Source organism: Borrelia puertoricensis, from assembly GCF_023035875.1.
In the GTDB taxonomy this organism is placed as follows: domain Bacteria; phylum Spirochaetota; class Spirochaetia; order Borreliales; family Borreliaceae; genus Borrelia; species Borrelia puertoricensis.
Genome location: NZ_CP075379.1, coordinates 576,714 through 634,384, shown reverse-complemented (window position 1 = coordinate 634,384; position 57,671 = coordinate 576,714). Strand labels below are relative to the sequence as shown.

44 protein-coding genes, 1 tRNA gene and 2 pseudogenes (2 of these 47 cut by a window edge) are annotated in these 57,671 nt (G+C 28.6%); 15 read left to right on the top strand and 32 right to left on the bottom strand.

The genetic code is table 11. The features are described from left to right. The 4 genes in view from bpuSUM_RS03020 to bpuSUM_RS03005 are tightly spaced (at most 26 nt apart) and all read right to left on the bottom strand, a layout consistent with a single transcriptional unit that may run on beyond the window. A protein-coding gene (locus bpuSUM_RS03020) for a J domain-containing protein (protein ID WP_347343291.1) crosses the window boundary here: on the bottom strand, nt 1–583 show its 5' portion. 167 nt of this gene lie to the left of the window's left edge; 583 of the gene's 750 nt are visible here — the first part of the coding sequence; its start codon is at nt 581–583; its stop codon lies beyond the left edge, outside the window. 26 nt (nt 584–609) lie between these two features. After that, nucleotides 610–1,863 (bottom strand): serine hydroxymethyltransferase, encoded by a 1,254-nt coding sequence (gene glyA / locus bpuSUM_RS03015; protein WP_247065736.1) that lies wholly within the window; start codon nt 1,861–1,863, stop codon nt 610–612. Then, nucleotides 1,853–3,403: a DNA-binding protein gene (locus bpuSUM_RS03010; protein ID WP_247065735.1), complete on the bottom strand. Its 1,551-nt coding sequence runs from the start codon at nt 3,401–3,403 to the stop codon at nt 1,853–1,855. The genes glyA and bpuSUM_RS03010 overlap by 11 nt, the downstream gene beginning before the upstream one ends. Before the next feature lie 3 nt (nt 3,404–3,406). Next, the gene (locus tag bpuSUM_RS03005; protein WP_247065734.1) at nt 3,407–4,852 is read right to left on the bottom strand and encodes a cysteine--tRNA ligase; all 1,446 of its coding nucleotides are present in this window, start codon (nt 4,850–4,852) and stop codon (nt 3,407–3,409) included. A 199-nt stretch (nt 4,853–5,051) separates the two neighbouring features. On the opposite strand from bpuSUM_RS03005, the gene murB reads away from it, so the two are divergent. Continuing rightward, nucleotides 5,052–5,969 (top strand): UDP-N-acetylmuramate dehydrogenase, encoded by a 918-nt coding sequence (gene murB / locus bpuSUM_RS03000; RefSeq protein ID WP_247065733.1) that lies wholly within the window; start codon nt 5,052–5,054, stop codon nt 5,967–5,969. Between the two features lies 1 nt (nt 5,970). On the opposite strand, the gene bpuSUM_RS02995 is transcribed toward murB, so the two are convergent. Next, nucleotides 5,971–8,169, bottom strand: a complete 2,199-nt coding sequence (locus bpuSUM_RS02995) for a methyl-accepting chemotaxis protein (protein ID WP_247065732.1) — start codon at nt 8,167–8,169, stop codon at nt 5,971–5,973. Nucleotides 8,170–8,378: 209 nt separating this feature from the next. Between bpuSUM_RS02995 and bpuSUM_RS02990 the strand changes: the two genes are divergently transcribed. From bpuSUM_RS02990 to argS, 3 genes are read left to right on the top strand one after another with little or no spacing between them, the layout of a single operon-like run. Beyond that, nucleotides 8,379–10,595, top strand: a complete 2,217-nt coding sequence (locus bpuSUM_RS02990; protein ID WP_247065731.1) for a methyl-accepting chemotaxis protein — start codon at nt 8,379–8,381, stop codon at nt 10,593–10,595. A 15-nt stretch (nt 10,596–10,610) separates the two neighbouring features. Continuing rightward, the gene (locus tag bpuSUM_RS02985) at nt 10,611–11,204 is read left to right on the top strand and encodes a hypothetical protein (protein ID WP_247065730.1); all 594 of its coding nucleotides are present in this window, start codon (nt 10,611–10,613) and stop codon (nt 11,202–11,204) included. After that, entirely contained in the window at nt 11,194–12,948 is a 1,755-nt protein-coding gene (argS, locus tag bpuSUM_RS02980) for an arginine--tRNA ligase (RefSeq protein WP_247065729.1), read from the top strand. Before bpuSUM_RS02985 ends, argS begins: the two co-directional genes overlap by 11 nt. A 30-nt stretch (nt 12,949–12,978) precedes the next feature. Here the strand turns inward: argS and bpuSUM_RS02975 are convergent, their stop codons facing one another. Together bpuSUM_RS02975 and bpuSUM_RS02970 are read right to left on the bottom strand one after the other, a co-directional pair. Then, nucleotides 12,979–14,910 (bottom strand): AMP-dependent synthetase/ligase, encoded by a 1,932-nt coding sequence (locus bpuSUM_RS02975; RefSeq protein ID WP_247065728.1) that lies wholly within the window; start codon nt 14,908–14,910, stop codon nt 12,979–12,981. 13 nt (nt 14,911–14,923) lie between these two features. Next, nucleotides 14,924–15,628: a CPBP family intramembrane glutamic endopeptidase gene (locus bpuSUM_RS02970; RefSeq protein WP_247065727.1), complete on the bottom strand. Its 705-nt coding sequence runs from the start codon at nt 15,626–15,628 to the stop codon at nt 14,924–14,926. A 113-nt stretch (nt 15,629–15,741) separates the two neighbouring features. Between bpuSUM_RS02970 and bpuSUM_RS02965 the strand changes: the two genes are divergently transcribed. Further along, a complete protein-coding gene (locus bpuSUM_RS02965) occupies nt 15,742–17,019 on the top strand; it encodes a ComEC/Rec2 family competence protein (RefSeq protein WP_247065726.1) in 1,278 nt (425 codons plus the stop codon). A gap of 27 nt (nt 17,020–17,046) precedes the next feature. Continuing rightward, a complete protein-coding gene (gene rsmA / locus bpuSUM_RS02960) occupies nt 17,047–17,898 on the top strand; it encodes a 16S rRNA (adenine(1518)-N(6)/adenine(1519)-N(6))-dimethyltransferase RsmA (RefSeq protein WP_247065725.1) in 852 nt (283 codons plus the stop codon). Here the strand turns inward: rsmA and pta are convergent. Beyond that, nucleotides 17,854–18,900, bottom strand: coding sequence for a phosphate acetyltransferase (gene pta / locus bpuSUM_RS02955; RefSeq protein WP_247065724.1), 1,047 nt, complete (start codon nt 18,898–18,900; stop codon nt 17,854–17,856). The two genes, rsmA and pta, sit on opposite strands and share 45 nt — an antisense overlap. Before the next feature lie 125 nt (nt 18,901–19,025). Here pta and metG point away from each other — a divergent pair, with 125 nt between their 5' ends. Continuing rightward, a complete protein-coding gene (gene metG / locus bpuSUM_RS02950) occupies nt 19,026–21,206 on the top strand; it encodes a methionine--tRNA ligase (protein WP_247065723.1) in 2,181 nt (726 codons plus the stop codon). Between the two features lie 21 nt (nt 21,207–21,227). Further along, nucleotides 21,228–22,277 (top strand): lipid II:glycine glycyltransferase FemX, encoded by a 1,050-nt coding sequence (locus bpuSUM_RS02945; protein WP_247065722.1) that lies wholly within the window; start codon nt 21,228–21,230, stop codon nt 22,275–22,277. Here bpuSUM_RS02945 and murD read toward each other — a convergent pair. The 3 genes from murD to bpuSUM_RS10060 form a co-directional block, all read right to left on the bottom strand. Beyond that, on the bottom strand, nt 22,274–23,629 hold the full coding sequence (murD, locus tag bpuSUM_RS02940; protein ID WP_247065721.1) for a UDP-N-acetylmuramoyl-L-alanine--D-glutamate ligase: 1,356 nt from the start codon (nt 23,627–23,629) through the stop codon (nt 22,274–22,276). The genes bpuSUM_RS02945 and murD overlap by 4 nt on opposite strands. Nucleotides 23,630–23,653: 24 nt before the next feature. Continuing rightward, nucleotides 23,654–24,997 (bottom strand): MATE family efflux transporter, encoded by a 1,344-nt coding sequence (locus tag bpuSUM_RS02935; protein WP_247065720.1) that lies wholly within the window; start codon nt 24,995–24,997, stop codon nt 23,654–23,656. Between the two features lie 1,217 nt (nt 24,998–26,214). Further along, a complete protein-coding gene (locus bpuSUM_RS10060) occupies nt 26,215–26,406 on the bottom strand; it encodes an MATE family efflux transporter (RefSeq protein WP_247065719.1) in 192 nt (63 codons plus the stop codon). 199 nt (nt 26,407–26,605) lie between these two features. Between bpuSUM_RS10060 and bpuSUM_RS02925 the strand changes: the two genes are divergently transcribed. Continuing rightward, the gene (locus tag bpuSUM_RS02925; RefSeq protein ID WP_247065718.1) at nt 26,606–27,400 is read left to right on the top strand and encodes a M15 family metallopeptidase; all 795 of its coding nucleotides are present in this window, start codon (nt 26,606–26,608) and stop codon (nt 27,398–27,400) included. Nucleotides 27,401–27,402: 2 nt separating this feature from the next. On the opposite strand, the gene recG is transcribed toward bpuSUM_RS02925, so the two are convergent. The 9 genes from recG to bpuSUM_RS02880 all read right to left on the bottom strand — a co-directional run bounded on the left by recG (nt 27,403) and on the right by bpuSUM_RS02880 (nt 40,407). Then, nucleotides 27,403–29,466, bottom strand: coding sequence for an ATP-dependent DNA helicase RecG (gene recG, locus bpuSUM_RS02920; protein ID WP_247065717.1), 2,064 nt, complete (start codon nt 29,464–29,466; stop codon nt 27,403–27,405). A gap of 9 nt (nt 29,467–29,475) precedes the next feature. Then, nucleotides 29,476–30,048: a YggT family protein gene (locus bpuSUM_RS02915; RefSeq protein ID WP_247065716.1), complete on the bottom strand. Its 573-nt coding sequence runs from the start codon at nt 30,046–30,048 to the stop codon at nt 29,476–29,478. An 11-nt stretch (nt 30,049–30,059) separates the two neighbouring features. Then, the gene (dnaE, locus tag bpuSUM_RS02910) at nt 30,060–33,503 is read right to left on the bottom strand and encodes a DNA polymerase III subunit alpha (RefSeq protein ID WP_247065715.1); all 3,444 of its coding nucleotides are present in this window, start codon (nt 33,501–33,503) and stop codon (nt 30,060–30,062) included. A gap of 144 nt (nt 33,504–33,647) precedes the next feature. Continuing rightward, nucleotides 33,648–34,829: a methyl-accepting chemotaxis protein gene (locus tag bpuSUM_RS02905; protein WP_247065714.1), complete on the bottom strand. Its 1,182-nt coding sequence runs from the start codon at nt 34,827–34,829 to the stop codon at nt 33,648–33,650. Between the two features lie 200 nt (nt 34,830–35,029). Beyond that, nucleotides 35,030–35,617, bottom strand: a complete 588-nt coding sequence (locus tag bpuSUM_RS02900) for a hypothetical protein (protein WP_247065713.1) — start codon at nt 35,615–35,617, stop codon at nt 35,030–35,032. A gap of 100 nt (nt 35,618–35,717) precedes the next feature. Beyond that, entirely contained in the window at nt 35,718–37,328 is a 1,611-nt protein-coding gene (gene pyrG, locus bpuSUM_RS02895; RefSeq protein ID WP_247065712.1) for a glutamine hydrolyzing CTP synthase, read from the bottom strand. Between the two features lie 285 nt (nt 37,329–37,613). Continuing rightward, a complete protein-coding gene (locus tag bpuSUM_RS02890; protein WP_247065711.1) occupies nt 37,614–38,471 on the bottom strand; it encodes an ABC transporter permease in 858 nt (285 codons plus the stop codon). Then, nucleotides 38,464–39,321, bottom strand: coding sequence for an ATP-binding cassette domain-containing protein (locus bpuSUM_RS02885; protein ID WP_430644649.1), 858 nt, complete (start codon nt 39,319–39,321; stop codon nt 38,464–38,466). Before bpuSUM_RS02885 ends, bpuSUM_RS02890 begins: the two co-directional genes overlap by 8 nt. 21 nt (nt 39,322–39,342) lie before the next feature. After that, nucleotides 39,343–40,407 carry a glycosyltransferase family 2 protein gene (locus bpuSUM_RS02880; RefSeq protein WP_247065709.1) on the bottom strand — a complete coding sequence of 355 codons (1,065 nt, stop codon included), beginning with the start codon at nt 40,405–40,407 and terminating at the stop codon, nt 39,343–39,345. A gap of 213 nt (nt 40,408–40,620) precedes the next feature. Between bpuSUM_RS02880 and pyrH the strand changes: the two genes are divergently transcribed. Both pyrH and bpuSUM_RS02870 read left to right on the top strand, forming a co-directional pair. Beyond that, the gene (gene pyrH, locus bpuSUM_RS02875) at nt 40,621–41,310 is read left to right on the top strand and encodes a UMP kinase (RefSeq protein WP_247065708.1); all 690 of its coding nucleotides are present in this window, start codon (nt 40,621–40,623) and stop codon (nt 41,308–41,310) included. Between the two features lie 8 nt (nt 41,311–41,318). Continuing rightward, nucleotides 41,319–41,402, top strand: a tRNA-Leu gene (locus bpuSUM_RS02870). A gap of 133 nt (nt 41,403–41,535) precedes the next feature. Here the strand turns inward: bpuSUM_RS02870 and bpuSUM_RS02865 are convergent. The 8 genes and pseudogenes from bpuSUM_RS02865 to bpuSUM_RS02835 form a co-directional block, all read right to left on the bottom strand. Continuing rightward, nucleotides 41,536–42,879: a Sapep family Mn(2+)-dependent dipeptidase gene (locus tag bpuSUM_RS02865; RefSeq protein WP_247065707.1), complete on the bottom strand. Its 1,344-nt coding sequence runs from the start codon at nt 42,877–42,879 to the stop codon at nt 41,536–41,538. Nucleotides 42,880–42,925: 46 nt separating this feature from the next. Continuing rightward, the gene (locus tag bpuSUM_RS02860) at nt 42,926–43,300 is read right to left on the bottom strand and encodes a response regulator (RefSeq protein WP_025375568.1); all 375 of its coding nucleotides are present in this window, start codon (nt 43,298–43,300) and stop codon (nt 42,926–42,928) included. Nucleotides 43,301–43,337: 37 nt separating this feature from the next. After that, nucleotides 43,338–45,110 carry a BB0569 family chemotaxis protein gene (locus bpuSUM_RS02855; protein ID WP_247065706.1) on the bottom strand — a complete coding sequence of 591 codons (1,773 nt, stop codon included), beginning with the start codon at nt 45,108–45,110 and terminating at the stop codon, nt 43,338–43,340. Beyond that, a complete protein-coding gene (locus bpuSUM_RS02850; RefSeq protein WP_247065705.1) occupies nt 45,110–46,261 on the bottom strand; it encodes a CheB methylesterase domain-containing protein in 1,152 nt (383 codons plus the stop codon). Before bpuSUM_RS02850 ends, bpuSUM_RS02855 begins: the two co-directional genes overlap by 1 nt. Before the next feature lie 33 nt (nt 46,262–46,294). Then, nucleotides 46,295–47,935, bottom strand: a pseudogene (locus bpuSUM_RS02845) (chemotaxis protein CheA); the annotation flags it as partial. A 179-nt stretch (nt 47,936–48,114) separates the two neighbouring features. Further along, nucleotides 48,115–48,448, bottom strand: a pseudogene (locus bpuSUM_RS10055) (Hpt domain-containing protein); the annotation flags it as partial. Between the two features lie 23 nt (nt 48,449–48,471). Continuing rightward, nucleotides 48,472–48,783, bottom strand: coding sequence for an STAS domain-containing protein (locus bpuSUM_RS02840; RefSeq protein ID WP_247065703.1), 312 nt, complete (start codon nt 48,781–48,783; stop codon nt 48,472–48,474). Between the two features lie 13 nt (nt 48,784–48,796). Then, entirely contained in the window at nt 48,797–49,333 is a 537-nt protein-coding gene (locus bpuSUM_RS02835) for a chemotaxis protein CheW (RefSeq protein ID WP_247065702.1), read from the bottom strand. A 492-nt stretch (nt 49,334–49,825) separates the two neighbouring features. Here bpuSUM_RS02835 and bpuSUM_RS02830 point away from each other — a divergent pair, with 492 nt between their 5' ends. The 3 genes from bpuSUM_RS02830 (at nt 49,826) to bpuSUM_RS02820 (ending at nt 51,901) form a co-directional block, all read left to right on the top strand. Continuing rightward, on the top strand, nt 49,826–50,341 hold the full coding sequence (locus bpuSUM_RS02830; protein ID WP_247065701.1) for a DUF3996 domain-containing protein: 516 nt from the start codon (nt 49,826–49,828) through the stop codon (nt 50,339–50,341). Nucleotides 50,342–50,716: 375 nt separating this feature from the next. Further along, on the top strand, nt 50,717–51,232 hold the full coding sequence (locus bpuSUM_RS02825; RefSeq protein ID WP_247065700.1) for a BAPKO_0422 family outer member beta-barrel protein: 516 nt from the start codon (nt 50,717–50,719) through the stop codon (nt 51,230–51,232). A 129-nt stretch (nt 51,233–51,361) separates the two neighbouring features. Next, on the top strand, nt 51,362–51,901 hold the full coding sequence (locus bpuSUM_RS02820) for a BAPKO_0422 family outer member beta-barrel protein (RefSeq protein WP_247065699.1): 540 nt from the start codon (nt 51,362–51,364) through the stop codon (nt 51,899–51,901). 14 nt (nt 51,902–51,915) lie between these two features. On the opposite strand, the gene gnd is transcribed toward bpuSUM_RS02820, so the two are convergent. Continuing rightward, the gene (gnd, locus tag bpuSUM_RS02815; protein ID WP_247065698.1) at nt 51,916–53,310 is read right to left on the bottom strand and encodes a decarboxylating NADP(+)-dependent phosphogluconate dehydrogenase; all 1,395 of its coding nucleotides are present in this window, start codon (nt 53,308–53,310) and stop codon (nt 51,916–51,918) included. A 119-nt stretch (nt 53,311–53,429) separates the two neighbouring features. On the opposite strand from gnd, the gene htpG reads away from it, so the two are divergent. Further along, entirely contained in the window at nt 53,430–55,277 is a 1,848-nt protein-coding gene (htpG, locus tag bpuSUM_RS02810; RefSeq protein WP_247065697.1) for a molecular chaperone HtpG, read from the top strand. 33 nt (nt 55,278–55,310) lie between these two features. On the opposite strand, the gene crr is transcribed toward htpG, so the two are convergent. The 3 genes in view from crr to bpuSUM_RS02795 are tightly spaced (at most 15 nt apart) and all read right to left on the bottom strand, a layout consistent with a single transcriptional unit that may run on beyond the window. Then, complete coding sequence (gene crr / locus bpuSUM_RS02805) at nt 55,311–55,880, bottom strand: PTS glucose transporter subunit IIA (protein ID WP_247065696.1); 570 nt, start codon at nt 55,878–55,880, stop codon at nt 55,311–55,313. 3 nt (nt 55,881–55,883) lie between these two features. Next, nucleotides 55,884–57,605, bottom strand: coding sequence for a phosphoenolpyruvate--protein phosphotransferase (gene ptsP / locus bpuSUM_RS02800; RefSeq protein WP_247065695.1), 1,722 nt, complete (start codon nt 57,603–57,605; stop codon nt 55,884–55,886). Between the two features lie 15 nt (nt 57,606–57,620). Beyond that, on the bottom strand, nt 57,621–57,671 hold the 3' end of the coding sequence (locus bpuSUM_RS02795) for an HPr family phosphocarrier protein (protein ID WP_011772499.1). The gene runs 210 nt beyond the window's last position; only the last 51 of its 261 coding nucleotides appear in the window; its start codon lies off the right edge, out of view; its stop codon occupies nt 57,621–57,623.

The window sequence follows — 57,671 nt, the reverse complement described above, 5'->3', positions numbered from 1 at the left end:
ATCTTAAACCCAATACTTCATAAGGATTAATAATCTCTATATTAATATTTTTGTAAGCATCATGACTTTCAAAATCAAGCTCAAGAAACGCACTAACATAACGAATAAATTTATCCCCTTCCAAGTTTCCATATCTAGCTAAACTATTAATCTCTTTCAGAACTGAGACAAGCCACACAAAAAGATCTCTATGCTGAAAGTACCCAAGCTTCAGCGTATATAATATTTTATCTGCATTTCTATTTTGAGTAACAGAAAAATGAAATACATTATAAAGTTCCGTCTTATGTTTTTCGGATAAATTTAAAGAATTTATTATAAAATTAATATAATTTAATTGCTCGCCAGTCATTGATCCCAAAATAGAAATCAATTTGGCTATCAATAAAAAAGATAACTTATAAAACTCAAGTTCCCTTGACTTAGAATAAAAGTAATCTCTTGTTGTGTACGTCCTAAATCCACCTAAAATACTGGTGATTATAAAAAAAACAAAAAATATGAAAAACACACTTAAAATAAAGGGACTAAAAATCAAAATCAATGACAATAACAAAAAGAAAATTTGAAACAAATTTGACACCTAAATAAATAAACTGCAAATCAAAATTAGGGCATATTAAAACTACTAATAAATTCTACGACTTCGCATTTTATTTTTTTATGCTCATCATCAGACTTAGTCTTCAAAGCCCTAATAATAAAACGAGCAACCTCAATAGAATCATCTCTATTTAAACCTCTTGAAGTAATAGCAGCACCACCAATTCGAATACCCGAAGCTACAGAAGGATTTTTTGAATCAAAAGGAATTGTGTTTTTATTAAGAATAATGTTTACGCTCTCAAGCACTTCCTCAGCATCAGCCCCTGTAATACCCAAAATACCAAGGTCAACTAAAAATAAATGATTATCCGTTCCACCACTAACTATTCTAAAACCTTCTGAAACAAAATACTCAGCCATAGCTTTGGTATTCTCTATTACCCTAGAAATATAATCCTTAAACTCACCCATCAAAGCTTCTCCAAAAGCCACTGCTTTACCTGCAATAACATGCATTAAAGGCCCACCTTGGGTTCCTGGAAAAACACAAGAATTAACAGAATTCTCTAGTGTTCTCTCTTTATTATTAAAATTCACTATCATATCAGATTCCTTACCTGCAAGAATTAATCCTCCTCTAGGGCCCCTTAAAGTCTTATGAGTAGTACTTGTAGTTAAATGTGCAACATCAATAGGGGAGTTATGAAAACCTGTAGCAACAAGGCCTGCTGTATGAGCAATATCACACAAAAGATAAGCTGAAACCTCATCCGCTATTTCACGAAATTTTTTAAAATCAATTTCCCTTGAATAAGAAGAAGCACCAGCAATTATTAAATTAGGTCTACATTCTTTAGCTATTCTCCTAACATCATCATAATCAATTATCTCAGAATCCCTTGATACACCATAAGAATATGCATTAAAGAGAATTCCAGAAAAACTGACCTTACTACCATGAGTTAAATGACCCCCATGAGACAACTCCATTCCAAGAATTTTATCCCCAGGCTTAATAAGTGCCATTATAGCAGCCATATTAGCTTGGGAACCACTATGAGGTTGAACATTTGCATAACTTGCACCAAAAAGCTCTTTTGCGCGCGATATAGCTAAATTTTCAATATCATCAACAACACAACATCCACCATAATATCTCTTTGAAGGGTAACCTTCAGCATATTTATTAGTCAAAATACTTCCAACAGCCTGTCTTACCCCTAATGATACAAAATTTTCTGAAGCAATTAATTCAATATTTTCTCTCTCCCTCTTAGATTCCCTTTCAATTAAATCAAATAAAACACTATCTATCATTAATATTTTCCTCCAAAGTAATCTTATAATTCAGAGAATAATTACTATTTGTCAAGCTTTTATATTTCAACAATACTAAACCAAAATAATCATCAAACAACAAATCATCATAATCTTCCTTATATCCATATTGGATATAATTCTCTGACATATTCAAAAAATAATTAGAGATATCTCTAAATAATACCGCATTTACTATATCAAAATAAATAAATCCAATATGCTCTAAAAAAAATTCGCACCAAGTATGTTCTTTAAGACTAGACGACCTAGTATCAAAATATAGTCCAACAGCATTTCTTAAAGGTATATTGTTTCGTAAAAACAACAAATTCGTAAGTAAAATTAAATTACCAGCTGAAATCTCTCTCATTTTAATAGACTCATCCAAAGTTAAATCATTATCTATAATCGTAAAATGCAAAACTAAAGCATCAATAATAGATTTTGCCAATTCATAAGCCGAATCTTTGTTGTTTACATTCAAATTAATTGAACTTAAATCAAGTGAATCATAAGATAAATAACGATCTCTCTTATTTAAAACATATGTTTTAAATTCATATATATTACTATCTGTATTTACCTTAATACTTTTCAAAGCTTTGCTATCAAAAATATCTAAATCCAATTTACAAGTCTCAACTTCAAATTCTAAATGATATGTATTTGATTTTAAGCTTTTAAAAAACAAATTATCTAAATCAAATATAGCCCCATTATTATCTGCAAACTTAATTTTTTGTCTCTCATTTTCAATTGGGCTTAAATAAAAAACATTAAAATTAATGTCATCTGATATTAAACTAAGCTCCTTACCATAATCCTGAACGAAATAAATTTCATGAGATATTTTAAAACCTCTAGTTCTCTTTAAATTCCACCTAAAAAAATTGGTATTAAAATTAAAAGGAATTTTATTGCTTTCAACTCCGTCAACCAGCAAAAAAATCTCACCATCAATATGCAAAGTCTTTGGCGGAATAAATTTTATTTCTTCTTCACTCAATTTCAATATATCTCTAGGAAGGACTTTATAAAGTTCATGTTTTGTTTGAATAAATATTTCAACATCAGCAAAATTTGACACTAAATTTTTACCTCTTAATATAACAGGAACATTTGTCATTAAAACCAAATCATCAGTAACAAAAAGAAAAGGTTTATTTTTTTTCTCAAGTTTAATTGGAACTTGTCTACTAATTACAAGAAAAAGTTCATTACTAATTCCTTTCTCGCTTTTTATAAAAACAAGACCTGAATTGATCTCATCTGTAATTCTAAAAACTACCTTCTCATTGCTCCAACTAACAATACTACTCTTCATCAAATAATGATCATTAATATTAATCTCTCCAATCTTATCACCTAAATTACGTCCTTTAATCACAATTACATTTTCATGAGAAGCAGGCATTGGTGATATTTCATAAATCACAGGCTTTAAATAAAACAAAAATCCAGAAAAAATAAATAAACTTAAAAAGATTAAAAACACTAAGCTTAAAACAAAATATTGACTCTTAAAAAATACTGCCAAAAATTACCCTCTTTTAACCTTAGTCCCCTCTTCAGTATCAATTAATACAAAACCTTTAGAATAAAAATATTCTCTAATCTCATCAGCACGTTTAAAATCTTTTCTTATCTTGGCTAACCGTCTCTCTTCCAGCAAAGAATTCATAGCATCATCAATATCTATCCTATCCTTCTCAATCTCTCTAAACACTCCTTCTTTTAAACCAAGAGATAAAACTTCATCAAATTTGAATGTAAGTCTAAGTTTTGAGAAAGCACTTAAATTATCATCTTTAACAATATCCCATAACAAGGCTAATACCTGAGGAATGCTTAAATCAAAAGCTATTTTTTCCAAAAAATTATCATAATATCTTTTCTCTAAAACAGATTCAATATTCTCATAATTCTTACTAAGTAATACCAGATCAAATTGATTTAATGAAGAACAGACAGCTGTCAATTTATTAAGCATATTTTTCCTAGCTATCTTGCAAGCTCTCAAATTACTAAACGTAAATTTAAGTTGAGTTCTATAATGTGCAGTTAAACAAAAATATCTAAAATCTAAAGGCGAAAATCCATCAGTCTCTAAGTCTTTAATAGTTATAAAATTATTATTTGATTTTGACATCTTTTCATCTTCCATAATCAAAAATTCACCATGAACAAAAATGTCACACCACATTCTATTTAAATAACATTCTGCTATCGCTATTTCATTTATGTGATGAACCCCAATATGATCAACTCCTCCCAAATGGATATCAAGAGTACTCCTAAAACAATCTAAATTCATTGCCGCACATTCTAAATGCCAACTTGGATAACCAAAACCCCAAGGTGAATCCCATTTCATCTCCTGATCTTTAAATTTTGAATTAGTAAACCACAAAACAAAATCTGACTTATTCTTTTTTGACGGATCTATCTCAACTCTGGAAACAGAAGAAAACCCAGAACCATTTAGATTAATACCAGCCATCTGGCCATAACTCTTAAAAAGAGAAGTATCAAAATAAACATTACCATTAACAAAATAAGTAAACCCATTTTGCTCAAGAACTTTAATCACCTCTATCATGCTTGCAATATATTCACTTGCAATAAGCACTTTATCAGGACGCACTATATTCAATTTCTCACAATCACAAAAAAAAGCTTCTGTAAAAAACCTACTAATTTCATAAACCGTAAGACCTCTCTCTCTTGCAGCCTTAGCAACCTTATCTTCTCCCTCATCAAATTCACCTGTTAAATGACCAATATCAGTAATATTCATTGCATAATTAACATTATATTTTAATAACCTTAAGGACTTAATAAGCAGATCTTCAAAAATATATGTTCTAAGATTACCTATATGGGCATAATTATAAACAGTAGGTCCACAAGCATAGACCTTTGTATCATTAAAATTTTTTACTTCAGATAAACTCTTTGTTTTTGTATTATATAATCTAAGAAGCATACACCCCGTGAAAAAATTAACTCCAGAGATTAAAAATGTCAAAATAAATTACAATTAACATAATCTCTACATAACTTATCATACAATTTTATTATATTTAAAATAATTTGACAAATCTAATAATAATTAAAATTACATCTCATTTAAAAAGTTTACTTCAATTTGAAAAAAATAATAATCCAATATAAAATTAGAAAACATGTTAAAAAACATAAATAATTTTCTTGAAAAGATTAATATTAAACCTAAAACAGAAAATCTTGCAAAACATACAACCTATAAAATAGGGGGTATTTCCAAACTATTTTTAACACCTAAAACAATAAAAGATGCAGAACATATATTTAAAGTAGCAATCAAAGAAAAAGTTAAAATATTTATTTTAGGAGGAGGCTCCAATCTGCTAATAAACGACGAATTAGAAATTGATTTTCCTATAATATATACTGGATACCTAAATAAAATTGAACTTCAAAACAATCAAATTACTGCTGAATGCGGAACCAATTTTGACGACCTATGTCATTTTGCAATGCAAAATGAATTAAGCGGATTAGAATTCATATATGGACTTCCTGGAACTCTTGGAGGTGCAATTTGGATGAATGCCAGGTGTTTTGGAAGCGAAATCTCCGAAATATTAGATCGGGTCATTTTTGTAGATGAAAATGGACAAACTATCTGCAAAAAACTTGAAAAAAGTGAATTCTCATATAAAACTTCTCCTTTTCAAAACAAAAATATTGTAATACTAAAAGCAACCCTAAACCTAACAAAAGGCAATAAAAAACACATTGAAGAGACTATGAAACAAAACAAGCAAAAAAGAATAGATAAAGGACATTATCTCTCTCCAAGCAGCGGGAGTACATTTAAAAATAATAAACAATTTTTAAAACCTACTGGGCAAATCATTGAAGAATGCAACTTAAAAGGACTAAACATTGGAGGGGCGGCAGTATCACACTACCACGGTAACTTTATTATCAATAAGAACAATGCCAGCTCTAAAGAGATTAAAACACTAATTGAGAAAGTAAAAATTGAAGTTCAAATAAAAACAGGATTTTTACTTGAAGAAGAAGTGATTTATATTGGATTTAATGACAAAAATTAAATTATATATCCCAAAATTCATTATTAATATTTTCAACGACATCTTTCATTTCAGCAACTTTTTCTCTACATTCATTAACCAATGATACATGTTCACGTAAAGGTTCTAATGCATCTAAACTCATCTTAGAAACCTCAAATTCACTTAAATCATTATTTAAATTATTAAACTTTCCACTAATAACAAAATAACTATTAAATATCTCCTTACACATGTTCTTAGTATCTCTAATCTTAATATCATAAGATAAATATTTATCTTTAAATTCTTCAATTTCTTTTACATGTTTAGCAAGGGTAATATTAATTCTCTCATGCTGTACAGCATTATTATGAATATTTTCCTGGATATCAATAAAATCCTTATAAATAGCATCAATCTCTGAACTTACAACTGAAATGATATTATTAACCATTTTAAGTTCATCTTTAATAGTTGTCGAATACTTTCCAGAATTAATAGCAAGTTTTCTAATCTCCTCTGCAACAACAGCAAAACTCTTACCAGCATCTCCTGCCTTGGCCGCCTCAATGGCTGCATTCATTGCAAGCATATTAGTCTGAGCTGATATCAACACTAAAAGCTTATTTGCACTCTGAAGACTATTAGTCTGAGATAAGAGCTCCGAAAAATTTTTATTAACATTCTCAAAAATAGAATTCAATTCAAAAACCTTATTTTTTACATCATCAATACTTGTAGAATTTGATGCAACAACTTTACTAAAAATCTCTAAATTTTTATCTATTCCATAAAAAGCGTTGGCATTCTCTTCAAATTGAGTAGCAATATCCAATATGTTCTTATTGTGATCACTAATTGGATTAGATATTGATTCAAAATCCTTTAAAATATTCACAACTGACTTCTCAAATTTAGAAAAAGCATCCCCTATTTTATCATAAGTAGCAAGACTATTATGCACTTTATCTATATTTTCTTCAGGAATATTTATCTCAGCTAAACACTTCCTTAAGTTTTGTACATAAACCTTAATGCTATCAACAATATTAGTAGTTTTTGAAAAAAAATTATCAAATTCAGCACTAATATAAGAAAAAATAAAAGATTTATATTGAACCTCTAAAATAGGGTCAAAACTTAAAATATCCTCTCTTTCCTTTTTATACTTAAGAAGCATTCTAAAATCTCCAATACAAGGCAAAATTAATCTATTGTAAAGATAAAATATAATGAGATAAGCAAAAAATATAAACCCTAAGAAAAATATTGAATTTGATTGAAATTTAAGAGGAAGATAATCCATATTAAAAATAATACCTTGGACCACATTTCCATCAATCTGAGCAGTACTTACAACATAAGAAGAAGTCTTATGTTGTAAAATATCCCTAGAAATATTAGGATTGTCCTTAACATGAGATATCACCCTGCTTAACGCACTACTTGCATAATTTTCCGCAAAATTCTCAGTACTTAAATCATTAAGACTCAAAAATAAAGGATTAAACTCTCTATCAACCACAAAAAACTCATAATTTTTATTACTAAACTTAAGATAAGAACCAAATTGATTTGCAATATCAATAAATAAATTATCAAAACAGACTAAAAAACAGATTACACCCAAAATTGTAAAACTATCATTCATAACCGGAATACTTACAACAGAATAGAGTTTATTTTTTACTCTCTTATAACTTGAATAATACGCAACATGCTTCTTTGCAGGAACAAAATAAATCGGATCTTCAATAATGTTATTTATACCTAAAAACGAAAAGTTTTTATTTGAAATCAAAACATTTTGCCCAACAGGAATATAGAAAATTCCTTCTAAAGAATTCTCTTCAAGGGGTATATGCTGAAAAATTTTACTTACCTCATTAAATCCCTTGGAACTTAAAAACAGAGCAATACTTGTATCTAAATCTATGAACCGTAAATCAATACTCTCAATAAAACTATTTGAAACATTATGTAAGACACTTAAAACCCTATCATTCTCAATGAGATTTTTTAAAACACCAACAGCACCATCATATTTATTTTTTATCTGAAAAGCTACATTATTTGAAAAGAGTTTAAAATCAGACTCAACACGCTCTAAATACCCATTTTTATAGTTTAAATAAGCCTGACCTAAAAACAATAAACCAAAGCAAATAAAAACAAAAAGTATGAGATAAAGCAAAAAACTCATATTTTTTAATTTAACATTTACCAAATCCTCATTCATAAAAAAATTTCTCCAAAATTAAACCCATAAAAACAAATTTTCAAGCTGTGTTAAAATATTACAATATTAATAGTATTATATAAATAACCAACAAATATTCAATAAAATATGAATTTTTATTATTCCAATATATGTATATAATTATATAATAAAACATATATAATGCTAGTTAGTTATAATGTTTTGTAAAAAGTTTTGTGAGGATTCAAGTGAAAAGAAATCATTCTAGTTCCACTCTTTTTTATAGGTTTAATATTGTTATTGTAATTTATACAATGATTATTGCTACAACCATTTTCTTATTATTAGATCACGGATACAGGAAAATAATAACAAAAGAACTTCAAAGTTTTACAAAATTCGTCAATAATATCATGATAAAAAGCTTCTCTAGGGATACAAGAAACATGTTAATCGCTATTGATGACTTTGTTAAAAATTATAACCAGAATTTGAACACACAAAAAAGTGATCATTTAAATAATGTAATATCTACCGATCAGTTAAGCTTATTCCCACCCTATATAAAAATCATAGAATACACAAACAAAAACGGCAAAATATTGTATTCAAGCGATGAGAGAAGACTAAATACCTACGTAAATTTACAAGAAATGAAAACGGATAATAATACAGATAACTACCACACACTTACACTAAACCAAGATTTAACAATAATAAATAACAAATCCTATATACCAATGCTTTACAAGATCCCCCAACAAGATCAAAACGATTTGTATAATACAAGTAATGCAAACATAAAGTCAGAAAAAAATATGAGTATAAATCATGATGGATATGTTGTTTTATATGCAGACATACTAGAACAGATAAAACAACTAAGAAAAAACATATTTATGCTTTTAGAAAGATCTTTATTAGAAAAAGGAAATCAACACAAAAGCTCCCATTACTTCAAAATATATGCTATTAACAGTCAAGGAGATATTTTTGGTGAACAAGACGAAGAAACACTTAAACCCATAAAATTATCCTTAAACAGCCTATTTGAAAACAATCCAAAAATAACAACTCCATTACTCAATGCAATAGCTCAAAGAAAAAGTAATTATAATACTAGCTACAACAACAACATAATCTCCATAACAAGACTCACATCTTCACCTTGGTATTTAGCAATACAAATGAATTATAACAATATATTCTCAAATGAACTTAACAATATCAAATTGATGTCAATATCAATAATAATATTACTCGTAATAATATTTATATTAATAATGATAATTACAATTAAACAACTGATTATATCAAAAATAGAAAAACTCAATAAGATCATTCCAAAAGTCAAAGAAGGAGATCTCACAATCAAGATTGAATCAAAAGGAAAAGATTCAATAAGTGCCACAATAAATTATTTCGGGTATTTCATTGAAAATCTAAAGAACGTAATAAACTCATTACAAGGCAGAGTAAAACTATTAAAAGAAAACGGTGACCTACTCTTTAATGAAATAAATAAAGCTTATGATACAATAACAAACTCAAATAAGTACATAGAAAAAACACAAGGCGAAATAGAAAAACAAGTTGAGTTTATTTCAAATACAACAAATACAATTGAGAATTTATCTAAAAACATCGCATCACTTGACAATTCAATTGAAACTCAAGCTGCAAGCGTTGAAGAATCATCCTCAGCTATTGAAGAGATGATAGGAAGCATACAATCAGTCACAGAAATAACACAAAAAGCTGCAAAAAGCACAGAAGAACTTAAAATATTTTCCGATGATGGTAGGAAAAAACAAGAAGAGATTATCATGCAAATTAAAGATATTTACAAAAATTCAACAAGACTACAAGAAGCTAATGCACTAATATCATCCATTGCTAGCCAAACCAATCTACTATCAATGAATGCTGCTATAGAGGCATCTCATGCGGGAGAAGCTGGAAAAGGTTTTGCAATCGTTGCAGAAGAGATTAAAGATCTTGCAGAACAAGTTACTTCACAATCAGAATCAGTTGCAGCATCAATAAATGAAATAATGGATTCAATCAATCAAACAGTAAAAACATCAGAATTAACAAATAAAGCTTTCAATCAAATATTTAACTCAATCAACCTCGTAGTTCAAGTCATAGAAGAAATCAATCATACTATGCAAGAACAATCAATTGGTAGCCAAGAAATTTTAAAAGCTTTAAACACAATGAGAGAAATAACATATGAAGTAAAAATAGGTTCAAATGAAATGTTTAGAGGAAATAAAGAAATAATTAATACAGTTTCTGTTTTAGAAGAAATTAATGTCACAGTTTCAAATTCAATGAAAGGACTAAAAGAAGAAATCAAAAAACTAATAGAAGCTGTTGAGAGCATCAAAACTTTTGGAACAACAAATTCAAATCACATTACAGAAATTAATACAGATACAAATCAATTTAAAACAAAATAGCTAAAGGTAAATCTTATGAATAATAAAACATTTTATATCACAGATAGATATCTAAAAACATCCTTAATGTTATTTCCAATTTTTGCCTATACAAAAAATTTTTTAGAAGGAACCATAATATCAATTTGGATTTCATTGTGTATTTTACTCCCAGCAATAATTATTAAACAAATAGTATTAAGAAATCAAATATTAGGAATTTACCTATCAATAATAGGAATTGTTGTCAGTTTAACTTACCTATTCATGTACTACATAACTCCTATTCTTTATGAAAATTTAAGATTTTCAATCCCTATTTTAACAGTGATAATAATCTCATTTCACAAAAATGAACCTTTTAAAAGTGTAAAAGACTCATCAAGCATATTGCAATACTCCAAATTACCGATAATAACATTCATATCACTAAGCGCAATAGTTTCATTATTTAGAGAAATACTAAATACTGGAAGCTTACAACTTTTCAATATTAAATTATCGATAATTAAAGATAGTAATATAATAAAAACACCTGTTTATAGCTCAAATATTTTTCTAGCAGCATCCTTAATCTTTCTCTTGATTAACATACTAATAAATATTAAAGGGAAACAGAATGATCAGTAAAATAAAAAAAGATTTAGAAGATAAAATTAGCAAAACAATAAAAGAGCTTGCATTAAAACAAAACATTATATTAGACAAAATAAATATAATCATGCAAAAACCTCCAAAAAGTGAAATGGGAGATTTATCAATACTAATATTCGAATTTAGTAAAATCTTAAAACTCAGTACATCTGTGATTATTGAAGAGATAATTAAACATATTGGAAAGAAATACACAACCAAATCAATGGGAGCTTATTTAAACATAAAATTCAACAGAAAAGAATATATTAAAGATACAATCAAAAAAGTCATTAAAGAGAAAGAAAAATATGGAATAAATAATGTACTTAAAAACAAAAGAATAATAATAGAATTCTCATCACCAAATACAAACAAACCATTGCATGTAGGACATCTTAGAAATGACATTATTGGGGAAAGCTTATCAAGAATACTAAAAGCTTCTGGTGGCCAGGTAACAAAAATAAATTTGATAAATGACAGGGGAACACATATCTGCAAATCCATGCTTGCTTATAAAAAATTTGGAAATAATACAACCCCTGAACTTTCCCTAAAAAAGGGAGATCACTTAATCGGTGATTTTTATGTAAAATACAACGAATATGCTAAAAATAATAAAATGGCAGAAGACGAAATCCAACAGTTACTATGTAAATGGGAAGAAGGGGATGCAGAGGCTATTCAACTTTGGAAAAAATTAAATAAATGGGCAATTGAAGGAATTAAAGAGACTTACAAACTTACAAACATTAAATTCGATAAAATTTATCTTGAAAGTGAAATATTTAAGATCGGACGAGAAATTATACTTCAAGGATTAAAAAAAGGTTTATGCTATAAACGAAAAGATGGGGCTATATGTATCAATGTACCCATAGAAGCAAATGAAATGACCGATCAAAAATTTAAACAAAAAGTACTCCTAAGAGCTAATGGAACATCCATTTATTTAACACAAGATCTAGGAAATATATTAACTAGAAAAAATGAATTTAATTTCGATGAAATGATTTATGTAGTTGGAAGTGAACAAATTCATCATTTTAAAACTTTATTTTACGTTGCAGATAAATTAGGCATTACAAAAGAAAATAATCTAGTGCATTTATCATACGGCATGGTAAACTTACCTACAGGTAAAATGAAATCAAGAGAAGGTCATGTAATTGATGCTGACAACCTAATTCATGATCTAAGCGAATCAACTATGATAGAGATAAAAAAGAGACATTCAAATGTGAAGGATTCCAAAAAAATTGCATTAAATATATCACTAGGAGCTATTCACTATTATCTACTCAAAACGGCAATACACAAAGATATATTATTTAATAAAGAAGAAAGCTTATCATTTACTGGAAACTCAGGTCCATACATTCAATATGTAGGTGCAAGAATTAACAGCATACTTGAAAAGTATGATGAATTAAATTTATCCAGTAAAAATATTAATTTCGACCTCTTAATCAATGAAAACGAATGGGCAATAATCAAAATTATATCTGAATTTGAAGAATATATAATTAAGGCTGCAAAAGATCGTAATCCTTCAATAATAGCCAACTATTCTTACTTACTTGCAAAAAGCTTCAGTGCATATTATCAAGACACAAAAATAATAGATAAAGATAACCCTGAACTTACACATTCAAGAACTAATTTATCAAAAGCAGTTCTACAGACAATAAAAAATTGTATGCATTTACTTAATATTCCCTACATGAAAAAGATGTGAACTTTTCAAAGTTACATTTCAAGCCTATAATCATAATAATTCACAGTCATCCTTATTAAATATCGACATTATCTTCTTATTATATTTTTCAAAAATATAATACCTTTTAAGCTTAAGAGTATTAGTAAGTTCTTCGCCCACAACAAAACTATCTTTTAATAAAACAAATCCAACAATCCTCTCAAAGCTCTTAAATCCAGACTTAAGATTAACTATATCTGAAATGCATTTAGAATAAAGTTTGTTAACAGATTCATTAGATAATAAATCATCATGAGAAGCAAATATTATTTCATTAGAACCAGCCCATTTCTCAAGAACTTCAAAATTAGGTACGATAATAGCTCCTAAAAACTTTTGATCTTGACCGACAACTACAACATTTTCAATAAATAAAGACTTTGATAAAGCTCTCTCGATAGGTTCAGGCTCAATGTTTTCTCCACCCCGTAACACAATCGTATCTTTACTTCTTCCAACAATTGAAATCTCATTATTAATTGTTGCACACACTAAATCACCTGTCTTAAACCAACCATCTCTTGTCAAAACTTCCCTTGTTGTAGTGTCATCTTTAAAATAACCACTCATAACTTGAGGGGATCTGACCCAAAGCTCACCCTTTTCACCAGGAGATAAAGAATTACCATCATTACCGACTACTCTATATTCAATATCTGGAAACAAAGGCCCAACAGTGTTTGCAACAGGACTTTTAAGACGTCTCACACTTAAAACAGGTCCCGTTTCTGTAAGACCATAACCTTCAAGCACTAAAATACCTACAGCTTTGAAGAAATAATCAACATAATTTACCAATGCTCCTCCACCAGAAACACCAAACTCAAATCTTTTTCCAAGTGCTTTCTTTATTTTTCTAAAAACTAAAACATGTCCTAAAAATTTAAAAGGTAAAATCAAAATTAATCCAGCAAGACAAGCAACCTTTATAAAAATTAAAACTAAAAAATTGGGCTTCTTGTAAACAGGAACAAGTCCCAAAAACTTTTCCTTAAGCTTTATATAAAGAATTCCTATCTTTAGGAAAAGATTAAATAAAAATCTCTTTAAAAAAGACTCCGATACCCTTTTCATAATGCCAATCCTTATTCCTTCCCAAATTCTTGGAACAGAAATAATTGCATGAGGATTTAAAGCTGCAAAATCTTTAAGTAAAATGGGCCCAATAGGCTTTGAATAAGCAATCGCCATACCATTAAGAGCAACTATATATTCACAAGTTCTCTCAAATGAATGCCACAGAGGAAGAATAGATATCATTATTTTCCCTGGTTCAATTGTCGGTAAATAATCACCAACCCTATCTACTTGAAAAATAAAAGATTCATGACGAAGTACAACACCTTTTGGTAATCCTGTTGTTCCTGAAGTGTATATTATAGTAGCAATATCCTTTCCAGAAACTTTTTCAAGTTCAGAATCAAACATCTTAGGATTATCTTTTAAATAATCATACCCCAAACTCAATAATTTTTTATAAGAGATTATTGTAATATTTCCCAATTTATCCTCATAAAGTTTATCATCATCAATAACAACAACATGTTTAACAAATTTAAGCTCATGTTTTTTAGAAATGATTTTTTGAAGCTGTTTAGCATTCTCCACAAAGACAAAAATAGACTCAGAATGATTAATAATATAAACCAACTCATCTTCAGACGAATCATTACCCCTTGGAACATCAATACATCCTAAACTCATAACAGCAATATCAATAATTATCCACTCTTTTCTTGAATCAGAAATAAGAGCGACCCTATCACCTTTCTTAATTCCATAATGCAAAAGACCAGAACCAACACTCTTAACTTCATTCCAAAAATCAGAATATATCTGTCTCTTAAAATCTTTAGACTCATTTTCTTTATAAATAAAAATATCAAGATCACCATAAAGTCCCACAACTTCACTGAAACGCCTAGGTATAGTATCCAGCATAGATCCTCCTTAACTAATTTAACAAAAAGAGCAAAACACTAACAAAAATATTATAAAAACTATGAACAAAAATCGAATAATATATATTTTTATGTATTAAATATATATAAGACAAAACGCCCCCAAAAATTAATGCTAATAAAGATCCAATAAATCCATAATAAAAATGTCCATAAGCAAAGATAAAACTACTAAGAAAGGCTGCAATCAATGAAGTAATCCCTATCTGTTTAAGTTTGGTAATAATAAAAGCCCTGTAAAACAATTCTTCAACTCCTCCTATAAAAAGAGAAGTAATAACCATTAAATAAAGCGATTGCTTACTGCCTATATTCCACATAAAACCAGAGTTACCTAGTTCAATCCACTCTCGAACTGATTCTGGAAGACAATACAAAATAAAACAAAAAATAATCAATAGCAAAAAAATACAAATAAGCAACTTAACAAAAATTAAAAATGCTTGCCAAATAAAAATAGGATTAAATTCAGGAATAAAAAACTCATCCCTAAAATTATAAGAACTTGTTAATTTAGAAAAATACACAACAAAAAAAATTAAAAAACTACTATACAACCAATAATAATAATGGTTTTTATCAAAACTCCAAAGATCAACATCAACACTGTCAAAAGGAGAAATACGGGTAACTATAAAATAGGATAATAGAATCTCCAAAAAAACATACTTTAAAGGGTATTTATTTGATAATGTCATAATAAATTATAGATATATAAATATAAAATTGTCAAATTTTGTGATAATTAATCTAAAACTGATTTGATAAATTTTGATATGCTTAAAATATACTTCTTAAAAAGAGATTTTCAGTGATTCTATTGTTTATAATAAGTGCATTAAATTTATTAACAAGATATTACTTAAGACTAAACCCAATATATTTAAATTTAATCTTAATATCAATTTTTTTAATAAAAAGAAATGCTCATTTGTCACTCACATTTATGATTAGTACAAGTTTTTTAGTCATTTTTGAAATTAGCCTAAATTTTAAAAGACTTGAGGATAATTTTTATCAAATAACAAATATTACCTATTTTGCAAAATATTCAAATACAAGGATTGAATCAATAGATGGATTTGGTAAAAAATATAAATTTATATTCAAAAATATTGAAAATAAATATAAAATCGGAGATATTGTCAAAATTCAAAATAATAAAATGCAACTTATCAAAAGACCCTTGCTAGTAAATATCAGAGAAAAATATAATAAACTAATAAATCGGTTTTTAAACTCAATTAGTACCAAATATTCTCACTTTTCAAAAGCGATTTTAACAAACAATAAATCAGATATAACAAAATATGAGAATAATTTATTTCAAAAAGCAGGTATATCACATATATTAGTGGTATCTGGCCTACATTTCTACCTAATTTATATTATTTTCTATTATCTACTCCTTATAATCAAAAATGAAAAACTAAAATATTTAATTCTAAGCACAATACTACTCAATTATCTAATCTTAACAGGATTTTCACCATCTACTCTAAGGGCATTCATCATGATAAAAACGCTTATAATTTACAAATCAACATATGGAAAAATCAATTTGCTTAGTACATTAGCAATTAGCTTTATAATAAATGCCATAATTTTACCATACACACTAAATTCAATAGGATTCAAGTTATCCTATCTTGCAGTACTTGGAATATCAATCTCCCTTGCTCTTAATCAAAGATATAATTTAAATAAACTCATATATCCAATTTTTACAACCCTTCTGATTCAAATTTCAACAGCTCCCATTTTTTATGTTAATGATCTCAACCTTCAACCAATCTCAATACTATCAAACCTAATAGTTACTCCCCTAATGCTAGTATTTTTAATAATAACAATATTAAGCTTAGGAAGCTACATAGTCAACGCACACTTATTTTTATTACTTGATCTAATGAACACTTATATCTTTAAGGCAATAAAAGAAACAGCCATTATCTTTAGCAAATTTCCAGTAATTCAAAATTATAACGTAAAAATATTTCTAGTCTTAAGTATTTTAACGATACTTTATATAATCTATAAATTAGAACAAGAAAAGAGATATCTCAACAAGAACATAAAACACCAATGATAATAATATGCTATATTTTTACTATCTATGAACATAAATTATAACAGCATAAACAGCATAAAACGTGCACTTGCAAGCAAAAATATAGCTCCACGAAAAATATGGGGACAGAATTATTTAATTAATGAGCATATAAGAGAAAAAATAATAGATACACTTGAAATTAAAGAAAATGAAAAAATTTGGGAAATAGGTCCAGGTCTTGGAGCAATGACAATTATTTTGCTGAAGAAAACAAATTTTCTGACAGTTTTTGAAATTGATCCTAAGTACTCAGAAATTTTAAATGAACAATTTGGACAACTTAAAAATTTCAAGCTAATAAAAGGTGATTTTTTAAAGACATATAAACAAGAAAAACAAAATATTAACAAAATATTTTCAAATTTACCTTATAACATTGCATCAAAAGTAATATCAATGATTATTGAAGATGGAATCTTAACGCACATGGTATTTACAGTACAAAAAGAACTGGCAGACAGAATGCTTGCAAAAGAGGGAAATAAAAATTACTCATCATTTACAGTACTAGTTCAATCACATTTTAATGTAATTAAAATAATGGATATTGATAAAAAAAATTTTTATCCAATTCCTAAAGTAAAATCAACAACTCTTAAACTCATTCCCTGCAAAAGAGTAATTAAAGACTTTAAAGCATTCAACAAGTTAGTCAGAACAGTATTTATAAATCGCAGAAAAAAATTAAAAAATACAATCATTAACTTTACCAAAGATGAGAGCATTCTTGAAAAAGACTTCTTAAAAAGATTTTTAGATAAAAGACCTGAAGAGATTTCTGTCAAAGAATTCATTACAATCTCAAACAAACTAACTACCAATCATCAAGGCACTCGTCAATACGATATCATCTAGAGAACATCCCCTTGAGAGATCACTAACAGGGTTTTTAAGTCCTTGCAAGAAAGGTCCATAAGCATTAGCAAAAGCCAATCTTTCAACAAGCTTATATCCAATATTACCAGACTCCAAACTAGGGAAAATAAGCACATTTGCAGCACCAGCAACCAAGGAACCACTGCACTTTTTCTCTGCAACACCTTTAACCAAAGCTGCATCAATCTGAAGTTCTCCATCAATAAGTAAGTCTGAGCATTTGCTTTTAACAAGCTCTAAAGCACATTTCACCTTCTCAACTTCCAAAGAATTAGCAGACCCCTTTGTAGAAAAGCTTAGAAGGGCTACCTTAGGCTCTGCATTAAAAATATTCTTAAATGAATTTGCACTCTGTATCGCAATTTCTGCAAGCTGAAAAGCATCAGGATTGATTATTACAGCACAATCAGCAAACATTAAAATTCCCTCATACCCAAAACAAGTCTCAAACCGACCAAGATCATTGCCAGTATCCATAATCATAAAAGAAGATATAAAATTAGTCTCTTCAAGTTTAGGAAGTATTTTAAACACACTTCTTAAAACTTTAGATGAAGACACTAAAGCACCACAAACACAAGTTTTAACTTCACCAAGTCTCACCATCATCATAGAAAAAGCAATCTCATCTAAAAGTTCTTCTCTAGCTTGTTTCAAAGTTAATTCCCTATTATGTTGTAAACTAAAATATTCATCTAAATATCTATTAAAATCTTTAAAAGAATTGGGATCTACAACTCTTACCATTTCTAAGATATCATTTCTAGAACCTGAAAGTTCTTTTAATCTTCTAAAAAGATCATCTCTACGCCCAATAAGTACCACAAATCCTGCAAGTTTTTTCTTTAAAAGATCAATAGTTGCTTCTAAAATCCTAATATCAGTACTTTCAGGAAAAACTATACTGGCCTTATCTCCCTTTTCTCTCACAATTTTTTTTGCTCTATCACATACATAATTTTTAAAATTAAAAAACCCCATATATCCTCTATATTACATTTATCATCAATAAAAGCATAAATTATTTAATAAACAAAATGAACAAAATAACCTATATTAGTATTAAAATATGAATATAATAAAACAAAAAAGGAAAAATAAATCAAGTGAAAAAAAAGAACTTAATTACAGCTGCATTGCCATATGTTAACAACATACCTCACCTTGGTAACTTAGTACAAGTATTATCAGCAGATGCTTTTGCACGATATTCAAGAATGATGGATATAGATACGCTTTATGTCTGTGGAACAGATGAATACGGTACAGCCACAGAAACCAAAGCTTTAATTGAAAAAACTACCCCTGAAGAACTCTGCAACAGATATTATGAAATACACAAATCAATTTATGAATGGTTTAATATTAAATTTGACATTTTTGGACGCACAACTAACAAATACCACAAAGAAACTGTACAAGATTTATTCTTCAAACTAGAAAGAAATGGTTATATCACAGATAAAGAAAGTGAACAATTTTTTTGCCAACAAGATCAAATGTTTTTAGCCGACAGATATGTAACAGGAGAATGCCCAAAGTGTGGAAATAATGCAAAAGGAGATCAGTGTGAAAATTGTTCTAAATTATTAGCTCCAATCGACTTAATAAACCCAAAATGTATAATTTGCAAAAATACTCCCATTATAAAGACAACTAAACATCTATACATTGACCTACCAAAGATAAAAAATGAACTTATACATTGGATGCAAACAACTGAACACAATACAAACTGGAATACCAATGCAATTAAAACAACAAATGCATTCTTAAGAGATGGTCTTAAAGAAAGAGCAATAACAAGAGATTTAAAATGGGGCATACCAGTACCCAAAAAAGAATATGAAAATAAAGTATTTTATGTGTGGTTTGATGCACCAATCGGATATATATCAATTACAAAAGAAATTTCAAAAGACTGGGAATCTTGGTGGAAAAATAACGGAGAGACTAACTTAGTACAATTTATTGGAAAAGACAATATCCTATTTCACACAGTAATATTTCCTGCCATCAAGCTTGGAAGCAAAGAAAACTGGACAATGTTAGGCAAACTAGCCTCAAGCGAATATTTAAACTATGAACACTTGAAATTTTCAAAATCTGCAGGAATTGGAATATTTGGAAACGATGCCATTACCACTGGAATATCTGCTGACATTTGGCGATTTTACATATATTACAACAGACCTGAAAAATCTGATTTTCAATTTATGTGGGACGACTTTATGGAAAGAGTAAACAGTGAACTTATTGGAAATTTCTCAAACCTTGTTAACCGAGTATTAACATTTTATAAAAAATTTTTTGGAGACAAAATAGACACAATAAAGATAAAAGAAGATTTCTGGAAAGAAATCAATCTTAAATATGATAAAACTTTAAATTTATTCAAACAAATAGAACTAAAATCAGCTCTAAAAGAGATTCTTGATATATCAAGAATAGGTAATAAAATATTTCAAGATAAAGAACCGTGGAAAACAAAGGACAATACACCTAAAAAAACAAAAGAGCTATTATTAAACCTAATATATTTAATAAGGGATCTATCCATCTTAATCTCACCATTTATACCACACACAAGTGACAAAATAAGAAGATTCTTTGGAGAAAGTTATGAAATTTCCAACAAATTTTTAGGAACAAATTTAGGTCTAAATACAATTCAGTTTACAGAAGTATTATTTACAAAGCTAGAAAAGGAATTAATTGATAGTTTAAAATTAAAATATTCAGGGGACAAAAATATGCAAGATGAACAAACAGAAAATCCAATAAATTTATTTAGCGAAAAAGTATGCTTGAAAGTTGTACAAATAAAAACAATAGAGAGAAATCCAGATGCAGAAAAGCTATTCATTTTAAAGCTTGATGACGGGACTCCTGACGGAAAACAAATTGTAAGCAGTTTGGCAGATTATTACAAAGAAGAAGAACTAATTGAAAAACACATAATAATAGTTGACAATTTAAAACCTGCCAAATTTAGAGGGATCAAATCTGAAGGAATGTTAATTGCAACTGAAGATGGAAATAAAAATTTTAAAGTAATAATTGTAGAAGATTTTAAAGATAATCCCATCCCTGGAGAGCGAATAATACTTGAGAGTGATAGTGATAAGAAATTAAAATTACCATCAAAGATCAGCATAGATAAATTTCTTAAAACTCAAATTGTAGCAGAAAATGGGGAACTTAAAGTAAACGGTATTAACCTTATACTAGAACATTCCAAAGAAAAAATACTATCTAGGGAAATTCCAAATGGAAAAGTATATTAAGTCTCAAATCAAGAAAAACCAATGAATATTAAAAAAATCGAAATAGAAAACTTAAATGAAAATTACCTTCAAAGCAAACTATGGACAACTGTAAAAAAAGTTTCAAGCAATAAAAGTCCATGGAAAGCCATAGCATTTAGTAATAATCATTTCAACAAAATTCTTGTGATGCAAAGAAAGATCTTTGGAAAATTTTACTTAAGCTACATCGCTCATCCAGAATTTTCAAATAAGAAAATCGAAGAAATTAATGTAGACGAGATCGATACTCAAATCAAAAATTTTAGTGAAAAAATAAGGCAATATTTACATAAGAATACCATATTCGTACGATATGATTTAATGTTTTATACTTCAAGAGGCTTAAAAGAAGATTATATACCACTAAAACTTAAATTTAAAAACCTACAAAAATCATTCGATGACATACAACCAGCAAATACAACAATACTAAATTTGAATGACTCATTAGATGCCATTAAAGCTAAAATGAAAAAGAAAACCAGATATAACATAAATCTTAGTAGCAAAAAAAACATAAAAGTTATAATAGATGATGACTTTAAATATTTTGATGAATTTTACGCACTTCATAAAGAGACAGCCCAAAGGGACAAATTTGCCACTCACTCAAAAGACTATATAAGAAATCTAATACAAGCTTTCAGAGAAGATAAAAATTCCAAAATCAAACTAATAATTGCACTATATAATGAACAACTAATATCTGGTATCATTGTTGGTATATATAAAGATAAAGCCACATATCTTTATGGTGCTTCAAGCAGAGAAAATAGACATCTAATGCCAAATTATGCAGTGCAATTTAAGACAATACAAATACTACAAAGTCTTTCAATAAAAGAATACGATCTTTTAGGAATTCCTCCAAAAGCTGATACAAAACACCCTCTATTTGGTCTCTTTCAATTCAAAACTGGATTTGGAGGAAAAATTATCCACAGAATTGGATGTTATGACTTTGTGTACAAAAAATTTCTATATAAAGTTTACAGCATTCTTGAAATACTAAGATACATTTACTATAAAATTATTAAAAAAAGATTTTAAGCCATAACATTCACTAAATTTTTAAATTGAAGGCCTCTATCAAATTCATTCTTAAAAAGTCCAAAAGAAGCACTGGCTGGAGAAAATAAAACTATATCATTATGAATAGAAATTTTTTTAGCATAACAAACACACTCTTCTAAAGAAGGAAAAATAAAATAATTAATATTATTATCTTCTAAAAATTTAATAATTTTTAAAGTAGCACTTCCTCTTAACAAAATCCAAGTTTTAACCATTCTTAAAATCTCACCAAAAATTGCAAAATTAAGCTCTTTATCAGTTCCACCAGTAATAAGATTAATCAATCCTCCGTAAGCTCTTAAACTTTTAACAGACAAAACTGTAGAATCAGGAATTGTTGACGCCGTATCATTATAGTATTTAACACCTTCAAATTCTCTTACAAATTCTAATCTATGCTCAATGCCATCAAAATCAGTCACAATCTTAGATGCAACACTCAAATCCAAGCCTAAATAACTTGCAATAAAAACAGTAATCATTTTAGAGATCAATAACACAATCCTTGACTCACTAAGAGTACCAACTACTTTGTTATTTAAATAAATTTTGCCCTTTTTAAAATAAAAAATATCATTTTCAAAATTTAAAGGCACAGTTTCTGAAAATAAAATGCTCTTAATCTTAGATTTAAATCTAGAAAAATAATTATAATAAGCTTGATCTTGAGAGATCAAAATTCCCGAATTTTGATTTATAAAAATTCTTGACTTATCTTCTATATAGCTATCAAAATTTGAATAATAATTTTGATGATCAGAGTAAATATTTGTAATAATGCTAATTATAGGACATAAATTCCTAAGATCATGCAATTGCCAAGAAGAAAGCTCTAAAATAATAGGCGATACTCCATCAAGATCATCTAAAAAGCTTAAAGGAGATACCCCAATATTACCCCCAAGCTTAGAATTTGGACACTTAATAACTAAAACCTTATGCAAAAGAGATGCAAGTGTCGATTTTCCCTTAGTCCCTGTAATAGCAATTATTGGATTTTGATTAAACATTAAAAATAAACTAATATCAGTCTCAACCCTTTTTGCAAGTTTTAAATATTCATTATCAAAACTTACACCAGGATTTTTAATAACAATATCTGCTCTCTTAAAATCATCCTCATCATGATATCCTAAAACATATCGAATTTTATCTCTGAACTGTTTCAAGGCCTCAATGCTTGAAATTAACTCTAACTCATTCTTTAAATCAGTAATTACCAAATTACCACCATGTTTTAACAAAAATTTTGCAACAGCCAGACCTCCTCCATGAAGCCCTAAGCCCATAATCAAAAAATTTTTACCTCTTATCTCATCTAAATACACAGCACAAGTATTATAACAAAATAATTAACCTGTTTTAATAGATTTAATCCACTTCATACTATAAAAATAAGGCAGAGAAATACCAAACTTAATTACATCTTCAAGGGTTGGAATAAAAACAATAAGTTCAAATGGAGTTTGAGTATAATTTGCCAAAAAATATGCAACAGGAATTGTATAAATGAAAGTCACAGAACATTCCATAATAGCCCCAAACTTTGGAGCTGCACCTGCTCGGAAAAACCCAAATAAATATTGAAACGCAAGGGAAGTAAAAAAAGCTGAAATAGCATAATATCTTAGCATAACTCCCATAAGATCTGCATGCTCTAATTTATAAAAAATATGGGACACTATAAATGATAAAGCAAATATTATAAGAGAAGTCAAAAAAGCCAAAACAAAACCTATTTTACCCAGATATACTGCAACAGACATTATTTCCCTTTTATTATTATTCATCTCATGCCCCATCACAATATTAACAGCAAAGCAAAAAGCATAAGTTATATTAAGACCGATAAAATAAGTAGAAAAAGTTATACTATAAGCTGCATATTTAACCGTATCAATTCTTGAAAAGATTGCAATTAAACCAAAATATCCCAAATACCAAATAAAATCATTTAAGAAAATTGGAACAAAAACCTTAATTAGCTCAGAAAATATCACAGGATTGATTTTTAGATTTTTAATCTTAAGGTAAAAATGTGAATTTATATTGAAAACAGTATAAAGGAGATAAAAAACAAGCTCAATTAATCTAACCAATGTAGTTGCAATAGCAGCACCAATTACCCCCATACTAAATACAAAAATAAATAAATAGTTAAAAACCACATTTAAAATAACTGAAATAATAGAAGTAGCAATTTGAATCTTGGTTATTTTAACAACTTTCAGTGAATTAGCAATAATTCCCTTAACAACTGCAAATATAAAAGAATAAACAGCAATATTAAGATAAGATACTCCATAAGAGATAGCTACTGGGTCATCAGATAACAACCCAAGAACAAAATATGAATAAAATAATGAAATTACTATAAATAAAAAGGAAAAAAATAAAAGAATTAAAATGCTGATAAAAAACGTATTTTTAAAATTATCAATATCACCTTGGGCATACTGCCTTGTTGCCAATATATTATAAGCTCCCATTACGGTAAAGGCAATAGTACTAAAGAGTTCAAATAATTTATTTGCAAGAGAAACTCCAACAACAGGATAATCACCAAGGTAAGACACCATAATATTATCTGTCAATGCAACAACATTAAACAAAAAGAATTCAATGGCTGTTGGAACCGCAATATTTAAAATATCTTGATACACACTGCTTTTCTTGGATTTGCTTAATGAATACATAACCTCCTCCTAAACATAAAAACAGCAAGTTTTCAAATTATCAAAAAAAACAGACAAATTCAACTTAAACAAATACACTATAAAAAAGTAGCGGGAATTCCTTTATTAAATAAAATCAAAATGAATTTTAAATGCATGCTCATACAATATCCTAATTGTCATTATAATATATTTTAAAAATTAAGTCAGTGCCCCATAATAAATGTCCTTTATCCAATTATTTTTAAAAAACTCTATTAAAATAAATATATTTTTAAAGATCTCTTCAAGATTGACAATAAAAACTATTAATGAAAATATAAAATTTGTAAAGAAAACTAAAAAATAAGCAACTGGAAATGTATAAAAAACAATAATTCCCACCTCAATAAAAAAACAAATATTAAGAATTCCACTGGCTTTAAAAACATCAACAAGTGTCTGAGCTGTAAAATCCTTAAAAAACAATAATACTTGCAAAAATAGAGATAAAAATGCTAACAAATTCAGAAGAATCCAAATTACTAAAAATAATAGGAACAATTTTAGATGTTAAGCAAAGAATAAAGGTCACAAAAAATCTCAAAATAACTCCAACAACTGCCAAAAATATTCCCAATGCTCTAAACCCGTTCCTTATCACTTACAATCAAATACCCAATAATAACCCCAGTTACAACTCCCATCCCATGCATCACAACAAAGTATAAATCTAAATATTAAACGCTTACTGTAAAAGATATATATTCACTACTTCCAAGCCGAACATAAAAAGCATGCAAAATAGTTATGCTTAAAACCCAACAGATTTCATGTAAAAAAACTGGAATCAATATCTTTAAATAAGTCACTTTAAAACTTTTTGACACAAAGGAATCACTTACTTTAAGATCTTAATAAAACTTTACATTCAAAAGATTATAAAAAAATAAAAGACAAATTCACTAATCCTAGCAAGCAAAATAGTACAAACAGCCCCTCTTATTCCCATATTAAACCCAAAAATTAAGATATAATTTAAATAATATTCATTAATACAAGAAATATAACAACAACTAAAGGTAGTTTTATATCCTTAACACTCTTAAAACCCATGGTAGATAAAAAAATAAGACATAAAAATGCAAAAAACAGAAACAATTTTTAAATAATCCATTCCAAAATTTAAAGACTCGTTTTTTTATATGAATAGTTTAATAAGCTCCTTTGAAAAAACAAAGGACATACAAAAAATAATCTCAATAGTAATTCCAATTATTAAAGCATAAGCAATGCCTGTTAACATGTGTAAATTTTCCATTAGAAAATGCTTGAGAAGCATAAGCACTAAGCGTAGTACCCAATGCAAATATAACAATAAAATAAAGAAAAGTTATCCTATTAGCAAGAGAAGTCCCTGTAACTTGCACAGATCCTAAATAAGCAATCATATAATTATCAAAAAATGTTCCAATTGAAATAAAAAAGACTAAAAAACTATAGAAATAGCCAATTCCAATAATTTTCCTAATATTTAACGATAATTGTTAAACTTTATCAGCATATCTTATCTAGATTATCACTTTTATAAATAAAAATTATTCACACAATAAAAACAAATTATTATATATATAATATAATTACATTTTTATGAGAGCATTAAATATATTTTCAATAATACTATTAATTAATAACTTAACTTTACAAACAAACACAATATCAAGAGAAGACCTAAAAAGGTTATTTAAAACTATAAAAATTTTAGATAAGTCTTATCAAAAACAAATAAAAGAAAAACCTATTCAATTTATAAAAGAACTCAAACCACTACTTGAAGCTGAAAAGAATGACCTCTTAATATTTGTAAACAAAAAAATTCCAATTCCTAAGGGATACAACCCAACTGATTTAGTTTATTTGAAAGATTTCAAAGAATTAAAAAATATTGGAAAAAAAAGCTTAAAGTTAAGAAAAATATTAATAAACGACTTAACTAATCTTATAAAGGCAGGAAGAGAAAATGGCTTACAAATAAAAATAGTGTCAGCATACAGAACAAGAGAATATCAAAAATTTTTATTTGAACATAATGTAAAAACTTACGGACTTAAGCTAGCAAAAATCCAATCAGCAATTCCTGATCACTCACAACACCAACTAGGAACAACCATAGATTTCATCCAAATAGATGATAATTTACTAAATACAAAATCGGGTAAATGGCTTTATGAGAATTCACTCAAGCATGGATTCTCATTATCGTATCCAAAGGATCATGAAATAGAAACTGGTTATAAATCAGAGCCTTGGCATTACATGTATATTGGTAAACAAGCATGCATTTTGCAAAAAAAATACTTCAACAATTTACAGTATAAACTTCTCAAGTTTTGGAATGAACATAAAAAAGAAATTTCAAATTTAATTCAAAAATATACAAACTAATATTAATTATCTCTATTAACAAATCTTAAATATGAGACTAAAAGACTATCTAGTAATTCAATATCTGCTTTATCATAAAAAGCCTTATTTAAAAAAAACATATTAAGTTCTTCTCTAATCAAACTTATAATTTCTTTATCTTCAACAAAATCAGCTATCTTAAGTTTCAAATAACCAGTTTGCTCAAGACCAAATAAATTTCCAGGACCTCTTAATTTAAGATCTTCTTCTGCTATTTTAAAACCATCTATATTCTCCTTTATAGTTTTAAGTCTAAATCTTCCCGCTTCTGTTAAAGGTTCCTTATAAAGTAAAAACAAAAAAGACTTTAAGCTACCCCTACCAACACGCCCTCTAATCTGATGCAAAGCAGAAAGTCCAAAACGCTCAGCATGCTCTACTACGATGCAAGTTGCATTTAAACAATCAATACCAACTTCAATAACACTTGTTGAAACTAAAATATCTATTTTTTTCAAATAAAAATCACGCATAATTTCTTCTTTAACATGAGATTCAAGCTTAGAATGAACCATTGCAACAGAATATTCAACAAAAATATTCTTAAGATTTAAACACATACTAGTAACATCTTTTAAATTAAACTTCTCTGAAGATGTTATTAGAGGATAAACAAAATAGACCTGATGTCCTTTTCCAAGCTCATTTTTTAAAAATTCATATACCTTATTTTCATTGCCATGTTTTGCTAAATAAGTAGTAACAGGCCTTCGGCCTGCAGGACCTCTCTTAATTAAAGATACCTCAAGATCACCAAAGAGAGTCAAAGCTAAGCTTCTAGGAATAGGAGTTGCTGACATTAAAAGCATATCAACTTCTTTTCCCTTATTTTTAAGCCTCTCTCTCTGCTCAACACCAAATTTATGCTGTTCATCAATAATAACATAAGCTAATTTTTTAAATTTTGTTCTTTGAGAAAAGATAGCATGAGTCCCAATTACTAAACTACACGTGCCACTTTGAATTTTTTCTAAAACATCATTTCTATCTTTCGTTTTCAAACTACCAGTCAAAAGAGCTATTGAAATATTAAAATCTTTTAACATATTTGATAGATTATTATAATGTTGACGTGCCAAAAGATCAGTAGGGACCATCAATGCAACTTGATATCCAGCTTCAATTAAAGGAATACTAGAGAGAAACGCAACAAGAGTCTTGCCACTTCCAACATCACCTTGCAATAATCTATTCATTGGCTTATTACTTTTAAGATCATCAATTATTTCATTAATTACAACTTCCTGATCTTTTGTAAGCCTAAATGGCAATTTTAAAACAACTTGATCAAGCAAATTCATAGGTAGATGCTTTTCTTCTCTTAAAAAAACCAAAGAATTTTTCCCTCTTGAAAAAAACTGAAGCAAAAAAATTTCTCTATAAATCAAAGTCTTTTTTGCTCTTTCAAGCATTTCAAGAGAAGTTGGAAAATGAATTTCATTTAAAGCTTCATGAATAGACAATAATGAATACTTATTTATCAAAAAACCAGGGATGTCTGAATTCCCAAACTTTAAAAAATAAATAAGAGCTTCTCTTACATAAGACGACATCTTTTTAGAAGTCAGTCCTTCACCAAGAGAATAAACTGGCATAATTTTTTTAAATCTTTCAGGATTATAACTAAACACTTCACTATCAAAATTAGAACAAGTCCACATTTGAGTATAATCATTGTAATTAAATTTAGAATAAATATAGAATTTTTGACCTACCTTAAAAACCCCTTCTAAAAATCCCCGATTAAAAAGAAGAATTTCAAATATTTCATTATTTTCACTCTGAGCTATAATTTTTAAATTTTTCTTAGAATTACTCCCAAAATTTCTACGTTCCAAAACAACAAAAACTGTCATGAGTTCACAATTTCTCACATCCAGTGGATCTGGAAAAGTTTTTATATTTTGACGATCTTCATATTTTTTAGGAAAATATTCTATAAGTTCTTTGATATTTGTAATGTTAAGATTATGTAATCTATCAATTCCCTTATTACCAAGACCACTTATACCCTGTAAATCATATTGAAATTCATGTAAAAACATGAACAATCCCTAAAATGGCAAATAAAAGCCTAAAATACTAATAGCCCATATAGCTTGCTCACAAATAATTATAAATGCCAACAACAATGCTCCTGCCACAATTAAATTAATTGTATAAGACATATTTTTATCTGTAACCGTATTGCTTATCTTAACAGACAATGGCATTAAAAATGAATCAACACTTCTCATGAAATCAGTACCATCAAATAAGTGCAAAAATAAAAATATTAATCTCAAAACAAAGAAAAAGATAAGAGCAAAAAAAACACTTCTCAATATTCCCCAAACCTCAATAATAAACAATATAACAAATGTAGAAAGTTTATAATCACCATAAGATAACATTTTCTCAACTATTGAAAGAGTAATTAAAGCTGCAATTGGTGAAAAATCATATATACCAAACCGAAAAAATTGAATCCTCCTAAAAATAGATAAAAATGGTTCTGTTGAATTATATATAAATCTAAAAAAAGCACTAGTATTAATTCCTGAAGATACAAGCCAACTAAGAAAAATTCTAATCAAAATTAAAATTCTATAAATGTGTAAAAACACAATTAAAGTCTCTATTATCACAACTAATCCTCCTAATCAAACCAAACATCCTCCACTATTTTATGACATCTTAACTCATTAAGTTTAAACTCATCAGGCTTAAAATTTAAGGTCAAATCCATTTTAAGTTTCAAGCTTTTATCATCATTTTTTAAATAAAGATAAACATGTGAAAACCCAGTATTATCCTCAAGATTAAAGATTTCATCCTTTAGAGAATAAAGAAGATGAGAATCACCCAGTCTTTCATCAGAAAATTTAATATGAAGATTATTAATCTTATTCACATTATTTACAGAAATTTCTTCAATACTTAAAACTTTGTCAACAATTATTGAAAATTTATCTCTTTCAAATCTAAGCTTACCTATAACACCAATCACATCACCTTCAATTAATAAATGATTATATTTTTCATAATTTTCAGCAAAAACTATAATGTCCATCTCACCTTTAAAATCTTCAATAACTCCAAAGGCCATCCTAGCATTATTTCTCTTAGTACGAATAACCCTTACCGCATTCAGACTGCCAGCAAATTTAACAGTAGTATCTTTTTTAACAGCAAGATCCTCTAAAACATTAAAGTTTGTAAAGTGTTCTAGTTCAGGTTTATAATGGTCAAGAGGATGCCCAGATACATAAAAACCTAAAAGCTCTCTCTCAAATCTTAAAAGTTCAGGATAAGAATATTCCTCAAATATATGATAATTAAAACTCTGCTGAATAGCGTCTTGAGAGCCAAATAAACTATTCTGGCCAAGTTTTTTATCATTCCTATCTTTTATTACAAAATTTATTAATTTATCAAGATTTTCAAAAAGTGTTTTTCTATTTTGACCAAGACTGTCAAAAAGTCCAGACTTTATTGCGGCCTCAAGAAATTTTTTATTTATAACCTTATCATCCACTCTTCTAACAAAGTCTTCAAAAGATTTATATTCCCCATTTTTTTGCCTTTCAGTAATTATAAGATCAACTATCATCCCCCCGATATTCTTAATCCCATTAAGACCATAAGAAATATTCAATCCCACTACACTAAATTCTTTAAAAGACTGATTTATATCGGGTTTTAAAACATTGATCCCCATCGATTTCGCTTCTTCAATATAATAAGACAGCTTTTCAGTATTATTAATCTCATTTGTCAAGTTGGCAGCCATAAAATTCTCAGGATAATTGGCCTTAAGATATGCTGTTTGATAAGCTATTAAAGAATACGCAGCTGCATGAGATTTATTAAAGCCATAACCAGCAAAGGGTTTTAAAAGCTCAAATATATCATTTGCAAGAACTTCATCATAACCCTTACTAAGAGCACCTTTTATAAAGTCAACCTTCATTTTATTCATCTCATCTTCTTTCTTCTTTCCCATTGCACGTCTTAAAATATCTGCTTTCCCAAGAGAAAATCCACCAATAATCCTTGCAACTTCCATTACCTGTTCTTGATAAACAATAACTCCATAAGTTGGCTTTAAAACTTCTTTTAAATCCGGATGAGGATATCTAATCCGCTTAGTTCCTGTCTTAGCCGAAATAAATTGAGGTATAAACTGCATAGGACCTGGTCGATAAAGTGCATTTAAAGCAATCAAATCTTCAATACTGTCAGGTTTTGCTTCTTTTAAAACTTGCTGCATACCTTCAGATTCAAATTGAAAAACAGATGCACTACGTCCCTCAGAAAGCATTTTGAAAGTCTTAACATCACTATCAGAAATATTAGCAATGCTAAAATTAGGATTAGTAATCCTAATAAGATTTTCTGCATTCTTTATTAAAGTCAATGTCTTAAGTCCAAGAAAATCCATCTTTACAAGACCACAATCCTCTAACAAGTCCATGGTATATTGTGTAGAAACTGTGTTTTGCTTATAATCCTTATAAAGTGGAACATAATCTGTTAAAGGAGTTCTAGAAATCACAATACCTGCCGCATGAGTTGAGACATATCGATTCATGCCTTCAAGAACAAGCGCCGCTTCCATCAACTCATTATAAACAGCTCCCTTATTTAAATATGCCTTTAAAGCTTTATCTTTGAAAACTTCTCTTAAGGAAACTTTTGGACCATCGGGAATAAGCTTAGTTAATTCATTAGACTCTGCAAAAGGAATATCTAGCACTCTGCCCACATCTTTAAATACAGCCTTAGGTTTTAAAGTTCCAAAAGTAATTATCTGTGCAACCTTATCCTCACCATATTTTCTTGTAACATACTTTATAACTTCATCTCTACCTTCAAAGCAAAAATCAATATCAAAATCAGGCATAGATACACGTTCAGGATTTAAAAATCTCTCAAAAAGTAGATTATATTTCAAAGGATCAATATCAGTAATTCTAAGAGCATATGCAACAATAGAACCAGCTCCAGAGCCACGCCCAGGACCAACAGGAATATCATTATCATGTGCAAATTTTATAAAATCCCAAACAATTAAAAAATACGCCTCAAATCCCATCTTGATAATTGTTGAGAGCTCATAAAAAGCACGCTCTTTAATGCTATCAGTTACATTTGCATATCTAAACTTCAAACCTTCAAGTGTTAAATGCTCTAAATATTGACTAAGAGTATCAAACTCACTAGGTACTTGATATTCAGGAAAAATAGGGCCTGGAAATTTAATCTCAAATTCATCACATTTTTCAGCAATTTTTAAAGTATTTGCTAAAGCCCCTGGCAAATCCCTAAAGAGTTTACACATCTCCTCTTGAGTTTTAAGATAAAACTCATTAGTCTCCATTTTAAGTCTATTAGGATCACTTCTCTTAGCACCCGTTCCAATGCAGACAATAATATCTTGAGCTGTTGCATCTTCTTTATTCACATAGTGAGAATCATTAGACACAGTTAGTGAAACATTAAGCTCTATAGAATAAGCAATTAATTTTTCATTAACTATATCCTGTTGTTTAATCCCATGACGCTGAAGTTCAAGATAAAAATCATCACCAAAGACACTCTTAAACCAAAGAATTTCATTCTTTGCATCATCAAATTTATTTGCAAGAATTAATTGAGGAATGATCCCACCAATACATGCAGACGTACAAATAAGTCCTTCTGAATATTTTTCAATATCTTCCTTATCAATCCTTGGACGATAATAAAATCCATCAAGATAAGAAATACTTGTCAATTTCAATAAATTTTTATAGCCTAATTCATTCTTTGCAAGAAAAATTAAATGATAATAAGGTCTTCCAAATTCATCATTCTTTTTTATATGCTTTGAGGTACTTGACATGTAAGCTTCCATACCAATGATGGGTTTTATTCCTGCCCCTTTTGCTTCTCTATAAAACTTCATAGCACCAAAAAGATTGCCATGATCTGTTAATGCAATATGGGACATATTACATTTTTTAGCCTTTGTCACAATATCTGTAATCTTGGCCGCTCCATCTAAAAGAGAATAATCTGAATGTACATGTAAATGAACAAACTTAACTTGTAAACCCATACTTACACTTATTTTATCACAATAAAACTTGACTTTTAATAGATATATCTTAACCTAAACCAAAACATTAAATATAATAAACCTTTAAATATTAAACTTAAACCACTTAAAAAATAAGATTAAAAAGAATAATGAATTATAAAATTATGCAAAAATACTAATACCCTGATCTTCAGATTCAACCACTATTTTTTTAACAGATTCAAGTTTACTAACAATTTCATCTGATAAACCTTCAGCTTGTACCAACAAATCCTTTGCGCGCTTCAAATCGATATCATTAGCACTATCTTGTGCAAATACTTTTACTATCTCAACAACAAGTTTATGTATATTTAAATAACAAGAATAAATATCTTTCCAAACTGCTCTAACTTTGAAAGCTCTTGGAATAAGTCCCTTATAAAATAATCCAAATCCATGTTTCATAGGATCAGTTTGAATGGGCATGCTCTTTTGATTTTCAACAATTGTTCTTACAATACTCATCCAAGACATCTGTTCTGAAATGCTAAATTCCAATTCTTTTAAAAATTCATCATTAGAATACATAAAAATTTCAGAACTAGACAAAGAATCACAATTCCTTGCTAAATAAGAAATACTAGCCTCAACATTCTCAAGCTCACTAACTAACGTTGAAAATTCATTCTGCTGACTAACAAAATGTTTAAATAAATCTCCAAGAGAGATAAGCTCTTCAATCAAATTTAAGAAAAAATTATCAATATCTAATTGTAATTCCTTAATATTTTTAAAAATTAAATCCTTAGATACTTGTTCAATTTCTTTAACAGAAATCATACTCATAACATTCTTTGCCTGATCTGAGAGCCGTTTAATCTCATCAGCAACAACAGAAAACCCTTTCCCATACTCTTTTGCTCTTGCTGCTTCAAGCTTAGCATTAAGAGAAATCATATTAGTTGCACCTAAAAAACTATTGATAGTCTCCAAACTTCCTTGCACACCTACAATAACAGCACTAACCTTTTTCAATTTTTCTTCATTATTCTTCTCAATATCTTCAAAAATAACACTCACTTGACTACGGGCATTATTTGTCTTCTCAATAAACGACTCAAAGAGCTTATCAATATTCTCAAAGTTAAAGAATAAGTTTTTATATAAAAATTCAATACGAACTAATACATTACTAATAGAAGACCTAGCATGATAAAAACCTTGTATCATCTCTTTAACAGACACCTTATATTCACACAAATTTAAAGATTGATTATCATCTTCTATATTTTTAAAAGATTCGTCCTTAAATGAATTAGATATATCAGATTTTTTCTTATCAAAAAACGAAAATTTATACATGAAAAGATTTTACCACAAAAAATAATTTTCTAACAACATAAAAACAACTTAATTTAATGATCTTTTAAAAGATAATAAATTAATAAGAAACACTTACAAAAAATATTTTAACACGAACTTTTAAAATTAAATTTAATATATATCTAAATTAGATTTTCCATATCTCAAATTAAATTGCATATATTAAAAAATAACAAATTTTACTTACTTTTAACTAAAGAATATCTACCGTGTAATTTACTATACTCAAATAAAACATCTTCATAAGAGAAAAATTTCATAAAAATATTAATAAAATTTTCCAACTTCTCTTTAATCACTGGCAAATAAAAATCATTATCAAGTTTAAAAATATCATCTGCATCTAATATAATTAAGTCTTCATCTTGCTTTAAAATAGTTCTTTTGGGTTGCCAAAAAATAACATTAATCTTACCACTTCGAATCACAAACCGCTTAAGTTCATACTCAAGATCAACATGCTCTGCTCTTGCCTCAATAATACCAGTAATAACACACCTCTCATAATCTAATCTCTTAATAAGCACTGCATCTGTAAGTATGCCTTTCCCTGAAATATCAAGGGGAAATTGTTCTTCAATTTCATATTGTTTATTAAATGGCAGATTAGCTATCTTTCTTAAAAGATTAAGAAGTATATACTTTTTACTCATATTTCTATTACTTGGTCTAAGACAAGGTATTTTCATTCTATATTTAAGCTCATCAAAGAAATATTTAACTAACCTTTTCATCGAAATCGCCTTTTTAATATCACTTTCCTTCATCTTATCCCCCTAACAAAATATCTTAAAAGAATTCACATACCAACTATACTAAATATATGAAATACATTAAATAATCCAATCAAAATAAAATGACTTGAAATCAAAGACATGCTTTTACTAAACCTACAAAAAGCTTAGACGGGTTTTCCAGTCTTGTAATAAGCTCAGGATGAAATTGACAAGCCACAAAAAACTTATTCTTTGGTATTTCCATTATTTTCACTATCCGAAAATCGTCAGAAAATCCAGACACAATAAATCCATGATTATTAAACGAATCAAGATAATCATTATTAACTTCATACCTATGCCTAAATCTTTCAACGATCATCTCACTTCCATAAAGTTTAAAAACAAGTGTATCTTTCTTTAATAAAACAGGATAGCCTCCAAGTCGCATTGTAGCACCCTTATCTTTAAGTTCCTTTTGCTCAGGCAATAAGTGAATAACAGGGGTTATAGAATTGCATATAGAATTATCTTCAGACAAAATCTCTTCAGTATCAGCATCAAATATTCCACAAACATTACGTGCAAACTCAATTACTGCAAGTTGCATGCCAAGACAAATACCAAGAAAAGGAATATTATTCTCACGAGCATATTTAATTGCACGAATCTTACCTGCATATCCTCTCCCTCCAAATCCACCAGGTACTACTACACCATCTATACCCTTTAACATCCCTTCATCAAAATTAGTACTATCAATTACAGTTGTTTTAACTAAAATATCTAAATTAGCAGACACATGGATTAAAGACTCAAATATTGATGCATAAGAATCACCAAGCTCAGTATATTTACCACAAATAGCAATATTTACAATCCTTTGAGGAGAGACAAGATTCCTCTTTATTATCCCTACTAATCGCTCAAGCCCATCCACCTTGGGCTTAACATTTATTTTTAACTTTGAACCCAAAATTTCGTGTAATCCCTGTTTATAAAAAGATATGGGTATTTCATAAATAGTTGAAACATCAGTATTATCAATAATGGATGAAGTATCAACATTACAAAACATTGCTATTTTTTGTCTCATCTGTTTTGTTAATAGTTGAGAACTTCTTGCTATAATTAAATCTGGAAAAATTCCAGCTTTATTTAAAGTTTTTACACTTTGCTGAGTAGGCTTAGATTTTTGCTCATTTATTCCAACAGGACTTGGAATATAAGTTAAGTGTACAAAAGCAATATTATCACTCCCAATCTCATATCTTATCTGTCTCATTGTTTCAATAAACAAAATATTTTCCATATCCCCTACAGTACCACCAATCTCAATTACTAAAAGTTCACTGCTCTCTTCTTTGGCAATTTTAAAAATTGTCTCCCTAATCTCATCTGTAACATGGGGAATAAGCTGTACAGTTCTCCCTAAATATTTCCCATGCCTCTCATTTTCAAGAATATTCTTATATATTTTTCCCATAGTAATATTCCAATTAGACTTAGAATTCAGATTTAAAAATCTCTCATAATGACCAAAATCCATGTCAACCTCTCCACCATCATCAAGAACAAAAACCTCTCCATGCTCAACAGGATTTATAGTACCAGGATCAGTATTTAGATAACCATCGCATTTAATTGGTGTTATCTTCAAATCATCCTTAAATAACCGTGCGATACTTGCAGATGTAACTCCTTTACCTATTCCAGAAATCACACCACCTGTTACCACCAAAATTTTTAAATTATCTATCATCAAAATCCTCCAAAAAAAATAAGTTCAAACTACCAATACCAATGATAAAAAATCATTTTAATCTAAATCTTTAACACCACAACAATATTGTAAGGCTGATATATAATTACAAAAAAATTTATAAATTTAAGAATAATATTCTCTTTATTCTTACAAAAATAAATTTTCCACATAATACAATTTATGTATAAACAAAAATTACTTTTAAAATATCATTTTAATAAAAAAATAGTAGCTATGAAAATCAACATTCACTCAATTTAAATAAATAATAACTACTAAATTTTAAAAACGAAATACGTACACAAAAATAGTTAAAAATGCCAACAAAAAAAAGAACAACGCTGCAAAAAAAGATATGAATCCCAATAAAATGCTCAAATTAACTTTAGTATTTAAGTTTCCTAAATTTTTAAGAATGAAATATACACAAAAATAAATAAATCCTGCAAAAAGCATACAAATAAATTTAATAAAATAATATTCACCCCAACCACCAAAATCGTTCCCAACTTTAAACAAATAGGTATTAACAAAAAATATAACAAAATAAAAAAAGACAACCAATAATGTGAAAGACAAACTTCCAATGACAATAGCTCCAAACAAAGGATAATTTTTAAACATAATTCTAGATAACAAAAATATAGAAAATCCGACAAAATAAATAACATAAGTCTCTTTAAAAAAGGAAAAAACAAAATATAAGGAAAGATAATTTGTTTGATTTCCCACAAAAAAATTCTTATCCAATAACATAGTTAAAGTCAGACTTGTATAACCACAAATAATTAAAAACAAAGGTAAAATAAATAAAAATTTAACCAAAACAAACAAATATCTCTCTAGAGTAGAAACAGGCAGAGATAAATAAAATACATCTTTAAGCAAATCATGAATCGGCTTATAATGATCAAACATATTGTATATTGACACAATACATACAACAAAAACCAAAACGAAAAAAAATGATTCACCATTAATCAACATAAAATTAATTAAATCGATAAATCCATTAATTTTTAAAAAAATATAAATTAAAGGAAAAACTAAAAAAATTGAAACAACAAAATACAAATATAATTTTTTATGACAGACAAAATCAAAATTAAATAACAAAAAAAATCTCTTTAAACTAAACATTAGCTAAATCCTTTAATTTATTGCTAGTGATATATAAAAAGAAAAACTCAAGGTCAACATTATCATCGCAAAAACCACTCCCAAAATAAAGCGCCTTAAATCCACCTTTTACTTTTTCATAATAAAGCTCTTCCCCTTCTAATTTATCTACAATCCTAACTTTATAGTTATTATTAATATAAGAAACTGAATTCGAAAAAAGAATATTATTATTACCAATAATAGTTAAATGATCTACAATATCTACTAAATCTCTAACATTATGCCCTGTAATAAAAACTATTTTGTTTTTTAAATTACTTATAATATCTCTAAAAACATTCTTTGAAGCAATATCAAGACCATTTGTTGGTTCATCAAATATCAAAATAGGAACATTTGTAGCCAAAGAAAAAGCAATAATACTCTTTTTTCTTTGGCCATAAGAAGAAGAACCAAACTTTAGATTAATATCTATCTCAAATTTCAACAAGTACTCTTTAAAATCTTTTTCACTAAAATTTAGATAAAACTTATACAAAGATCTATAATAATCATTTAAAGAAACACTGGGTAAATCAAATTCTTCAGGCACAAAAAACAAATTCGCTAAATTTAAAGGATTTCTTGGAAAAACTTTTAAAGAATTAAATAAAACTTCTCCCTTTAATGGATTTAAAAGCCCACTAACAAGTTTAAGTAAAGTAGTTTTTCCTATTCCGTTCTTGCCAAGAATCAAGTAAGTTTGTGGCTTTGAAAAAGCTAAATTCAAGTCTGAATAAACTTTGATCTTATGATAAGAAAATGAGACATCTATAAATTTTATTTTCAATAAAAATTCTCCTTTAGTTAAATTGTAAAAAGAGTCCATAATAAATACAATAATAAAACACTAATTTTTCAAAAAATATTTACAAATAAATAGAGAAAAATTAACATAAAGTCTCGAACTAAGATACCAAACTTTCAACATAATTTTTGGCAAAATTTGAATCTCACTAAACCTAGCCTCCTTAAGACTTGCATAATAAACTTGAAACTCCTTAGAATTTTGAACCTCATCAAGAACAGAAATAAGTTTTGATTTATGCGCCTTATAAACAAGTCGATCTTTAATGTGCCAACCTATAATATAAATCTGCTTAAAAGAAATATAATAATAAAGCTGTAAATAAAATCTTTTATAATATTCAAAATACTTCTCAAAAAGTCCCTCTTCCTTGAAAAAACTTTCCACAACCTTAAGGGATAAAGAAACCTTACTAATTACATTAATTGATGAACTGGCACTTCTCATCCATTGAAAGTTGGTATAAAAATAATTATTTACGAAAGAAACTTTATCTGCCTTTAAAAAAACATGTAGCATGAACACTATATCTTCTAATATTACATCATTTACTATGATATCATTTTTTACAATTAAATCTCTTCGAATCAGTTTATCCCATAATGTACCCACAACAAAATTTTTCTTACAAAAACTAGCAAAAACAGTTAATAATAAATTTTTAAAAGCCTCTTCTCCAGTTATTGGATAATTTGGAAAAGGAAGTGCAGATCTTCTCTTAATATTTCTTGCAATAAAGTAAACGTAAAATTGAGAACAAACAACATCTGAATTATCGGCCTTTGCTCTATTATATAATACTTCAAGCATAGTATTCTCAACAGAATCATCACTATCCCAATAAATTATATATTCTCCTTCTGCCTTTGCAAGGCCATTATTCCTAGAGGAAGATATTCCTAGATTTTTTTGATTAATAATTTTCACACAATCATACTGATCAGCATATTTTTGAGCTATCTTTAAGCTATTATCGTAAGAACCATCATTCACAAGTATAATTTCTTTATCTCTTAATGTTTGATTAAGAGCACTCTTTATCATAACTTCAAGGGTACTATCAGAATTAAAAAAACAAATAATCACAGAGACCTTGTACTTATACATAAAACCCTCCAAATAAATACCAATCTTAACAAAAAGTCTGGATTAATAACTAAATATACTAAATATTCTTAATTATAAGACATAAGGAAATATTGCATAGTATAGTTAATAAGCTTACATGATTTTAAATATATTTTCCAACAAATTAGATATAAATACTATATAATACAAATTAAATAAAAAGATAATCGACTCAAATAATAAGGAGTTTAAATGCTGAAAATAATTAGCCTTGGAGGTGGAATAATTAATCCTGACAAAATCAACATAGAATATATTAAAAATCTTAAAAATCTTATTTTCAAATGGGTACAAGAAGATAATAGGAGAAAAATTATCTTAATTACAGGCGGAGGCAAAACGGCAAGAGAATATCAAGATGCTTATAAACAAATTAATCCTAAGTTTAAAAACCATGAACTTGATGAGATTGGAATAATGGCAACCAAACTAAATGCCAAACTTATCAGCAAAGCAATGCAACCACTCTGCATTGACAATATTATAAGCGATCCAACTCAGGATTTTCATTTTAAAGGACAAATAGTAATTGCATCAGGATGGAAATCAGGATTTTCAACAGATTATATTACTGTAAAGTTTGCCGAAAAGTTTAAAGCAGATGAAATAATTAATTTAACCAATGTAAATCAAATTTACGATAAAGATCCAAAAAAATTTAATGATGCAAAAGGATTAAGCAATATTACTTGGAACGAACTACAAAATATTGTTGGAAAAAACTGGGAGCCTGGTTCAAATTTACCGTTTGATCCAATAGCAACAAAACTAGCACTAAAGCTTGGTATCAAAGCTTACATATTAAATGGAACTGATCTTCAAAACTTAAAGAAAGTTTTTGATAAAAATGATGATTTTTTAGGAACTATTGTAGTAAAATAAAAACTATTGCCGGTATGGCGGAATTGGTAGACGCGTCAGACTCAAAATCTGATGAGGGTAACCTTGTGTCGGTTCGACTCCGACTACCGGTATTAATTTATTTAAATAAGAAATAATATTTACCAAAAGAAAGAATACAAATAGACACCCGGCTGCTAAATAATATTAATAAATCTAATAAAATGAATCGGAATTATTGATACTAAATCTTTTAAAGATGAAATCTTAAGTATTAAGTCCCTTAATAGCATCCTTATAAATTAAAATAAGATTCATAAGTTCACTCTCATCAATATATTCATTGGTTTTATGAGCTGTATTATCTGAGCCTTTAAATAATGGACCAAAAGCAACGCAATTTTTTAAAGCTCTGGAATAAGTTGCACCGCCAATAGCAATAGGACTAACATTACTCTCACCTGTAAAGGCTTTATAAACTTCAATCAAAGACTCAATAAACTTTGAATCAGAATCAACATAAAGAGGATCAAGAAAAGAAACTTCATGATAATCTAAAGAATATAAATTTAAAGTTCTTTTTATCAAATCCACCAGTTCTTCTCGTCTATAACTTACAGGATATCTCATATCAAAAGATAAAATTTGATTAGATGTTTTAGACAATTTAACCTTTGTCAAGCAAAGAGTAAGTTGTCCAGATTTAGAATCTTCTAAAACTTTACCAAACAGTTTCTCACCATTAATAGTAAAACTGATCTTATCTTCAAAAAAATTAACAAAATCGGCTTTTACACCTAAAGATTTAATAATCTTTAATGCATAAGGAGCAACATTAACACCAAGATCGGGTAATGAAGCATGAGCAGAAATGCCATGAATTAAAACATTGTTATCAAAAAATTTATATCTAATCTTACCACCAAAACTGTCAAGTAAAATTCTAAAATCATCTTTATTAAAATCACCAAGCTCAAAAGAACACTCATCAGGAATCACATTATATCCAGTTCCAATCTCAAAATCCATAAAAAATTTCTCATCACTAATAACATCGAATTGCAATAACCCTTTCTCAGCATTAACAACAGGAAAATCACCATCAGGTGTAAAAGCAAAATCAGGAATCTCTTCTTTAATTTTATATTGCTCAATACAACGCCATGCCACCTCTTCATCTGTTCCAAAAATTACCCTAAACCTTTTATTAAAAAAAATCCCCTCTAAGAGTAATAATTTAAAAGCATACAGAACAGCCATCAAAGGCCCTTTATCATCTAGAACACCCCTAGCATATATTTTACCATCTCTAAAATCAAGTTTAAAAGGATTTGAATGCCAATTAGACACATTGCCAGCATCAACAATATCAATGTGGGCCAAAATACCTATAAGTTCATCACCCTGCCCTATATCAGCAAAACCATAATACCCGTCCCGATCCCTATAAACTTTAAAACCAATATCTTTAGCTATTTCCAAAACTTTATCTAAACATAAATCAATTTGTTCCCCAAAAGGCTTATTTTTTAAAGCAAAAGCGTTAACACTATTAAATTTTATCAACTCTCCTAAATGAAAATAAAATTGTTTTTCTAACTTAATATCCATAAAACTAAACCTTTAGTACAACTGCAAGACAATTTAAAAAGAAAAGTTAAAATATTTTTGATATTGTCTGCATAAGAGTGTCGGGATTGAAAGGTTTAACAAGCCAACCAGTAGCACCAGCTTTACGCCCCTCATCAACTTTTGACTGCTCAGATTCAGTAGTTAAAACAAGTATTGGAACAAAACTTCCAAACTCCCTTATCTGTTTAATTACCCCTATTCCATCCAAATTAGGCATATTGATATCCGTAATAATTAGATCAAAATCTTTATCACTCTGTCCAACGGCTTCCTTAAACTTAGATACACCCTCTAACCCATCCTGGGCCTCAGAAACTCCAAAACCATTCTGCTCTAAAATGTAAGCAACACTTTGCCTAATAGCTCTATTGTCATCTATAACCAAAATCCTTTTTTGCATGTAACGCTCCTAAAACCACATAAAAAGTATACAAAAGTTAGAATAAAATTACACTACCCTCATCAAATGAATGAACGTCCTTTTCATCCTCGATAAGAGACAATAAATATTTTTTATGAACAAACAAAGTAAACCTATTAGCAATTCTGCGAATAAATTCTTTATCTTCAATTTCAACACACTTAAGACCATTTTTCAATAACTCTAAATCAAGAGTACTATTAATATCATTGTCCATTTCCATTAAAGTCCTTTCAAGATTTAAAAGATCCATTCTCAAATTCTTAATATTATGAATACCTAACTTTACTTCTTCAAATATTTCTAAAAAATCAACTGGAAAGATTTCATAGGATAATACCTGATCAAGAGCAATCTTTTTTATCTCAAAAATATTATTCTTTATTTCCATAAAAAGCTTTTTAAATTTGTTAAAATAATTTCTCTCAAGATAAAATCTATTATCACAATCTTTCACAACTTTTTCAAAGAAAAATATTATTTGGGACAAAAACTCTCGTCCTTTGGTAATATTTAGCTCAATATCACTAATAATTTTTGACATTTCAGAAATATTACCTTCCATATCATCAAGTTCAACTCTCTTTACAACCTCTATTTTGGAAGCTATATTAATATTTTGAAACCTAGAAGAGATAGCTGAAATATTCGAAAACATTAATTCCAAAGATTTAACAAGCTTAATCTGTTCATAATAAAGATTTAAAAAATTAGAATTATTTTTTTCAACATCATCAATCCTTTTAAGTAAATTCGATAAAATCACGGAAAAAGATTCAACTGATCTTGAAATATCAATATATGAAGAATTATCTGACTTTAAATCATTAATGACCTGCATAGAAGAAATCGATGTGTCAATAAATTCTTCAAAAGCCATCAAATTTTCATCCAACTTAGCAATAACATCTTCAACTATCATTCTGGATGAATTTGTAAAAACAGATAAGACTTTTAACTTCTGAACCTCACTTATATCTCTAAACTTAAAAACATCAATGCTTGAATACATAATATTTAGATGATACAAAGACTGAGTAAGCCTATCTTGAAACTGAAGATAAGACACAGCATTTACAAACTTAAATTTAAACTCACTAAGTATACTTAATACATTATCATAAAAAGCAATAACTTCGCCAATACCCCCTGAAAACTCATCTATATTTTTAATCAAATTATCTTTAAATTCCTCAAGAATTTTATTCTCAGCCGTATTATTTTCAAGCACCTGATCCTTAGCACGATCAAGTCCAACTTTAATATCCCTACCCCTACTAGTTAGCTGGTCTGCTTGCTTAATCATAGATTGAGTTAAAGTCTTAATCTCATTTGTAATATAAGAAAAAGCACCTCCTGCTCTCCCAGCCCTCATAGCAACAGTCAATGTATTAATCGACATTATTTCCATATCAATAGAACTTCTCTTCATCTTTTCAATTACATCTTCAAGAATCTCTATATCTTTAACCTTATCTCTTATAACGCTAAACTGTACTTCAAGCAATTCGGTTGAAGAATTAAAATAAGATACAAAATCATTCAATACCCTTATTACTTTAGAGATAAAGTTATTCAAAGAATAATCATTATCAATATCAAGATTAGAAATAAACCCAATATTAAAAGATAAATCTTTAATATCTTTAGAAAGTTTTTCTATTAATTTAGGAATTGATTTACTTAAACTGGCATAAACTTGCCTTGAATGACTATCAAAAACCTCAAGTTCAACAAATAATTTATTAATATGCGGATCAATATCCAGAAATTTAACATCATCTTCCATTAAGATCTCCTTAAAATATATTCAGATATTTTATTTAAAGGAAGAACCTTATCTACAGCACCTATTTTTATTGCCTCCATAGGCATTCCAAATACCACAGACGTTACCTGATCTTGAGCAATGTTATATGCGCCACTTCTCTTCATCTCAAGCATACAACAAGCACCATCATCTCCCATTCCCGTAAGCATAACTCCAATAGCATTTTCCCCTGCATACATAGCAGCGGAACGAAACAAAACATTAACAGAAGGCTTATGTCTACTAACTAAAGGACCATCTAACAAATTAACAAAATAGTTCCCATTAGCATACTTCACAATTAAATGATAATGACCATTGGCAATTATTACAAGACCAGGCCTTAAAATATCTCCATCTTCAGCCTCTTTTACATCAATTTCAAGCTCATTATTCAAACTCTTTGCAAAAGATGTTGTAAACCCCCCTGGCATATGCTGAACAATAACAATTGGGGGCGAGTCTCTTTTAAAAAACTTTAAAAATACTCTTAAAGCCTCAGTACCACCAGTTGAAGAACCAACAAAAATAACTTTTCCGGTTTTATTTTTATTAATAACACCTTGATATTTCAGAATAACATCTGGATCATTCTTAGGAGCAACATTAATAACATCGGCAACCTTATAGCTTTTTGTTATACCAGAAATACTGCCTTCAGATTTTTTACTCTCAAACTTAACAAAAGAATCAGGGGCTTTTATTCTCTTAGTCTCAAAAGAAGCAATAAATTTATTACCAGCCAGTTTCTTGATCTCAGATTTTATTAAATCCAAATAATCACTTCTAAATAAATTAACTGTAAGTTTAAAATTAAGTTTATTTATTATTAGTTTAATTTTATCTCTCTTAGATTCAAGAAAACCAAATTTTGGATAAACTTCATCTTCTGCTATAAAAATAACAGGAAGTGAAATATTATTAAGAACATTACTAAGCGCATTCCCAAAATGAGACTTGGCAGCATTTTCATCAACAATAACTAAATCGGGGAATTTTTGTAAAAAAACATTAATAAGGTTTAAAGAATTAGAACCTGGATTTAATATTTCAACATTCATATCCTTAGAAAAAGTCCTAACAAAAACCTGTCTTATCAGACCTTGAATATCAATTATCAATATTTTCATTATAAAAGCCCAAATATATTATGTTAAAGAATATTACCTTATAACCTTAGTTATTGTATCAATATCAACTACTAATGCTAGACTACCATCTCCAAGTATTGTAGCTCCAGAAACCCCTTCTACTTTAGAATAAATTTTACCTAAAGTTTTTATAACGGTCTGATATTGTCCTAATACCTCATCCACAACAATTCCTATTTTACCACTATTTGTATTAACAACAACAACATGCTCACTATCACTCTTTTCATCAGATATTTCAAAAAACTCTCGCAAACGTATAAAGCTAATCATGCTTCCTCTATAATTCATAACATTACTATTACTTTCAAACCCATACACCTTAGAAATTAATTTATCAGCTTCAAGACAAGACTCAACACTAGAGAGAGGCACAATAAAATGTTCATCTTTTACTCTAACAAGCCACCCTTCAATAATTGCCAAAGTCAAAGGAAAAATTAACTTTATGCGAGTATATTTACCAAATTCACTCTCAAGAATCACATTTCCTCTAAGAGACTCTACCTGTTTTTTAACAACATCCATTCCAACACCACGCCCTGATACATTTGTCACAACATCAGCTGTTGAAAATCCTGGTTCAAAAATTAAATTATAAATATCCACATCTGATAAAGTTCTTGAAACAGTCTCCGATATTATATATCTCTCTATAGCTCTCTTAATTATTTTATGCTTATTAAGTCCTCTACCATCATCTTCAATAATAATAATCACAGAATCACCTGATTGATGCGCAGAAAGCTTAATGACACCTTGCGGATCCTTTCCTGCCTCTATTCTCTCTTCGGACGGTTCAATGCCATGATCAATTGCATTCCTTATTAAATGCACTAAAGGTTCATTTAATCTTTCAATAATACTTTTATCAAGAACAGTATCACCACCTTGTGCATGATAACGAATTGATTTGCCAAGCTGAGCAGATAAATCTTTAACTATTCTTTGAAATTTTACAAATAAAATCTCAATAGGAACTGTTCTAAGTCCTGTAGTATAATCTCTAAGCTCATTAATAAGCAAAGAAAATTCAGCTGAAATTGAATTTAAAATATTATTATTACTACTCTCAGCTTCTTTTGCAAGCTTAGACTGAATCGTAACAAGTTCACCAACAAGATTAACCAAATGATCCAATTTTTTTGAATTAACCTTAATACTTGCAATGTTTACTTTATTCTTAGCAGTATCATCATTAAAACTAGCTCCACCCTTAAGAGCCGTTTTATTACATATCTCTTCTGTTTTTGATGAATTCTGTTTTTCTTTAGAGCAGACTTCATCAACACCTTTATCTAAATTATTTACTAAGGAATCAAGCTCAAAGGCTTCAGATATATCATAAGATGAATCAACTTCTTCAACAACAAATTTTGACTGTCCATCCAAAAATATAAAAATATCTTCTATAGAACTTTTATTCTCTTCTGTCTCTAGCTTGACTTCCCACTCAACATAAACATTATCAGGAGACATTAATTCCAAGTCAGGAATGTTTTTCACCCTAGCCCTAACTTGTCCATTTCCTAAATCTAATAATTTTTTTAAAAAATTGATAGGTTTATGACCATGAAATAAAATCCCCCTTGAAGGCGAGAAAAGAATTTTATAAATTTTAGTCTCAACATTTAAAGCTTCATCCTCAAATTTACCTTGCTCCAAAGATGAATCCAAGAGAACTCCTTGTGAATCCAAATCATTAGATAAACTTATCCGATCTTCCTCAGTAGAACTTAAAACTGAATCAGTATTTAACCCGACATAAACACCCAGTCCAAATCCTTTTTTGATTGTATCTATCAGAATTTTTTCACGATTTTTATATGCACTCTCATCAATAGCTTCATCTCCTTCAATTAGTTCACGAATAAAATCAACTGCCATTAAAGTAGCATCAACAGTATCCTGATTAAATCCATCAGAACCTTCCTTCATAGGATCAAGAACAGTTTCTATTTCATGCACAAGAGAAGCTGTTAAATTAAAACCAAACATTCCTGCACTACCTTTAATTGTATGAAAATTTCTAAAAATAGAATTGATAACCTCTCTTCCTGATTCAAACTCAATATTAAGAAGTGCATGCTCAATATCTGAAATATTTTCTATAGACTCCTCTTTAAAAGAATCTTTAAATTTATCTATCATATCACTACTATTCATAAATTGCCCTTAAATACATAAAACTAAAATTCAATTAAATTAAGGCCTAAATCTAAGTGATCAATATCTTCAATATCATTTAAAAATCCACCATATATCAATAAACTTAAAACCTCATCCGATGGATATTCTATCTTTATAAATAAGTTTCTATCTTTAGCATATTTATTGGAAGCATACAAAATTTGTATAAAAGTAACATCTATTTTCTCTACATTTGAAAGATTCATTACCAGAGTCTCTTTTTCTTTCATCTCTTTAAAAATATTTAAAAGATCTTCTTTAACTTTAAAGATGTTGTTTACTACAAGTTCTCCTTCTGGATTATAAATCATAACACGTAAACTCCTATTGATCACAATCAGGATCATATATTGTAGTGTTTTTAAAACTGGCAAGTTCTTTAATATCAAACAGATTCTCTACGTCAAGAATAATAATAAATTTATTATTACGCTTACCAATTCCAGATATAAACCTCGAATTAAATCTCGTACCAATCTTTGGAGCCTCATCAATATCAGATAAACTTAGCTCAAGAACCTCATTAACATAATCTACCAAAATTCCAAGATTCAATTCATCACCTTCATATATCAAATTTAATATGATGATATTTGAAATATCAACGTCTTTTTTCTTAAGCCCATCATCACTAACTCTACGATCCTGCATACCAAATTGCTTTCTAATATCAATTACTGGAACTATTTTTCCTCTATTATTGATTATCCCTGCCATATAATCAGGAGTTCTTGGTATTTTTGAGATTTTAGTATACTCTAAGACTTCAACAACATATTTAATTTCAATCGCATAAAGCTCATCTAAACTAAACAAAAGATACTGATTTAATGTACCCTGTAAATCGGTTTCTAATTCCATAAATGCCTCTTAATAATATAACTAATAATACAAATAGAATACTCCATAAGTCTTATTCAAAATTCACATATCTCATATATTCTCATGTATCAATTATAAATCAAAAATTTCAATACTAAACAAATATAAAACAATGTTCAAACATAATACATAATATAAATAAAAATATAAATGTTCATCACTGGTAAGTTACTAAAAATAATAATACCTGATAACTTGGTTTCTATAAACAATACTCACAAAAGAACATTTGAAACAATCTAAGCAAAACCATAATCAAACTTTCACAATGGTAATAAATTACTAAACCTAAAATTCACTCTTATTAGTCAAATAATAACAATTATCCCATAAAAGGATGACTTGAGTATAGACAACAATTGGATAAACAATAAATAATAAGAAAAACTTTCTCTTTATTATAAACTTATTGAATTACATCAATCCAGAATTAAAATTTATATTAAATTTTATAATAAAGGAAAAAAACTTATGAAAAAAAAGAGCATGCTTGCTTTAATGCTTATGTTAGTATCAATATCCGCTTTTGCAAATTCAACATCAAAAGCAAGAAACAAATTTGGTATGGGAATTTTACTGCCATTTCCAATTGCATTAGAATTCAATATTGGAAATTTTGACATAGACTTAGGTTCCTACAGTGGAACAAACAACTTTTTTAAGGACTGGCAAACTTTATTCCTTGCAATAGACTACATCTTTTACACACATACTCTTGAAGAAGCAGACAACATGCTAGACTTTGCTGTTGGAGGCGGCGGGTATGGAACAATATGGTTATCAAGATGGAGCAACAATAAAATAAATAGTGGACCAATGAGCTTAGGAACAAGATTACCACTGATCATAAATCTTGCAATAGCCAGAAAAAAATTTGATATATTCTTAAAAGTAGCACCTGGTCTTGGATTAAATATTTGGAGTAGAGGAGTTGGATTTAGATGGGAAATATTTGCCGGACTTGGTATGAGACTTTGGTTTGCATAAAAATAACTGATTATCACATCAAGAGAAGTACTTAAGTATTTCCTTTGACAAATTAAGTAAAAATATCAAAATAAAATTTCAACATATGCTTAAAAACATCAAATGACCCCACTCCCAAAAAACTGCTATTATCCCAAAGTCATAAACGATTCAAATAATATGTATATTAAAAATCATCATCAACAAATTTCATTGCACAACTTAAAACTAAACTGAAATTATGAAGATTATTGATCTCTATAACAATATTTAAAAAAACACTCACAAAGCATAAATATTCAACCTACCAAAATTTTTAAATATGACAATTCATAATACTACTTCTCTTTGAAAACAATCGGGTATATACTTAAAAATAAGAGGATTTATCAGTACATGAAAAAAACAATCTTAATCTTACTACTAATAAACTACTTTAATGTTTCAGCAAAAGAGTCTCACACAAATAAAGGTTATTTCGGAATTGGAATACTAGGTCCATTATCAAACGCGTTTCAACTGGTTTTAGGTAAAAACATCACAATAGAAATTGGAATTTATAACGGATTAAAAAATTTATTCAACAATTTCAATACATTATTTGCTTCCCTAGAGTTCACTGCACTCTCATCAGATTCGTCAGAACAATCTAACGCGATAGATGCTTCACTAGGAATCGGAATTTATGGATTATGGTGGATACCTGAATGGCAAAATACCCGCAAAACGTATAATTCGACAAACATAGGAATTAGAATATCGATCACCCTAAATTTACCAATTATCAAAAAAATTTTTGACATATTCTTAAAAACAGGACCGGGTATCAATATTTGGGGTATTGGTGGTGGCAATCCAAAACAAAAATGGGAAGCATTTGCTGGGCTTGGTATGAGACTTTGGTTTGCATAAAAATAAACAGAATTATAAACATTTCAAATTTTAAATAAAAATTAAATCAACAAAATTCATCCTATAAAATATTATTAATCATTAAAAATAAAATATAATGATATAGAAACATTAATTATTGGAGATTTAATGCAGAAATTAGTGCTAATAGCAATACTAACAATAAACATATGGGTCAGTGCATCTGGAAAAAGCTCATATTCAGATAGAAAAATAGGATTTGGAGGAAGCATTGGAAACCCGATATTTAATTATATTATGTCATTCCCATTTATAGATCTTGAAATAGGTTATGGGGGAACTAATGGTATTAATCTCTCAGAAGGCAAACTCAAATCAAAAAAATATGATTTTAACGTATTTGTACTCTCAACCTTAGATCTAATATTAACAATACCATTAATAGAAAAATTATCTATTGGAACAGGCATTGGGGGAAATATACACATATCATCTAACAAATCAAATTTCATAAACATGGAAATAGGATTTGGATTTAGAATTCCAATAGCTATTTTTTATGATTTAACAGAACAAATAGAATTAGGTCTTAAAATAGCACCTTCAATAGAATTTGTATCAAACGCAAAATCCATTGCATATCACCACCTCTATGCAGGACTGAAAACAAATATAATGGGTGGAATATTCATTAAATACTATATTTAAACACCAATCTCAAATCATTCCCAAGTACTATGGAAAAATTCACCTCTATTTGAATCAATTCTTTCAAAATTATGTGCACCAAAGAAATCTCTTTGAGCCTGAATTAAATTGGCTGGTAAATAATTAGTAGAATAAGAATCTAAAAAAGACAGACTTGCATAAAATGCTGGCAAAGGTATCCCAATTTCACTGGCTTTTGAGACTATTCGCCTTAAAGACTTATGATGATTTTTTATTATATCTAAAAAATAATCATCAAAAACTAAATTAATAAGATGTGGATTCTTATCATAAGCCAATTTAATCTTATCCAAGAAAACACTTTTAATTATACAACCCTCTCTCCAAATCAAAGAAATTTTTCCCAAGTTCAAGTCCCAAGAATAATTAACAGATGCACTCTTAAGCATCATAAAGCCCTGAGCATAAGCTAGTATTTTGGACACTAAAAGAGCATAATAGAGGTCTAAAATCCAATCACTCAAATCAAATGCAACAGAATCCACGTCCATTTTAAGAATATCACTAGCAATTACTCGTTCATGTTTTAATCCCGACAAAAACCTAGCAAACACAGACTCAAAAATTAAATTCACTGGCACATTTAATTGCAAAGCTTCAATTGATACCCACTTCCCAGTACCTTTTTGATTTGCAACATCTAAAATTTTATCAAGTAAATATTCATTATTTTCCTTATATTTTAAAATTTTAGATGTTATTTCTATTAAATAACTAGAGAGATCACCTTCTCCCCACTTGTCAAATACTTCGGAAATTTTTAAATTATCTAAATTAAAAGCTCTCTTCATAAAAAAATATGCTTCACCAATGAGTTGCATATCTGCATATTCAATTCCATTGTGAACCATCTTTACATAATGTCCAGCTCCACTCTCACCAACATAAGCAGAACAAATATCTCCCATACTTGTTTTAGCAGCTACTTTATTTAAAATAGGCTCAATTAATCCATAAGCTTTTTTGTTCCCACCATACATCAACGAAGGTCCAAATCTTGCACCTTTTTCACCACCTGAAATTCCAAGTCCAACAAAATAAATATCCTTAGAAGATAATCTTTTCTCTCTTTTTATTGTATCTTTATAATGAGAATTTCCACCATCAATAATAATATCGAATTTTTCAACTAAAGGTAAAATTTGTTCAATGACTTCATCAACAGCTGAATTTGATATCATTAAAATGATCTTTCTAGGTTTTTTTAAGCTTCCAATAAAATCCTCAATATTTTTAAATCCATTAATCTTTTTATGAACATTGTTTACAAGGAAAACTTCTGTCCTATCATTATCTCTATTATAAACAGAAACATTAAAACCGCTATCAGCAATATTTAACGCCAAATTACTCCCCATAACTCCTAGCCCATAAACACCAATATCCATTGCACTATCCTCTACCCTAATTTTTTATTACAGACAAATTTACTTTATTCATTATTTTTAGATTATGTTATATTATAAAAAAAGTAAAGATTAAAACAAATGCAAGATAGGAGAATTATATGAAAAAACAATTTGATACAGAGGTTAATGATTTACTTTATTTAATCATACATTCTCTTTATTCTCATAAAGAAATATTTTTACGAGAATTAATATCAAATGCCTCTGATGCCATTGATAAGCTTAAATTTTTAAACTTAACAAACGAAAAATTCAAGGATATCAAACTAGATCCAAAAATAGAAATAAGCTTTGACGAAAAACTCATTAAAATAAAAGACAATGGTATTGGAATGAACAGAGAAGACCTGATTAATCATCTTGGTACAATTGCAAAATCAGGAACTAAAGAATTTATAAATAACCTAAAAAAAGATGAAAAAAATGCTGCAAGCTTAATTGGACAGTTTGGAGTTGGATTTTATAGTGCTTTTATTGTCGCTGACAAAGTTGAACTTGTAACAAAAAAAGCACTGGAAGACACTGCCTATCTCTGGTCTAGTGATGGAAAAACAGGATATGAAATAAATAAAACAGAAAAAGATGAATATGGAACTGAAATAACCCTTTATCTTAACGAAGAAGGGATTGAATATACCAACAAATGGAAAATACAAGAGATTATAAAAAAATATTCAAATCACATAAGTTATCCTATCTTCATCAAGTACAAAGAACCCTTGATGAAGGATGGCAAACAAGAAGGATTTGAAGAGAAGGAAGATAAATTAAATGATACAACAGCAATTTGGATAAAAAATAAAAATGAAATAACTGATGAAGAATACAATGAATTTTATAAAAATCTAACCTTTGACTATGAAAATCCATTAATTCATATTCATACAAAAGCAGAAGGAAATATTGAATATACAAATCTCTTTTATGTTCCAAGCAAAGCTCCCTATGATCTGTACTACCCAAATACTAAACCTGGGGTAAAATTATTCATAAACAGAATTTTTATCACAGATTCTGCAGACAGTTTACTTCCAAATTACTTAAGATTCATAAAGGGAATAATAGATTGTCAAGACTTGCCCTTAAACGTAAGTAGAGAAATTTTACAGCAAAACAAAATATTGGCCAAAATAAAGACATCTTCTGTAAAAAAAATACTTAGTGAACTTGAAAAGCTAAGTGAGGCAGATAATTCTAAATTCAATGAATTTTCCAAAGAATTTGGAAGATGTTTAAAAGAAGGGGTTTATTCTGACTTTGATAACAGAAGCAAACTTATATCCCTAATTAGATTTAAATCTTCTCACGTAGATGGACTTGTATCTTTAAGAGAATACAAAGAGAGAATGCCTGAAGAACAAAAAAGCATATACTATATAACTGGAGGAAGAGAAAATATACTCAAAATCAATCCAATTGTAAATGCGTACAAAGAAAGAGGATACGAAACTCTCATTATGGATGATGAACTTGATGAGGCAATTTTAAATTTCATCACAGAATATGATGGTATAAAGTTAAAAGCAATCAATAAAAACGAAACAAGTGACGAACTAAAAGATGAAAATTTCAAACAAATGGAAGAAAAATTCAAAGACATCCTACTTAAAGTAAAAAAAATACTTGAAAATAATGTCAAAGATGTGTCACTATCTGCAACGTTAACACAAGAACCATCAGCAATAATAATTGATAGTGCTGACCCCACATATCAAATGCAAAAAATTATGATATCAATGGGACAAGAGGTTAAAGAAATAAAACCTATTCTTGAACTCAATCCAAACAATAAAATCATTCAAAATTTAAAAAATCTAGATGATGCAAACTTGGAAAAAATAAGCATTATTCTTTTTGAAGAAGCAATGATAACTTCAGGTCTACAAAGCAAAAATCCACGTCAATTTATAAACATAATAAATGAAATGTTAGAGCAAAACATATAATAAAAGTAAGTTCGCAAACTTATGCTTGCGAACTTACTTTTTAACTCTAAGAACCAAATCTTTGCCTGCCTCAACAGGTTTAGTCTGAGCTATCTTAATTTTAATGTCTTCAGTTAAAGTAGTAGAAGAAGGTACAATATATTCAGAGCCATCATCAAGCTTCCCAAACACATACTCAATGCTTGAAACTTCATCAGAATTTGCAATAACAACAGGTGTAACTACTGACTCTGCATGAGCCTTTAAATACTCAAGGTCCAGTCTAATAATAACATCACCTTGTTTGACGCTCATACCCTCCTCGGCAACTCTTGTAAAACCTTTACCATTCAAATTAAGAGTATTAATACCAAAATGCACAAAAATTTCAATACCCTCTTTAGTTTCAAGGCTAAAAGCATGATTGGTTTTAAAAATTTTACCAATATTTCCATCACAAGGCGCAACTAATTCACTTCCAGTTGGCATAATTGCAATTCCATCGCCAACTATCTTCTCAGCAAAAGCTTCATCTGGAACTTTATCAATTGAAACAACTCTTCCACTAACAGGCGCTATTAAATCCAAAGTAGCAGACTTTTTAAAAAAACCCAAAAAACCCATATACTAATCTCCTATATATTTATCTAAAAATTTTAAAGTCTCTGATTCTGACTTACTATTTAAAACTTTACTTGCCAATTCACTTAAGTCAGACATTGTATATTTGCTTAGCAAATACTTAATTCTAAGTGAAGCACTAGGAACCATACTTAAAGATCTAAATCCAAGCCCAATAAGAATTAAAGCTCCAGCCTCATCTCCCCCAAGCTCACCACAAACAGAAACATCAATGTTAAAATTATTACCAGCATCAAGAACATTTTTAATCAGCCTTAATACAGCAGGATTATATTTATCGTATAAATTTGATATTTTTTGATTACCCCTATCCACAGCCAAAGTATATTGGGTTAAATCATTAGTACCAATACTAAAGAAATCCAATCTGTCAGCAAAGTCAGATGCCATTAAAGCAGCTGAAGGAACTTCTATCATACACCCGACTTCCAAATTTTCATCAAAAGGTAAATTCCTAGACTTTAAATTTGTTTTAGCTTTATTTACAAAATAATTAACTATATCAAGTTCCTCATATCTAGTAAGCATAGGAACCATGATTCTTATTTTGCCATAATGACTAGCCCTAAAAATCGCATTAAATTGACTTTGTATTAAATCCTCATAGTCCATATACATCCTAAGAGCACGATATCCTAGAAAAGGATTATCTTCCTTTGGAAATTTAAAATATGGAATTTCCTTATCTCCTCCAATATCAAGAGTACGAATAGTAACAACACCTTTTTTTTCAATAGTGTCTACAACTCTCTTATAGGCCTCAAACTGTTCATCCTCTGTTGGAGGCTTTACAGATTCCATATATAAAAATTCTGTCCTAAAAAGCCCTATACCATCAAGCCCATATTTATTAACATAAAAAATATCTGTAGAAGTTCCAATATTAGCCTTCAGAGATATCTTAATACCGTCTTTTGTCTTTGCATCTTGGTTTTTTAATGCGAAAAGCTCTCTCTCATACTCATTATACTCTAATATCTTATGTTCATATTTATCTAGTTCACTTGATGAAGGATCACCAATAATTATTGAAGACAATCCATCAATTATCAACTGTTCACCTTCTTTAATTTTAGCAATATCCAAAGGTGTCATCACAAGAGCAGGAAGTCCCATTGTCCTTGCCAAAATAGCAGCATGAGAAGTCTCACCACCAACTGTAGTCACAAATCCCTTAACATAACTTAAATCAACCTGCATTGTATCAGAAGGCGTTAATTCTTCAGTAATCAGAACCACATCTCTTTTAACCTCAGAGAGATCAGTTACCTGATCTAAAATATTTGAAATAAGCCTATTTCTAATATCTTTAAAATCAGAAGCTCTCTCTTTTAAATAAGAATCTGTATATTCTTCTACACTCGCAATTAATTCTTTAAAAGACAGATAAACAGCATAAGCAGCACAATAATTTTCATTCTTAATAAAATTTGTAACAGAATCAGAAAATTCATCATCCTCAATCACTAATATCTGTCCTTCAAAAATGCCTTCCTTATCAACACCAAATTGATCCACAGCCTTCTTTGTAAGCTCTCTAAGTGCAGATATAGCTTTTGATTTAGCATCATTAAATTTTTTTATCTCATCATCAATTTGTAAAGAAGCAATTTTTGATTTATCAATAAATTTATCAAAATCCTTTTTAATAAAAAGAGCCTCTCCTACACCTATCCCTTTAGATATTCTTTTCCCCGATAAAGTCATATAAACCTTCCATACCTATTCTTTAAAAGATTCAATGAGCTCAACAAGTTCAGTAACAGCCTTTTC

Coding starts and splice junctions, on each gene's coding strand:
- glyA (WP_247065736.1), bottom strand. CDS start 1,863: ATGATAGATAGTGTTTTATTTGATTTAATTGAAAGGGAATCTAAGAGG.
- bpuSUM_RS03005 (WP_247065734.1), bottom strand. CDS start 4,852: ATGCTTCTTAGATTATATAATACAAAAACAAAGAGTTTATCTGAAGTA.
- murB (WP_247065733.1), top strand. CDS start 5,052: ATGTTAAAAAACATAAATAATTTTCTTGAAAAGATTAATATTAAACCT.
- bpuSUM_RS02995 (WP_247065732.1), bottom strand. CDS start 8,169: ATGAATGAGGATTTGGTAAATGTTAAATTAAAAAATATGAGTTTTTTG.
- bpuSUM_RS02985 (WP_247065730.1), top strand. CDS start 10,611: ATGAATAATAAAACATTTTATATCACAGATAGATATCTAAAAACATCC.
- argS (WP_247065729.1), top strand. CDS start 11,194: ATGATCAGTAAAATAAAAAAAGATTTAGAAGATAAAATTAGCAAAACA.
- bpuSUM_RS02975 (WP_247065728.1), bottom strand. CDS start 14,910: ATGCTGGATACTATACCTAGGCGTTTCAGTGAAGTTGTGGGACTTTAT.
- bpuSUM_RS02970 (WP_247065727.1), bottom strand. CDS start 15,628: ATGACATTATCAAATAAATACCCTTTAAAGTATGTTTTTTTGGAGATT.
- rsmA (WP_247065725.1), top strand. CDS start 17,047: ATGAACATAAATTATAACAGCATAAACAGCATAAAACGTGCACTTGCA.
- pta (WP_247065724.1), bottom strand. CDS start 18,900: ATGGGGTTTTTTAATTTTAAAAATTATGTATGTGATAGAGCAAAAAAA.
- bpuSUM_RS02945 (WP_247065722.1), top strand. CDS start 21,228: ATGAATATTAAAAAAATCGAAATAGAAAACTTAAATGAAAATTACCTT.
- bpuSUM_RS02935 (WP_247065720.1), bottom strand. CDS start 24,997: ATGTATTCATTAAGCAAATCCAAGAAAAGCAGTGTGTATCAAGATATT.
- bpuSUM_RS10060 (WP_247065719.1), bottom strand. CDS start 26,406: ATGATTGCTTATTTAGGATCTGTGCAAGTTACAGGGACTTCTCTTGCT.
- bpuSUM_RS02925 (WP_247065718.1), top strand. CDS start 26,606: ATGAGAGCATTAAATATATTTTCAATAATACTATTAATTAATAACTTA.
- recG (WP_247065717.1), bottom strand. CDS start 29,466: ATGTTTTTACATGAATTTCAATATGATTTACAGGGTATAAGTGGTCTT.
- dnaE (WP_247065715.1), bottom strand. CDS start 33,503: ATGGGTTTACAAGTTAAGTTTGTTCATTTACATGTACATTCAGATTAT.
- bpuSUM_RS02905 (WP_247065714.1), bottom strand. CDS start 34,829: ATGTATAAATTTTCGTTTTTTGATAAGAAAAAATCTGATATATCTAAT.
- bpuSUM_RS02900 (WP_247065713.1), bottom strand. CDS start 35,617: ATGAAGGAAAGTGATATTAAAAAGGCGATTTCGATGAAAAGGTTAGTT.
- pyrG (WP_247065712.1), bottom strand. CDS start 37,328: ATGATAGATAATTTAAAAATTTTGGTGGTAACAGGTGGTGTGATTTCT.
- bpuSUM_RS02890 (WP_247065711.1), bottom strand. CDS start 38,471: ATGTTTAGTTTAAAGAGATTTTTTTTGTTATTTAATTTTGATTTTGTC.
- bpuSUM_RS02885 (WP_430644649.1), bottom strand. CDS start 39,321: ATGGACTCTTTTTACAATTTAACTAAAGGAGAATTTTTATTGAAAATA.
- bpuSUM_RS02880 (WP_247065709.1), bottom strand. CDS start 40,407: ATGTATAAGTACAAGGTCTCTGTGATTATTTGTTTTTTTAATTCTGAT.
- pyrH (WP_247065708.1), top strand. CDS start 40,621: ATGCTGAAAATAATTAGCCTTGGAGGTGGAATAATTAATCCTGACAAA.
- bpuSUM_RS02865 (WP_247065707.1), bottom strand. CDS start 42,879: ATGGATATTAAGTTAGAAAAACAATTTTATTTTCATTTAGGAGAGTTG.
- bpuSUM_RS02860 (WP_025375568.1), bottom strand. CDS start 43,300: ATGCAAAAAAGGATTTTGGTTATAGATGACAATAGAGCTATTAGGCAA.
- bpuSUM_RS02855 (WP_247065706.1), bottom strand. CDS start 45,110: ATGGAAGATGATGTTAAATTTCTGGATATTGATCCGCATATTAATAAA.
- bpuSUM_RS02850 (WP_247065705.1), bottom strand. CDS start 46,261: ATGAAAATATTGATAATTGATATTCAAGGTCTGATAAGACAGGTTTTT.
- bpuSUM_RS02840 (WP_247065703.1), bottom strand. CDS start 48,783: ATGATTTATAATCCAGAAGGAGAACTTGTAGTAAACAACATCTTTAAA.
- bpuSUM_RS02835 (WP_247065702.1), bottom strand. CDS start 49,333: ATGGAATTAGAAACCGATTTACAGGGTACATTAAATCAGTATCTTTTG.
- bpuSUM_RS02830 (WP_247065701.1), top strand. CDS start 49,826: ATGAAAAAAAAGAGCATGCTTGCTTTAATGCTTATGTTAGTATCAATA.
- bpuSUM_RS02825 (WP_247065700.1), top strand. CDS start 50,717: ATGAAAAAAACAATCTTAATCTTACTACTAATAAACTACTTTAATGTT.
- bpuSUM_RS02820 (WP_247065699.1), top strand. CDS start 51,362: ATGCAGAAATTAGTGCTAATAGCAATACTAACAATAAACATATGGGTC.
- gnd (WP_247065698.1), bottom strand. CDS start 53,310: ATGGATATTGGTGTTTATGGGCTAGGAGTTATGGGGAGTAATTTGGCG.
- htpG (WP_247065697.1), top strand. CDS start 53,430: ATGAAAAAACAATTTGATACAGAGGTTAATGATTTACTTTATTTAATC.
- crr (WP_247065696.1), bottom strand. CDS start 55,880: ATGGGTTTTTTGGGTTTTTTTAAAAAGTCTGCTACTTTGGATTTAATA.
- ptsP (WP_247065695.1), bottom strand. CDS start 57,605: ATGACTTTATCGGGGAAAAGAATATCTAAAGGGATAGGTGTAGGAGAG.